Origin of the sequence: Ramlibacter paludis, assembly GCF_022012305.1 — a bacterium.
GTDB lineage: Bacteria > Pseudomonadota > Gammaproteobacteria > Burkholderiales > Burkholderiaceae_C > Ramlibacter > Ramlibacter paludis.
Window position 1 is genome coordinate 55,852 of the sequence record NZ_JAKLTM010000009.1, and the last position, 54,718, is coordinate 110,569.

57 protein-coding genes (1 of these 57 cut by a window edge) are annotated in these 54,718 nt (G+C 68.6%); 36 read left to right on the plus strand and 21 right to left on the minus strand.

Features of this window, described 5'->3' with window-relative positions; translation table 11 throughout:
* Positions 1–4 precede the first annotated feature (4 nt).
* The gene (locus LZ009_RS23085; protein WP_275700347.1) at positions 5–820 is read left to right on the plus strand and encodes a YihY family inner membrane protein; all 816 of its coding nucleotides are present in this window, start codon (positions 5–7) and stop codon (positions 818–820) included.
* A 99-nt stretch (positions 821–919) separates the two neighbouring features.
* Here the strand turns inward: LZ009_RS23085 and paaZ are convergent, their stop codons facing one another.
* From paaZ to paaA, 7 genes are read right to left on the minus strand one after another with little or no spacing between them, the layout of a single operon-like run.
* A complete protein-coding gene (gene paaZ / locus LZ009_RS23090; protein WP_275700348.1) occupies positions 920–2,965 on the minus strand; it encodes a phenylacetic acid degradation bifunctional protein PaaZ in 2,046 nt (681 codons plus the stop codon).
* Positions 2,962–3,579 (minus strand): TetR/AcrR family transcriptional regulator, encoded by a 618-nt coding sequence (locus LZ009_RS23095; protein WP_275700349.1) that lies wholly within the window; start codon positions 3,577–3,579, stop codon positions 2,962–2,964. Before LZ009_RS23095 ends, paaZ begins: the two co-directional genes overlap by 4 nt.
* Positions 3,579–4,661, minus strand: a complete 1,083-nt coding sequence (gene paaE / locus LZ009_RS23100; RefSeq protein WP_275700350.1) for a 1,2-phenylacetyl-CoA epoxidase subunit PaaE — start codon at positions 4,659–4,661, stop codon at positions 3,579–3,581. The genes LZ009_RS23095 and paaE overlap by 1 nt, the downstream gene beginning before the upstream one ends.
* Positions 4,658–5,167 carry a 1,2-phenylacetyl-CoA epoxidase subunit PaaD gene (gene paaD / locus LZ009_RS23105; RefSeq protein ID WP_275700351.1) on the minus strand — a complete coding sequence of 170 codons (510 nt, stop codon included), beginning with the start codon at positions 5,165–5,167 and terminating at the stop codon, positions 4,658–4,660. Before paaD ends, paaE begins: the two co-directional genes overlap by 4 nt.
* Entirely contained in the window at positions 5,161–5,934 is a 774-nt protein-coding gene (paaC, locus tag LZ009_RS23110; protein WP_275700352.1) for a 1,2-phenylacetyl-CoA epoxidase subunit PaaC, read from the minus strand. Before paaC ends, paaD begins: the two co-directional genes overlap by 7 nt.
* Positions 5,934–6,227, minus strand: coding sequence for a 1,2-phenylacetyl-CoA epoxidase subunit PaaB (gene paaB / locus LZ009_RS23115; protein WP_275700353.1), 294 nt, complete (start codon positions 6,225–6,227; stop codon positions 5,934–5,936). The genes paaC and paaB overlap by 1 nt, the downstream gene beginning before the upstream one ends.
* Positions 6,224–7,234: a 1,2-phenylacetyl-CoA epoxidase subunit PaaA gene (paaA, locus tag LZ009_RS23120; protein ID WP_275700354.1), complete on the minus strand. Its 1,011-nt coding sequence runs from the start codon at positions 7,232–7,234 to the stop codon at positions 6,224–6,226. Before paaA ends, paaB begins: the two co-directional genes overlap by 4 nt.
* Positions 7,235–7,313: 79 nt before the next feature.
* Between paaA and LZ009_RS23125 the strand changes: the two genes are divergently transcribed.
* Positions 7,314–8,273 (plus strand): alpha/beta hydrolase, encoded by a 960-nt coding sequence (locus LZ009_RS23125; RefSeq protein WP_275700355.1) that lies wholly within the window; start codon positions 7,314–7,316, stop codon positions 8,271–8,273.
* A gap of 1 nt (position 8,274) precedes the next feature.
* On the opposite strand, the gene mnmA is transcribed toward LZ009_RS23125, so the two are convergent.
* Positions 8,275–9,393 (minus strand): tRNA 2-thiouridine(34) synthase MnmA, encoded by a 1,119-nt coding sequence (mnmA, locus tag LZ009_RS23130; protein WP_275700356.1) that lies wholly within the window; start codon positions 9,391–9,393, stop codon positions 8,275–8,277.
* A gap of 32 nt (positions 9,394–9,425) precedes the next feature.
* On the opposite strand from mnmA, the gene LZ009_RS23135 reads away from it, so the two are divergent.
* Positions 9,426–10,763: a hypothetical protein gene (locus tag LZ009_RS23135; protein WP_275700357.1), complete on the plus strand. Its 1,338-nt coding sequence runs from the start codon at positions 9,426–9,428 to the stop codon at positions 10,761–10,763.
* A gap of 36 nt (positions 10,764–10,799) precedes the next feature.
* Here the strand turns inward: LZ009_RS23135 and LZ009_RS23140 are convergent, their stop codons facing one another.
* On the minus strand, positions 10,800–11,282 hold the full coding sequence (locus LZ009_RS23140; RefSeq protein WP_275700358.1) for an NUDIX hydrolase: 483 nt from the start codon (positions 11,280–11,282) through the stop codon (positions 10,800–10,802).
* A 57-nt stretch (positions 11,283–11,339) separates the two neighbouring features.
* On the opposite strand from LZ009_RS23140, the gene LZ009_RS23145 reads away from it, so the two are divergent.
* The 4 genes from LZ009_RS23145 to LZ009_RS23160 are packed head-to-tail and all read left to right on the plus strand — an operon-like array spanning position 11,340 to position 13,511.
* Entirely contained in the window at positions 11,340–12,089 is a 750-nt protein-coding gene (locus LZ009_RS23145) for a MotA/TolQ/ExbB proton channel family protein (RefSeq protein WP_346730775.1), read from the plus strand.
* Positions 12,089–12,511 (plus strand): ExbD/TolR family protein, encoded by a 423-nt coding sequence (locus tag LZ009_RS23150; RefSeq protein WP_275700360.1) that lies wholly within the window; start codon positions 12,089–12,091, stop codon positions 12,509–12,511. The genes LZ009_RS23145 and LZ009_RS23150 overlap by 1 nt, the downstream gene beginning before the upstream one ends.
* A gap of 6 nt (positions 12,512–12,517) precedes the next feature.
* On the plus strand, positions 12,518–12,934 hold the full coding sequence (locus LZ009_RS23155; protein ID WP_275700361.1) for an ExbD/TolR family protein: 417 nt from the start codon (positions 12,518–12,520) through the stop codon (positions 12,932–12,934).
* Between the two features lie 4 nt (positions 12,935–12,938).
* Positions 12,939–13,511 (plus strand): diguanylate cyclase, encoded by a 573-nt coding sequence (locus LZ009_RS23160; protein ID WP_275700362.1) that lies wholly within the window; start codon positions 12,939–12,941, stop codon positions 13,509–13,511.
* Position 13,512: 1 nt separating this feature from the next.
* On the opposite strand, the gene LZ009_RS23165 is transcribed toward LZ009_RS23160, so the two are convergent.
* Together LZ009_RS23165 and LZ009_RS23170 are read right to left on the minus strand one after the other, a co-directional pair.
* Positions 13,513–14,235 (minus strand): hypothetical protein, encoded by a 723-nt coding sequence (locus LZ009_RS23165; RefSeq protein WP_275700363.1) that lies wholly within the window; start codon positions 14,233–14,235, stop codon positions 13,513–13,515.
* Between the two features lie 65 nt (positions 14,236–14,300).
* The gene (locus LZ009_RS23170) at positions 14,301–15,431 is read right to left on the minus strand and encodes a metallophosphoesterase (protein ID WP_275700364.1); all 1,131 of its coding nucleotides are present in this window, start codon (positions 15,429–15,431) and stop codon (positions 14,301–14,303) included.
* 108 nt (positions 15,432–15,539) lie between these two features.
* Here LZ009_RS23170 and LZ009_RS23175 point away from each other — a divergent pair, with 108 nt between their 5' ends.
* From LZ009_RS23175 to LZ009_RS23220, 10 genes are all read left to right on the plus strand, one after another.
* Positions 15,540–16,655: a Re/Si-specific NAD(P)(+) transhydrogenase subunit alpha gene (locus LZ009_RS23175; protein ID WP_275700365.1), complete on the plus strand. Its 1,116-nt coding sequence runs from the start codon at positions 15,540–15,542 to the stop codon at positions 16,653–16,655.
* 4 nt (positions 16,656–16,659) lie between these two features.
* Positions 16,660–16,971, plus strand: coding sequence for an NAD(P) transhydrogenase subunit alpha part 2 (locus LZ009_RS23180; RefSeq protein WP_275700366.1), 312 nt, complete (start codon positions 16,660–16,662; stop codon positions 16,969–16,971).
* Positions 16,968–18,395, plus strand: a complete 1,428-nt coding sequence (locus LZ009_RS23185; protein WP_275700367.1) for an NAD(P)(+) transhydrogenase (Re/Si-specific) subunit beta — start codon at positions 16,968–16,970, stop codon at positions 18,393–18,395. The genes LZ009_RS23180 and LZ009_RS23185 overlap by 4 nt, the downstream gene beginning before the upstream one ends.
* Positions 18,396–18,486: 91 nt before the next feature.
* The gene (locus tag LZ009_RS23190; protein WP_275700368.1) at positions 18,487–20,172 is read left to right on the plus strand and encodes a long-chain-fatty-acid--CoA ligase; all 1,686 of its coding nucleotides are present in this window, start codon (positions 18,487–18,489) and stop codon (positions 20,170–20,172) included.
* Positions 20,173–20,307: 135 nt separating this feature from the next.
* Positions 20,308–21,321: an ABC transporter permease subunit gene (locus tag LZ009_RS23195; protein ID WP_275700369.1), complete on the plus strand. Its 1,014-nt coding sequence runs from the start codon at positions 20,308–20,310 to the stop codon at positions 21,319–21,321.
* A 1-nt stretch (position 21,322) separates the two neighbouring features.
* Positions 21,323–22,228 carry an ABC transporter permease subunit gene (locus tag LZ009_RS23200; protein WP_275700370.1) on the plus strand — a complete coding sequence of 302 codons (906 nt, stop codon included), beginning with the start codon at positions 21,323–21,325 and terminating at the stop codon, positions 22,226–22,228.
* Positions 22,225–23,250, plus strand: a complete 1,026-nt coding sequence (locus tag LZ009_RS23205; protein ID WP_275700371.1) for an ABC transporter ATP-binding protein — start codon at positions 22,225–22,227, stop codon at positions 23,248–23,250. The genes LZ009_RS23200 and LZ009_RS23205 overlap by 4 nt, the downstream gene beginning before the upstream one ends.
* A complete protein-coding gene (locus LZ009_RS23210) occupies positions 23,247–24,266 on the plus strand; it encodes a dipeptide ABC transporter ATP-binding protein (RefSeq protein WP_275700372.1) in 1,020 nt (339 codons plus the stop codon). Before LZ009_RS23205 ends, LZ009_RS23210 begins: the two co-directional genes overlap by 4 nt.
* Positions 24,267–24,297: 31 nt before the next feature.
* The gene (locus LZ009_RS23215) at positions 24,298–25,899 is read left to right on the plus strand and encodes an ABC transporter substrate-binding protein (protein WP_275700373.1); all 1,602 of its coding nucleotides are present in this window, start codon (positions 24,298–24,300) and stop codon (positions 25,897–25,899) included.
* 62 nt (positions 25,900–25,961) lie between these two features.
* A complete protein-coding gene (locus tag LZ009_RS23220; RefSeq protein ID WP_275700374.1) occupies positions 25,962–26,663 on the plus strand; it encodes a 5'-methylthioadenosine/adenosylhomocysteine nucleosidase in 702 nt (233 codons plus the stop codon).
* Here the strand turns inward: LZ009_RS23220 and LZ009_RS23225 are convergent.
* From LZ009_RS23225 to LZ009_RS23255, 7 genes are read right to left on the minus strand one after another with little or no spacing between them, the layout of a single operon-like run.
* Positions 26,660–27,343: a hypothetical protein gene (locus LZ009_RS23225; RefSeq protein WP_275700375.1), complete on the minus strand. Its 684-nt coding sequence runs from the start codon at positions 27,341–27,343 to the stop codon at positions 26,660–26,662. The two genes, LZ009_RS23220 and LZ009_RS23225, sit on opposite strands and share 4 nt — an antisense overlap.
* A gap of 7 nt (positions 27,344–27,350) precedes the next feature.
* Entirely contained in the window at positions 27,351–28,124 is a 774-nt protein-coding gene (locus LZ009_RS23230; RefSeq protein ID WP_275700376.1) for a metal ABC transporter permease, read from the minus strand.
* On the minus strand, positions 28,121–29,041 hold the full coding sequence (locus tag LZ009_RS23235) for a metal ABC transporter substrate-binding protein (protein ID WP_275700377.1): 921 nt from the start codon (positions 29,039–29,041) through the stop codon (positions 28,121–28,123). The genes LZ009_RS23230 and LZ009_RS23235 overlap by 4 nt, the downstream gene beginning before the upstream one ends.
* An 11-nt stretch (positions 29,042–29,052) precedes the next feature.
* A complete protein-coding gene (locus tag LZ009_RS23240; RefSeq protein WP_275700378.1) occupies positions 29,053–30,393 on the minus strand; it encodes a porin family protein in 1,341 nt (446 codons plus the stop codon).
* 56 nt (positions 30,394–30,449) lie between these two features.
* Positions 30,450–30,764 carry a hypothetical protein gene (locus tag LZ009_RS23245; protein ID WP_275700379.1) on the minus strand — a complete coding sequence of 105 codons (315 nt, stop codon included), beginning with the start codon at positions 30,762–30,764 and terminating at the stop codon, positions 30,450–30,452.
* A 1-nt stretch (position 30,765) separates the two neighbouring features.
* Complete coding sequence (locus LZ009_RS23250; protein WP_275700380.1) at positions 30,766–31,758, minus strand: magnesium and cobalt transport protein CorA; 993 nt, start codon at positions 31,756–31,758, stop codon at positions 30,766–30,768.
* Between the two features lie 41 nt (positions 31,759–31,799).
* A complete protein-coding gene (locus LZ009_RS23255; protein WP_275700381.1) occupies positions 31,800–33,002 on the minus strand; it encodes a patatin-like phospholipase family protein in 1,203 nt (400 codons plus the stop codon).
* A 157-nt stretch (positions 33,003–33,159) separates the two neighbouring features.
* On the opposite strand from LZ009_RS23255, the gene LZ009_RS23260 reads away from it, so the two are divergent.
* From LZ009_RS23260 to hprK, 5 genes are all read left to right on the plus strand, one after another.
* A complete protein-coding gene (locus LZ009_RS23260) occupies positions 33,160–33,348 on the plus strand; it encodes a hypothetical protein (protein WP_275700382.1) in 189 nt (62 codons plus the stop codon).
* 18 nt (positions 33,349–33,366) lie between these two features.
* The gene (locus LZ009_RS23265) at positions 33,367–33,537 is read left to right on the plus strand and encodes a hypothetical protein (RefSeq protein WP_275700383.1); all 171 of its coding nucleotides are present in this window, start codon (positions 33,367–33,369) and stop codon (positions 33,535–33,537) included.
* 251 nt (positions 33,538–33,788) lie between these two features.
* Positions 33,789–34,118, plus strand: coding sequence for a ribosome hibernation-promoting factor, HPF/YfiA family (gene hpf / locus LZ009_RS23270; protein ID WP_275700384.1), 330 nt, complete (start codon positions 33,789–33,791; stop codon positions 34,116–34,118).
* 128 nt (positions 34,119–34,246) lie between these two features.
* Positions 34,247–34,714: a PTS sugar transporter subunit IIA gene (locus tag LZ009_RS23275; protein ID WP_275700385.1), complete on the plus strand. Its 468-nt coding sequence runs from the start codon at positions 34,247–34,249 to the stop codon at positions 34,712–34,714.
* A 7-nt stretch (positions 34,715–34,721) separates the two neighbouring features.
* Positions 34,722–35,672 carry an HPr(Ser) kinase/phosphatase gene (hprK, locus tag LZ009_RS23280; protein ID WP_275700386.1) on the plus strand — a complete coding sequence of 317 codons (951 nt, stop codon included), beginning with the start codon at positions 34,722–34,724 and terminating at the stop codon, positions 35,670–35,672.
* Positions 35,673–35,746: 74 nt separating this feature from the next.
* Here the strand turns inward: hprK and fur are convergent, their stop codons facing one another.
* Positions 35,747–36,181 (minus strand): ferric iron uptake transcriptional regulator, encoded by a 435-nt coding sequence (gene fur, locus LZ009_RS23285; RefSeq protein WP_275700387.1) that lies wholly within the window; start codon positions 36,179–36,181, stop codon positions 35,747–35,749.
* A gap of 72 nt (positions 36,182–36,253) precedes the next feature.
* Between fur and LZ009_RS23290 the strand changes: the two genes are divergently transcribed.
* The 14 genes from LZ009_RS23290 (at position 36,254) to gshB (ending at position 52,619) form a co-directional block, all read left to right on the plus strand.
* Entirely contained in the window at positions 36,254–36,817 is a 564-nt protein-coding gene (locus tag LZ009_RS23290) for an outer membrane protein assembly factor BamE (protein ID WP_275700388.1), read from the plus strand.
* Between the two features lie 31 nt (positions 36,818–36,848).
* The gene (gene dapB, locus LZ009_RS23295) at positions 36,849–37,694 is read left to right on the plus strand and encodes a 4-hydroxy-tetrahydrodipicolinate reductase (RefSeq protein WP_275700451.1); all 846 of its coding nucleotides are present in this window, start codon (positions 36,849–36,851) and stop codon (positions 37,692–37,694) included.
* Positions 37,691–38,350, plus strand: a complete 660-nt coding sequence (locus LZ009_RS23300) for a MotA/TolQ/ExbB proton channel family protein (RefSeq protein WP_275700389.1) — start codon at positions 37,691–37,693, stop codon at positions 38,348–38,350. Before dapB ends, LZ009_RS23300 begins: the two co-directional genes overlap by 4 nt.
* Before the next feature lies 1 nt (position 38,351).
* Positions 38,352–38,771 carry an ExbD/TolR family protein gene (locus LZ009_RS23305; protein ID WP_275700390.1) on the plus strand — a complete coding sequence of 140 codons (420 nt, stop codon included), beginning with the start codon at positions 38,352–38,354 and terminating at the stop codon, positions 38,769–38,771.
* A gap of 94 nt (positions 38,772–38,865) precedes the next feature.
* Positions 38,866–41,481 carry a leucine--tRNA ligase gene (gene leuS, locus LZ009_RS23310; RefSeq protein WP_275700391.1) on the plus strand — a complete coding sequence of 872 codons (2,616 nt, stop codon included), beginning with the start codon at positions 38,866–38,868 and terminating at the stop codon, positions 41,479–41,481.
* Positions 41,478–42,038 carry an LPS-assembly lipoprotein LptE gene (locus tag LZ009_RS23315; protein ID WP_275700392.1) on the plus strand — a complete coding sequence of 187 codons (561 nt, stop codon included), beginning with the start codon at positions 41,478–41,480 and terminating at the stop codon, positions 42,036–42,038. Before leuS ends, LZ009_RS23315 begins: the two co-directional genes overlap by 4 nt.
* 161 nt (positions 42,039–42,199) lie before the next feature.
* Positions 42,200–43,483, plus strand: coding sequence for an ornithine--oxo-acid transaminase (rocD, locus tag LZ009_RS23320; RefSeq protein ID WP_275700393.1), 1,284 nt, complete (start codon positions 42,200–42,202; stop codon positions 43,481–43,483).
* Between the two features lie 57 nt (positions 43,484–43,540).
* Positions 43,541–44,611 (plus strand): DNA polymerase III subunit delta, encoded by a 1,071-nt coding sequence (gene holA / locus LZ009_RS23325; protein WP_275700394.1) that lies wholly within the window; start codon positions 43,541–43,543, stop codon positions 44,609–44,611.
* Positions 44,612–44,619: 8 nt separating this feature from the next.
* Entirely contained in the window at positions 44,620–45,900 is a 1,281-nt protein-coding gene (locus tag LZ009_RS23330; protein ID WP_275700395.1) for a glutamate-5-semialdehyde dehydrogenase, read from the plus strand.
* Between the two features lie 71 nt (positions 45,901–45,971).
* Positions 45,972–47,267: a glutamate--cysteine ligase gene (gene gshA / locus LZ009_RS23335; protein WP_275700396.1), complete on the plus strand. Its 1,296-nt coding sequence runs from the start codon at positions 45,972–45,974 to the stop codon at positions 47,265–47,267.
* Between the two features lie 119 nt (positions 47,268–47,386).
* A complete protein-coding gene (locus LZ009_RS23340; RefSeq protein ID WP_275700397.1) occupies positions 47,387–49,255 on the plus strand; it encodes a potassium transporter Kup in 1,869 nt (622 codons plus the stop codon).
* A 32-nt stretch (positions 49,256–49,287) separates the two neighbouring features.
* Positions 49,288–50,157 carry an SDR family NAD(P)-dependent oxidoreductase gene (locus LZ009_RS23345; RefSeq protein ID WP_275700398.1) on the plus strand — a complete coding sequence of 290 codons (870 nt, stop codon included), beginning with the start codon at positions 49,288–49,290 and terminating at the stop codon, positions 50,155–50,157.
* Between the two features lie 5 nt (positions 50,158–50,162).
* A complete protein-coding gene (locus LZ009_RS23350) occupies positions 50,163–51,662 on the plus strand; it encodes a flavin-containing monooxygenase (protein WP_275700399.1) in 1,500 nt (499 codons plus the stop codon).
* Positions 51,663–51,668: 6 nt separating this feature from the next.
* A complete protein-coding gene (gene gshB, locus LZ009_RS23355) occupies positions 51,669–52,619 on the plus strand; it encodes a glutathione synthase (protein WP_275700400.1) in 951 nt (316 codons plus the stop codon).
* Positions 52,620–52,622: 3 nt separating this feature from the next.
* Here the strand turns inward: gshB and LZ009_RS23360 are convergent, their stop codons facing one another.
* Together LZ009_RS23360 and LZ009_RS24335 are read right to left on the minus strand one after the other, a co-directional pair.
* Positions 52,623–54,461: a S9 family peptidase gene (locus tag LZ009_RS23360; RefSeq protein WP_275700401.1), complete on the minus strand. Its 1,839-nt coding sequence runs from the start codon at positions 54,459–54,461 to the stop codon at positions 52,623–52,625.
* A 103-nt stretch (positions 54,462–54,564) separates the two neighbouring features.
* A protein-coding gene (locus LZ009_RS24335; RefSeq protein ID WP_275700402.1) for an alpha/beta hydrolase family protein crosses the window boundary here: on the minus strand, positions 54,565–54,718 show its 3' end. It continues 1,736 nt past the right edge of the window; the window shows 154 of its 1,890 coding nt (coding positions 1,737–1,890); its start codon lies beyond the right edge, outside the window — the gene reads right to left on this strand; the stop codon is at positions 54,565–54,567.

Consider the following 54,718-nt stretch of genomic DNA (forward strand, 5'->3'; position numbering starts at 1 on the left):
GGCAATGACGCGCAGCTTGTTCCAGCGCGCCCGCGAAGAGCGACTCCCTCAGGCGGCGGGCAGCCTCACCTTCACCACCGTGCTGTCGGTGGTGCCGCTGCTGGCGGTGAGCTTCGCGCTGTTCACGCGCGTGCCCGCCTGGCGCAAGGTGGGTGCCGCCATCCAGGAGCGGCTGCTGGAAGGCCTGCTGCCGGCGGACCTGGCGCACATGGTGCTGAAGTACCTGGGCCGCTTTGCCGCCAACACCGGCGGGCTGACCTGGGTGGGCTCGCTGTTCGTGGTGGCCTCGGCGCTGGCGCTGCTGCTGACGGTGGAGAACGCGCTCAATCGCATCTGGCAGGCGAAGAAGAACCGGCCGGTGTTCAAGCGGCTGGGCATGCTGCTGCTGATGCTGGTCCTGGGGCCGCCGGCGCTGGGGGCGAGTCTCTGGGCGACGTCGTACGTGATGAGCGCTTCGGCGCGGCCGCTGGCCGACTTGTCGCCGCAGGCGACCTTCCTGCTCAATCTCGGCCCGGTGCTGTTGGCAACTGCGTGCCTCGCGAGCTTGTTCCGCTTCGTGCCGAACGTGGTGGTGCGCTGGCGCGACGCCATTGCGGGTGGCTTGCTGGCGGCCATCGCCTTCGAGCTGGGCAAGCGCGGCTTCGCGTTCTACCTGCTGAACGTACCTACGTACAAGACCGTGTACGGCGGCTTCATGGCCGTGCCGGCGTTTTTGCTGTGGGTGTATTTCAGCTGGCTGGTGACGCTCGGGGCGGCGCTGGTGGCGGCGAGCTTGGGCTTCGGCAAATCGAAGGCGACGAGGCGGCTGGCGCGGGCGTGAACGTGTGCGGTGGGGTCGCTTCGCGAACCCACCCTACGAAGATCAAGCAACACTTCCGCGTTGTAGGGTGGGTTCGCGACAGCGACCCCACCGGCGCCGTCAGGCGCGCTTCGCCACCAGCGTCAGGATGTCGTAGCTCGCCACCAGCTCGCCATCCTGGTTCGTCACTTCCACGTCCCACGCCACCACGCCCTGGCCCACGCCCTTCGCATCCTTGCGATTGCGGTCGATCTTGCGCTTGGCCGTCAGCCGCGCGCGGATCGTGTCGCCGATGCCCACCGGCTTGACGAAGCGCAGCGTGTCCAGGCCGTAGTTGGCCAGCACCGGCCCCGGCGCCGGCGAGACGAAGAGGCCCGCGGCGGCGGACAGCACGAAGTAGCCGTGCGCGATGCGCTTGCCGAACTGCGTGTCCTTCGCCGCGATCTCGTCGAAGTGCATGTAGAAGTAGTCGCCCGAGATGCCGCCGAAGTTGACGATGTCGGCTTCGCTCACCGTGCGCCGATGCGTCAGCAGCGAGTCGCCGATCTTCAGGTCCTCGAAGTGCTTGCGGAAGGGATGCGTGCCGTCCTCGGTGACCTTGGCGCCGCGCACGTACTCGCCGGTCACGGCCGCCAGCATGGTCGGCGAGCCCTGCACCGCGGCACGCTGCAGGTAGTGTTTCACCGCGCGCAGGCCGCCCAGTTCCTCGCCGCCGCCCGCGCGGCCCGGGCCGCCGTGCTTCAGCATCGGCAGCGGCGAGCCGTGGCCGGTGGATTCGGCGGCCGCTTCGCGATCGAGCACCAGGATGCGGCCGTGGGTCATCGCGGCCGCCGGCACGAAACGCGCCGCGGTTGCCGGATCCTTGGTGACCAGCGTGCCGACCAGGCTGCCCTTGCCGCGCGCCGCCAGCGCCAGCGCCTCGTCGAGGCCCTCGTAGGCCATCAGCGTGCTGACCGGGCCGAAAGCCTCGATGTCGTGCACCGCGTCGTCTTCCAAGGGCTTGCGCGCGAGCAGCAGCGTGGGCGCGAAGAAGGCGCCTTCGGCCACGCCCTCGCCGCGCGGCGCGAAGCCGTCGCGCTCGCCGTACAGCAGCTCCGCGGCCTGCAGCAGGCGCTGCACCTGCGCGGCCACGTCGCGTTGCTGGTCGTGCGAGGCCAGCGCGCCCATGCGCACTTCTTCCAGCGCCGGATCGCCGGCGACGACTTTCGCGAGCCGGGCCCTCAGGCGGGACGCGACTTCATCGACGTGCTTGCGGGGCACGATCGCGCGGCGGATCGCCGTGCATTTCTGGCCGGCCTTCACCGTCATCTCGCGCGCCACTTCCTTCACGAACAGGTCGAACTCCTCGTCGCCGGGCTCCACGTCTTCGGCCAGCACGGCGCAGTTCAGCGAATCGGCCTCGGCGTTGAAGGAGATCGAGTTGCGCACGAGGTTCGGATGCACGCGCAGCTTGGCGGCGGTATCGGCGGAGCCCGTGAAGGTGACGACGTCGGCGCCGTCGAGCCGGTCCAGCAGGTCGCCGGTGCTGCCGATCACCAGCTGCAGGCTGCCCTCGGGCAGGATGCCGGACTCGATGGCCATCCGCACCATCGCTTCGGTGAGGTAGCTGGTGGAGGTCGCCGGCTTGGCGATGCAGGGCGCGCCGGCCAGGAAACTCGGTGCGAACTTCTCCAGCAAGCCCCACACCGGGAAGTTGAAGGCGTTGATGTGCACCGCGACGCCGCCGCGCGGCACCAGGATGTGGGTGCCGGCAAAGGCGCCTTTCTTGCCCAGCGGAATGGCCGGGCCTTCGTGCACCACGTTGCCCGAAGGCAGCTCGTTGCCGCCGACCGCCGCATAGGCCGACAGCGTGGCGCTGCCGCCCTCGATGTCGATCCAGCTGTCGGTGCGCGTCGCGCCGGTGTGGGCCGACAGCGCATAGAGCGCCTCCTTGCGTTCCAGCAGGTATTTCGCCAGGGCCTTCAGGCGCTCGGCGCGCTGCTGGAAGTCCAGCTTCATCAGCGCAGGCACGCCGGTCTTGCGCGCGTGCTGCACGGCCTCGGCAAAGTCGATGCGGTCTTCGTGCGTGCTGAAGACGGGCTGGCCGTTGACGGCACTGCGCAGCGCCTGGCCGGCCTGCGTGCCCAGCCAGCTGCCGGCGATGTAGCTCTGGAGAGTGGTGGTCATGGTGTTGCCTGCAGGTGGGGAGCCTTGACGGCCTTCAGGCCGGCAAGGAAGAGATCGGAAACCACGGGCGCGATGTCGTCGTAGCCGAGCGCGCCGTCGGGCTTCATCCAGGTGAAGAGCCAGTTGATCATGCCGAAGAGGAGCATGGTGAGCGGCTTGCCGAGCGCCGCCTCCTCCAGGTCGGGGCGCAGCGCGATCACGACGCGGGCGAAGCCGGCGACCACCTCGCGCTCGATGTCCAGCACGCGCTTGCGGTCGGCGTCGTCCAGGAACTTCACGTCCTCGGTCAGCACGCGGTGCTCGTTCTGCGAGTCGGCGTATTCCTCCACCAGCCGGCGGATCAGGATGCGCATCTGCGCCTGCGGCGTGCGGCCCTCGGCCACCGCCTCGCCGACGATGCCTTGCAGCCGCAGCACGTGGCCTTCGGTGATGCTCACCAGCAGCGCGTACTTGTCGCGGTAGTAGTGGTACAGCGTGGCCTTCGACAGGCCGCTGGCTTCCGCCACCTGGTTCATCGAGGTGCCGGCATAGCCGGTCCTGGCGAACAGTGCCGCCGCCTGCGCGAGGATCAGTTCGCGCTGGTCGTCGTAGCCGGCGTGCCTGCCGCGTCCCATCAGCGTTCGTCGAAGGAGAGGACGACGCGCTCGGTCATCGGGTGCGCCTGGCAGGTCAGCACGAAGCCGGCGGCGACCTCTTTCTTGTCGAGGGCGAAGTTGCGGTCCATGCGCACGTCGCCTTCGATCACCTTGGCGCGGCAGGTGCCGCAGACGCCGGAGGTGCAGGAGAAGGGCACTTCCAGGCCGGCCGCGGAGGCGCAGTCGAGGATGCTGGGCTGGTCCTTGAAGAACTGGATCTCGCGCTTGAGGCCGTCGCGGATGATGGTGACGCGCGCCTGCTCGGCGTCGCCCGGGCGCGCCTCGTGCACCACCGCGCCCACCGTGCCGGGCGCCTGCGCGATGCCGAAGCGCTCGATGTGGATGCGGTCTTCCGGCACGCCGGCGGCCAGCAGCGCGGCCTCGGCCTCGTCGTTCATCTGGAAGGGGCCGCAGATGAAGGCGTGGTCGATGCCCTGGGCGGGCACCAGCGTGCGCAGGAACTCGCCGATCTTGTCGCGGTTCATCAGGCCCATGTTGATGGGCGCATCGGTGTGCTCGTCGCTGAACACGTGGTGCAGCGTGAGCCGGGTCATGTAGCGGTCCTTCAGGTCCTCCAGCTCCTCCTTGAACATGGCGGAGCGCAGGCTGCGGTTGCCGTAGACCAGCGTGAACTCGCTGGCCGGTTCGCGCGCCAGCACCGTCTTCATGATCGAGAGGATGGGCGTGATGCCGCTGCCGCCGGCGATGCCGACGTGGTGCCGGCGCTGGTCGGCCGCGATCGGCACGAAGAAGCGGCCCTGCGGCGCCATCACGCTGATGGTGTCGCCGGGCTTCAGGTGCTCGTTGATCCAGTTGGAGAAGGCGCCGCCCTTGACCTTGCGCACGCCCACCCGCAGCTCGCCGTCGTCGACGCCGGCGCAGATCGAATAGGAGCGGCGCAGGTCCTGGCCGTCGATCTCCTTGCGCAGCGTGAGGTACTGGCCTTGCGTGAAGCCGAACACTTCACGCAGGTCGTCCGGCACCTCGAAGGTGACGATCACGGCTTCCTGGGTGTCGGGCTGGACGGCGCGCACGCGCAGCGGGTGGAAGAGGGCGCTCATATCGGCTTGAAATGTTCGAAGGGTTCGCGGCAGGTCAGGCAGCGGTACATGGACTTGCAGGCGGTGGAGCCGAAGGCGGAGAGGCGCTCGGTGATGGCGCTGCCGCAGCGGGGGCAGGGGACCTTGTCGGCCTTGCGGCCGAAGATGCGGATGCCCTGGGTCCCCGCCTCCGCGGGGATGACGTGGGAGGGAGGGGCGATGCCGTACTCGGTGAGCTTTCGCTTGCCTTCGGCTGTGATCCAGTCGCTGGTCCACGCCGGCGCGCGCTGCAAGGTGGCGCGCGCGGGGCCAAGGCCTTCGGCCTCGATGGCTTCCAGCACGCTCTGCTCGATCACCTCGGTGGCGGGGCAGCCGGAGTAGGTCGGCGTCAGCACGACCTCCAGGCCGTCGTCGCCGTGGTCGATCACGTCCCGCACGATGCCCAGGTCGCGCACCGACAGCGCCGGTACTTCCGGATCGAGCACTTCGCCCAGCACTGCCCAGGCGCGCTCGGCGCGTGTCACCACACGCCTCCGGGGTAGGCGCGCTGCAGCTGCTGCATCTCGGCCAGGATGAAGCCCATGTGCTCGCTGTGCACGCCGCGCTTGCCGGTGCTGAGGAAGGGGGTGGCCTTGGGCGCGGTGAGACCGGCTTCGGCCAGGATGGCGTCCATCTCGGCGTCCCAGTCGGCCTTGAGTTCGCTCCAGCGCGGGCCCAGCCCGCTCGCCTGCGCTTCATCGTCAACCGCGTCGGACGCGAACAGCTCGGCGCCGTAGATCCACAGCTGGTCGAGCGCGCGCTCCATGCGGCGGCGCGATTCCTCGGTGCCGCCCGCCAGCCGCACGACCCAGTCGGCCGCATGCTGCTGGTGGTAGCGCGCTTCCTTGCGGGCCTTGGCGGCGATGGCCGCCACTTCGGCGTCGCCGGACGCGACCAGCTTGTCCCACAGCAGCTTGAAGAAGGTGGCCATCATCGCGTTGCGCAGCACCGTGACGGCGAAGTCGCCGCGCGGCAGTTCGGCCAGCGTGACGTTGCGGTAGTCGCGCTCCTCGCGCAGGAAGGCGAGTTGGTCCTCGTCGTGGCCCGCGCCTTCGAGCGCGCCGGCATGCGTGAGCAGCGCGCGCGCCTGGCCGATCAGGTCCAGTGCCATGTTGGCCAGCGCCAGGTCCTCCTCCAGCACGGGCGCATGGCCGGCCCATTCGGAGAGGCGGTGGCTGAGGATCAGCGCGGTGTCACCGATGCGCAGCAGGTACTGCACCGGCGGCGTGAAGTTGACGTGGATCGACGGCTGCATCACATGTGGTCCACGGAATCGGGCAGCTTGTAGAAGGTGGGGTGGCGGTACACCTTGTCTTCCATCGGGTCGAAGTACATCGCCTTGTCGCCCGGGTCGCTGGCGACGATGTGGTCGCTGCGCACCACCCAGACGCTGGTGCCTTCCTGGCGCCGCGTGTAGACGTCGCGCGCCATCTGGATCGCCATCTTCGGGTCGGCGGCATGCAGGCTGCCGCAGTGCTTGTGGTCCAAACCGCTCTTGCTGCGGACGAACACTTCCCACAAGGGCCATTCCTTTTTGGGATCGCTCATGCCGCCACCTTCTCTTGTTGGTCTTGCTTCGCCGCATAGGCGAGGGCCGCTTCGCGCACCCAGGCGCCGTCGTCCCAGGCCTTCACGCGGGCCGCGAGGCGTTCGCGGTTGCACGGGCCGTTGCCGCCCACCACGTTCCAGAATTCGGTCCAGTCGATGGCGCCGAAGTCGTTGTGCTGGCGCTCCTCGTTCCACTTCAGCTCGGGGTCGGGCAGGGTGACGCCCAGCACCTTGGCCTGTTCGACGGTGGCGTCGATGAACTTCTGCCGCAGTTCGTCGTTGGACACGCGCTTGATGCCCCAGCGCATCGACTGCGCCGAGTTGGGCGACTGGTCGTCCGGCGGGCCGAACATCATGATCGAGGGCCACCACCAGCGGTTCACGGCGTCCTGCACCATGGCCTTCTGCGCCTCGGTGCCCTGCGTCATCATGGTCAGCAGGCTCTCGTAGCCCTGGCGCTGGTGGAAGCTTTCCTCGCGGCAGATGCGGATCATCGCGCGCGCATAGGGGCCGTAGCTGCAGCGGCAGATCGGCACCTGGTTCATGATGGCCGCGCCGTCGACCAGCCAGCCGATCACGCCGACGTCGGCCCAGGTGAGCGTCGGGTAGTTGAAGATGGAGCTGTACTTGGCCTTGCCGGTGTGCAGCGCCTCCAGCATCTCGTCGCGCGAAGTGCCCAGCGTCTCCGCCGCCGAATAGAGATAGAGGCCGTGGCCGCCCTCGTCCTGCACCTTGGCGATCAGGATGGCCTTGCGCTTGAGCGTGGGCGCGCGGGTGATCCAGTTGCCTTCCGGCAGCATGCCGACGATCTCGGAATGCGCGTGCTGGCTGATCTGCCGCACCAGTGTCTTGCGGTAGTGCTCCGGCATCCAGTCCTTGCCTTCGATGAAGTCGCCCTCGGCGATGCGCGCCTCGAAGCGTTCTTCCAGCTGCAGCTCGTCGGCCGAGCGCACGGCCTTGCGCGCGTCGCCGTCCTTGCCCATGGTGTCCATGGCTTGCGTGTACATGCGGGTCTCCTGATTTCCGACCGAGTGGTCGATAATAGCGCCACCTATGATCCGGCGCAAGAACAAGCCCGGAGACACCATGCGACTCATCCTTGCCGCGACCCTGTCCGCCTTGCTGGCCGCCTGTGCCTCGTCTCCCGTGCCCGACCCGTCCTTGAGCAGCGGCTCCGTGCTGTCGCAGGTGCCGCCCGCCATCGCGGCGGAACTCGTGAAGATCGGCCGCGTCGTCGCCCCGCCGCCGACCGCCGCCCTGTATGCGCCGCTGCAGCAGCGCGAGCCGTATGCCGGCGTGCGGGTGGAGCGCGATGCGCGCTATGGCGCGGACGCGCAGCGCAACCTGCTCGACGTGTTCACGCCCGCGGCGCCGGGCGCGGCGCGGCCGGTGCTGGTGTTCGTGCACGGCGGCGCCTTCATGGGCGGCAACAAGCGCACCGGCGACAGCCCCTTCTACGACAACATCCTGGTCTGGGCGGTGAACAACGGCATGGTCGGCGTCAACATGACCTACCGCCTCGCGCCGCAGCACGCCTGGCCGGCCGCGCAGGAAGACATCGCGGCTGTCTTGCGCTGGGTGCGCGCGAACATCGCGGCGCGCGGCGGCGATCCGTCGCGGATCTACCTGATGGGCCACTCGGCCGGCGCCGCCCACGTCGCGCAGTACGTCGGGCATCCGCGCTTCCACGTCGCGCCCGGCGGCGGCATTGCCGGCGCGATCATGGTGTCGGGGCTGTTCGATCCGTCGACGGCCGAGGCGAACGCGCCGCTGCAAGCCTATTTCGGCAAGGATCCTTCGGTGTATGAAGCGCGCTCGGCCTTGCCGGGGATGGTGGCGTCAAGGCTGCCGATGCTGTTCGCCTACGCGGAACTCGATCCTTCGGACTTCCACCGGCAGGCGAGCCAGGCCAATGCGGCGCTGTGCGAGGCGAAGCGCTGCGCGCCCATGCTGCTGCTGCAGGGGCACAGCCACATGTCGGAGGTGTATTCGATCAACACGGCGGATCACGCGTTGACGGATGCGATCCGGGCGTTCGTGCGCTGATTCAGGCCGCGGTCGCGCCGGCGATCACGCCGCCACCCAGGCACACCTCGCCGTCGTACAACACCGCCGATTGCCCCGGCGTCACCGCCCACTGCGGGTCGCCGAACTCCAGCGCGAAGCCGTCGTCCGCGTCCTCCAGCGTGCAAGGCGCATCCGCCTGCCGGTAGCGCGTCTTGGCGGCATAGCTGCCCGGCGCGGGCGCCTCGCCCGAGGTCCAGCTCACGTCGTCCGCTTCCAGGGCCGACGACAGCAGCCACGGGTGGTCATGCCCTTGCACGACCCACAGCGTGTTGTTCTCGATGTCCTTGCGCGCGACGAACCACGGCGCATGCTCGCCGCCGCCGCGCTGCGCGCCCTTTTCCTTCACGCCGCCGATGCCCAGCCCCTGGCGCTGGCCCAGCGTGTAGAAGCTCAGGCCCTGGTGCTTGCCGATCACGCGGCCGCGCTCGTCCTTGATCGGGCCCGGCTCTTTCTGGATATAGCGGTTCAGGAACTCGCGAAACGGCCGCTCGCCGATGAAGCAGATGCCGGTCGAGTCCTTCTTCTTCGCGTTGGGCAGGCCGATCTCCTCGGCGATGCGCCGCACCTCGGTCTTGCGCAGTTCGCCCACCGGGAACAGCGTCTTCGCCAGCTGCGCCTGGTTGAGGCGGTGCAGGAAGTAGCTCTGGTCCTTGCTCTCGTCCAGGCCCTTCAGCAGCTCGAACCTGCCGTCGCGCTCGCGCACCCGCGCGTAGTGGCCGGTCGCGATCTTCTCCGCGCCCAGGCGCATGGCGTGGTCGAGGAAGGCCTTGAACTTGATCTCGGCGTTGCACAGCACATCCGGATTGGGCGTGCGGCCGGCCTGGTACTCGCGCAGGAACTCGGCGAAGACGCGGTCCTTGTATTCGGCCGCGAAGTTCACGTGCTCGATCGGAATGCCGATGACGTCGGCCACGCTCGCCGCATCGACGAAGTCGACGTTCGACGAGCAGTATTCGCTGTCGTCGTCGTCTTCCCAGTTCTTCATGAAGATGGCGACCACGTCGTAGCCCTGCTGCTTGAGCAGGTACGCCGTGACCGCGGAGTCCACGCCCCCGCTCAAGCCGACGACCACGCGGGGCCGGGATTCCTTCGTTGCCATGTATGCGATTATCCCGGCGCGACCATATCCCCATGCTGGACCGGCCCAACATCCTCGCCCTGCCGCGGCAGAAGCCTTCGCCCGCGGCCCTGGCCGCCTCGGGGGCGCTGCACGTGGCGCTGGCCTGGCTGCTGCTGCAGTACACGCCGGTGCAGCAGGCGGTGCGCTACGTGGTGACGCAGGTGGTGCGGCCGCAAAGCGCGAACCCGCCGGCGACGAGTCCGGCGGCCGCCTCCAGTCCGCCGCCCAGCCGCGCGATCACGCTGCCCGGCCCGCGCGGCAGCAGCGCCGAATCGCCCGACCTGTTTTCGAACACGCCGCAGTCCAGCGTGCCGATGCAGGTGACCGACCAGTTGCCCGACACGCTCAAGCCCGCGCGCAAGAAGCGCCGCCGCGCGCAGCCGGCGCCGGAGCCGGCGCGCGAGGAAGCCCCGGCGGCCGTGCCATCGCCCGCGCTGAAGTCCGAAACGCAGCTGAGGCTGCCGGAGCCCGTGCAGGAAGTAGCGCCTGCCCCGCCGCCGGAGCCCGCGCCGCCGCCGCCTTTGCCCGTGCCCGAACCGGTGCCTGTTCCTGCACCGGCGCCGGTGCCCGTCCCGGCGCCGGCTCCTGTGCCGGTTCCCGCGCCCGCGCCGGTTCCCGCACCGGCCCCCGTACCCGCGCCGGCGCCTGTGCCTGTGCCGGCACCCGCTCCCGCACCGGTGCCGGCCCCGGCACCGGTCCCGGCGCCTCCCGCACCGGCGCCCGTCCCGGCACCGCCCGCGCCGGCCCCGGTTCCCGCGCCCCCAGCCCCCGCGCCGGTTCCCGCGCCGCCCGCACCGGCTGCGGTCCCGGCGCCGCCGGCGCCCGCCCCGGTACCGGCACCCCCTGCACCCGCGGCTCCTCCGGCGCCGGCCGCTCCGGTGGCGGCGCCGGCGGCGCCTTCCCCCGCGCCCGCTGCTCCCGCGCCCTCGGCTCCGGCCCCGGCCGCGCCCGGACCTGCGATCAGCGCGCCCCCTGGCCCCGCAACGAGCGGGCCGTCCACCGGTCCGGGCACGGCGGCGCCACCACCGTCCGCGCCTGGCCCCGGCTGGGGCACGCCCGGCGTGGCGTCGCCGGCCGCGCCCCGCGCCTTGCCGCCCGCGCCCGTGATCCTGCCGCCGGCGCCGCCCTTGCTGCGCGGCCCTTACGCCACGCCGCAGCGCCGCAGCCTCGCCGACATGGCCAACGAGCAGCTGCGGCGCGGCAAGCCCAAGGATGCGTTGCAGGAAGGGATGGAGGGCGCAGGGCGCGACGACTGCCTGCATGCGCCGGAGAAGGAGGGGTCGGTGGGCGGCCTGCTGGCGCTGCCGCAGACCATCGAGCGGGCGATGACGGGCAAGTGCGCGAAGTGATGGCCTGCGGTGGGGTCGCGCCAGCGATCCCGCCCATCACGACACGTTGTAGACGCTCGGGTCGGTATGCACGCTGTCCAGCGGCAACCTGATCCCCGCCAGGTAGTCGTCGATGCACCGCAACACCATCGGGCTCCGATGCCGGTCCGCGCTGGCCCGCAGCTCATCGAGCGTCATCCACAAGGTGCGCACGATGCCTTCGTCCAGCGGCCGCCCGGGTTCCTGCTCGCCGAGCTCGCCGCAGAAGGCAAAGCGCAGGTAGGTGATGTCCTCGCCGTCGGCCTGCTTCACGAAGCGCGCCATGTAGACGCCCACCAGCGCCGTCGGCTTGAAGTGCCAGGCGGTCTCTTCCAGCGCTTCGCGCGCGCACGCCTGCGGCAAGGACTCGCCGGGGTCCAGGTGCCCGGCCGGCGTGTTGAGGCGCAGGCCGCCGGAGGTTTCTTCTTCGATGATGAGGAAGCGGCCATCGCGTTCGATGATCGCGGCCACGGTGACACTGGGTCGCCAACGATTGCTCATTGGCGGATTATGGTCGTGTAGTCCAGAATGCGGGCGTCCTGCGCTCCCTCCAAATCCATGCATCGCTTCCTGCTCGCCCTCGCCCTCCTTGCCTCCAGCTTCGCCGCCACGGCGCAGGCGGCCCTTCCGGCCATCCAGGCGCCGGCGGCGGCGGCCAACCCCTATGGCCTGGGCGCGCTCTGGGCGCAGGGCGATCCGGTCGCGCGGGGCACCATCCTCGTGCTGGCCATCATGTCGCTGGCCAGCTGGTACGTGCTGATCACCAAGCTGCTGGCGCAGTCGCGCATGGGCGGCCAGGGCCGCGCCGCCAACCAGAGCTTCTGGAAGGCCGACAGCGTGCAGAAGGGCGCCCAGCAGCTGCAGGCGGGCAGCCCCTACCGCTTCATCGCCGAGTCGGCGCTGGAAGCGGCGCGCAAGCACGACGGCCTGATCGGCAAGGTGGACATCAACACCTGGATCGCGCAGAGCATCGAGCGTGCCGTGGGCACCGTGCACAGCCGCACGCAGGAAGGCCTCGCGGTGCTGGCCACCGTGGGCTCCACCGCCCCCTTCGTCGGCCTGTTCGGCACGGTCTGGGGCATCTACAACGCGCTGGTGCGCATCGGCGCCTCGGGCTCGGCCTCGATCGACAAGGTGGCCGGCCCCGTCGGCGAGGCGCTGATCATGACGGCCATCGGCCTCGCGGTCGCGGTGCCGGCCGTGCTGGGCTACAACTGGCTGGTGCGCCGCAACAAGGTGGCGATGGACACGGTACGCGCCTTCGGCTCCGACCTGCACACGGTGCTGCTGGCGGCGGGCACGCGCTGATGGGGATCCGCTACGACACCGGGGAGGGCGAGGACGGCCTGATCGCGACGATCAACACCACGCCGCTGGTCGACGTGATGCTGGTGCTGCTGATCATCTTCCTGATCACCATCCCGGTGGTGAACAGCTCGATCGCGGTCAACCTGCCGGTGGAGACCAACCAGCAGAAGGACCCGAACCGCGAGAACGTGATCATCACGGTGGACGCGCAGGGTTCCATCTACTGGTTCGAGACGAAGCTGCCCGATGCCAGCGGCCTGCCCGAGCTGCTCGGCAAGATCGCCGGCATGCAGCCGCAGCCGGAGCTGCACATCCGCGGCGATGCGCGCGCCGACTACGCTTCCATCGGCAAGGTGGTCGAGGCCGCGCAGCAGGCCGGCATCGCCCGCATCGGCTTCCTGACCGAGCCGCCTTCGCGCTGAGCCGCCATGCACATCCGCGCCGGCACCGAGTCCGATCCCGACCCGATCGTCGACATCAACACCACGCCGCTGGTGGACGTGCTGCTGGTCCTGCTGGTGATGCTGATCATCACCATCCCGATCCAGCTGCATGCGGTGGATGTCGAGATGCCCGGCAAGAACGCGCCGCCGCCCCAGGCGCCGCCGGTGGTGGTGCAATTGGAAGTGCAGCCCGCCGGGCGCTATGCGTGGAACGGCGAAGTGCTGGCCGACCGCGCGGCCCTGGAGGCCAAGCTGCGCGACGTTGCGCAGCAGCCCGAGCAACCGGAGATCCACTTGCAGCCGCATCCGCAATCCAAGTACGACAGCGTGGCCGCCGCCTTGTCGAGCGCGCAGCGGCTGGGCCTGCAGAAGATCGGCGTGGTGAGCACGGCGCCGCGGTGACGCCATGGAAGACGCGCCGCGCCTGCTGCTGATGTATGTGGTTTATCCGGTGTGGGTGGCCTGCGGCCTGGCGGACTGGGCCTGCCACCGCCGCACCCGCATCGAGGCCACCAGCGGCATCCGGGAGAACCTCTTCCACTGGCTGCTGATGGCCGAGATCGGCGTGGCGATGCTGGCGGTGGCCTTGCTCGAGGTGAATGCGGCGATCCTGCTGCTGGTGTTCGCCTGCTTCCTCGCGCACGAACTCACGGTGTGGATCGAACTGCAGTTCGTCGCGCCGCTGCGCGAGGTGACGCCCACCGAGCAGATGATCCACAGCTTCCTGGAGTTGCTGCCGCTGCTGTCGTTGGCGCTGCTGGCTGTGCAGCATTGGGGGCAGGTGATGTCGCTGCTCGATGAATCCATGCCGGACTTCGGGCTGCGGCTGAAGGACGAGCCTTGGCCGAGCGGGTACTTGTGGGCGGCGTTCGGGGCGGCTGCGGTGTTCAACGGGTTGCCGTTGGCGGAGGAGTTATGGCGGTGCTGGCGCAGCCGCGGTTCGGCTGCGCGCTCACCACGGCCTACGGGAACGGCGTGAGTCAGGTCTCGTACTCCGGCGCCCCCTGCACCCACATGAACGACTGCAGGTCGATCATGTCCTTCGCCTTGAACCCGGGCTTGCGGTCCAGGTCGCGGCGCAACACGCTGGCGAAGGTCAGCAGGTCCTGGTACTGCGACCAGCTCGGCTTGCTGTGGTGGCCGAGCGCGTAGCCATAGAGCTGCGCCGCCTTGCGCGTCGCGCGCGGCTTGAAGAACATGTGGCGATCCGGCCGCGCGATGAAGCCGAACACCGTCGCCACCGGCCAGGTCAGCACCGGGCTGCGCGGCTGCGGGAGGTCGGCCAGTGCTTCCAGCCAGTCGTTGAAGCGCCGCTGCGGAGAGCCATGCCCGTAGAGGAAAGCATGCAGTTCGGTGGCGAACAGCCGGGCGCCGGCGGGCGTCTTCACGGCGTCGCGCAGCGCCATGCGCTCGAAGGAGAACAGCAGGTTCGCGCGCGCCTCGATGCGCACGGCGGCATCGGCGATGTCGCGGAACTCGCCGCGCGCCAGCAGCTTGCGGAAACCGGCCGGGCTCAGCTCGATGTTCCATTCCATGTGGGCGCGCTCCTTGTGCGAGCGCTCGGCCACCAGGTAGGTCTCGTCCTCGAAACCAGCCGGGTAGAACAGTTCGAACTTGCGGCGGCAAAGAGCCGCGCCGAGGTAGACGACGTTGGCGCCGGCAGCGCCGGAAGGGGGATACGGTAGGGATGCGGTGCGGGCCATGAGTCCAGTGTCCGCAGGGCGTCTAGCTCAGCCGCGTCAGACAATCCGCCACAGGCCTGTAGGACTCAGACGGACACCGCCAACCGGATCTCCGAAATTTCAGATGGTGCACCGATCCGCTTCGGCGGGCCCCAATACCCGGTGCCACGGCTGACGTAGACCCACATACGGTCGAGCTGGTGCAGCCCGGCCGTGAAGGGCTGCTGGAGCGGCACGAACAGCGACCACGGGAAGAACTGGCCGCCATGGGTATGCCCGGAGAGCTGCAGGTCGAAGCCGGCCCGCGCCGCCGCGGCCGCACTGCGCGGCTGGTGCGCAAGCAGCACCTTCACCGCATCGGGTGGCGCACCGTGGGCCGCCGCGGCCGGATCGCTGCGATGGGCCGGATCGAAGTGATGGCCGCCGACGTCGGTCACGCCGGCCAGCACCAGCTGCTCGCCCGCATGCTGCAGCACGACATGCTCGTTGTGCAGCACGCGCACGCCCAGCCGGTCCAGCTCGGCCACCCAGCCGTGCACGCCCGAGTAGTACTCGTGATTGCCGGTGACGAAGTAGGTGCCGTGGCGCGCGCGCAGGCGGGCCAGCGGCGCCACGTGCTGCGCGAGATCGGCCACGGTGCCATCGACCAGGTCGCCCGTGATGGCGACCACGTCCGCCTCCAGCGCATTGACGCGGTCGACGATCGCATCGAGGTAGCCGCCCTTGATGGTCGGGCCGACGTGGATGTCGCTGATCTGCACGATGCGGAAGCCTTCGAGCGCGGCCGGCAGGGGCGCCAGCTTCACGTCGACGCGCACGACCTGCGCGGTGCGGCGGGCGTTCGCCAGGCCGAGGACGGTGGCCAGCAGGGCCAGCACGGCGACGGCGATCGCGCTGTCGGGCGCGAACGCCGCGGGCACCTCGAGGCCAGCCTTGGCGGCGAGCGACGCGAGCAGCAACAGCAGGTCGCGCAGCAGCGTGAAGACGAACAGCGAAGAGAACAGCCCCATGGCCAGCATCCCGGCCCAGGTCAGCCGGTCGGCCAGGGGCGGACGCAGCCAGCGGCGCGCGATCAGGCCCACCGGCGTGAGCACCGTCGACAGGACCAGCCACGCCGCGAGCAGCCAGCCCGCCGCGTCCGGCAGGCCGGGAACGATGCGCGCCCCTATGTAGAAGTGCAGGGCCGCGGACAGCGCGATGAGGAAGGGCAAGGACATGGTTGGTTGAAAGACTAGTGCGCCTGGGTTACGGCAGAGTGAGCGGTTTCTTCATGTAAGCTTGGGTTCAGGATAGCCACAGACCAAGAACCGCAGAGGAGAGCCTCCATGCAGATAGGCGTCCCCGCCGAGACCACGGCGGGAGAATCCCGTGTCGCCGTCACGCCCGAGACGGCCAAGAAACTCAAGGCGCAGGGCCACACCGTGCGGGTCGCCTCCGGCGCCGGCCTCGCGGCCAGCGTCACCGACGAGGCCTACCGGGCCGCCGGCTGCGAGATCACCGACCAGTCGGGCGCCCTCGGCTGCGAACTCGTGCTGAAAGTGCGGCCGCCGCAGGAACAGGAGTTGGTGGCATTCAAGCCCGGTTCAACCCTGGTCGGCGTGCTCAACGTGTTCGACCCCGCCGGGCTGCAGCGCCTGGCCGCCACCGGCATCACCGGTTTCGCACTCGAAGCCGCGCCGCGCACCACGCGCGCGCAGAGCATGGACGTGCTGAGCTCGCAGGCCAACATCGCCGGCTACAAGGCCGTGATGATCGCGGCCAACACCTACCAGCGCTTCTTTCCGATGCTGATGACCGCCGCGGGCACCGTGAAGGCGGCGCGCGTGGTGATCCTGGGCGTCGGCGTGGCCGGCTTGCAGGCGATCGCGACGGCCAAGCGCCTGGGCGCGGTGATCGAAGCTTCGGACGTGCGGCCTTCCGTGAAGGAGCAGGTCGAGTCGCTGGGCGCCAAGTTCATCGACGTGCCTTACGAGACGCAGGAAGAAAAGGAAGCGGCCGAGGGCGTGGGCGGCTACGCGCGGCCCATGCCGCAAAGCTGGCTCGACCGGCAGAAGGCCGAAGTGGCCAAGCGCGTGGCGCAGGCCGACGTGGTCATCACCACCGCCTTGATCCCCGGCCGCCCGGCACCGGTGCTGGTGACCGAGGACATGGTCAAGTCGATGAAGCCGGGCTCGGTGATCGTCGACCTGGCGGCGCCGAACGGCGGCAACTGCCCGCTGACCGAAGCCGGCAAGACGGTGGTCAAGCACGGCGTGACGCTGGTCGGCGAGACCAACCTGGCGGCGATGGTGGCGGCGGACGCGTCCGCGCTCTACGCCCGCAACGTGCTGGACTTCCTCAAGCTCATCCTGCCCAAGGACGGCGGGCTGAAGATCGACATGGAAGACGACATCGTGGCCGCGTGCCTCGTGACCCGTGATGGACAAGTGACCAGGAAATAACACCATGGAAGTCAGCCACACCGTCATCAACCTGATCATCTTCGTGCTGGCGATCTACGTCGGCTACCACGTGGTCTGGACCGTCACGCCCGCGCTGCACACGCCGCTGATGGCCGTGACCAACGCCATCTCCGCCATCGTCATCGTCGGCGCCATGCTGGCCGCCGCGCAGACCGAGACCTGGGGCGGCCGGACGATGGGCATCCTGGCCGTCGCGCTGGCGGCGGTCAACATCTTCGGCGGCTTCCTCGTCACGCGGCGGATGCTGGAGATGTTCAAGAAGAAGGACAAGAAGCCGGTGGAGGTCAAGCAATGAGCATGAACCTCGTCACGCTGCTGTACCTGGCGGCGTCGGTCTGCTTCATCCAGGCGCTCAAGGGCCTGTCGCATCCCACCACGTCGATCCGCGGCAACGTCTTCGGCATGGTCGGCATGGCCATTGCCGCCCTGACCACCGCCGCGCTGATCGTCGAACTCTCCGGAGGCCACGGCCGCGGCCTGGTGTGGGTGCTGCTGGGCCTGGTGGTCGGCGGCGGCTACGGCGCCTACCGCGCCAAGACCGTCGAGATGACCAAGATGCCGGAGCTGGTGGCTTTCTTCCACAGCATGATCGGCCTGGCCGCGGTGTTCATCGCCATCGCCGCCGTGCTGGAACCGTCCGCGCTGATGCAGGAATTGCAGCCGAGCGCGCCTATCCCCCGCGGCAACCGGCTCGAGCTGTTCCTCGGCGCGGCCATCGGCGCCATCACCTTCAGCGGCTCGGTCATCGCCTTCGGCAAGCTTTCGGGCACCTACAAGTTCCGGCTGTTCAAGGGCGCCCCGGTGGTGTTTGCCGGCCAGCACATGCTGAACCTGGTGCTGGGCCTGGTGACGATCGGCCTCGGGCTGGTGTTCGTGTACAACGAAAGCCACGCGGCCTTCTACGCGATGCTGGCGCTGGCCTTCGTGATGGGCGTGCTGATCATCATCCCCATCGGCGGCGCCGACATGCCTGTGGTGGTGTCCATGCTCAATAGCTATTCGGGCTGGGCGGCGGCGGGCATCGGCTTCTCGCTGAACAACCAGATGCTGATCATCGCCGGCTCGCTGGTGGGCAGCTCGGGCGCGATCCTGAGCTACATCATGTGCAAGGCGATGAACCGCTCGTTCTTCAACGTGATCCTCGGCGGCTTCGGCGGCGAGGCCGGCACGGCCGCCGCGGGAACGACGGAGCAACGTCCGGTCAAGAGCGGCAGCGCCGACGACGCGGCCTTCATCCTGGGCAACGCCGAAACCGTCGTCATCGTGCCGGGCTACGGCCTGGCGGTGGCGCGCGCGCAGCACGCGGTGAAGGAGCTGGCCGAGAAGCTCACGCACAAGGGCATCACGGTGAAGTACGCGATCCACCCGGTGGCCGGCCGCATGCCGGGCCACATGAACGTGCTGCTGGCCGAGGCCGAAGTGCCTTACGACCAGGTGTTCGAGATGGAAGACATCAACGGCGAGTTCGGGCAGGCCGACGTCGCGATCATCCTGGGCGCGAACGACGTGGTGAACCCGGCCGCGCTCACCAAGGGCTCGCCAATCTACGGCATGCCGATCCTGGAAGCCTACAAGGCCAAGACCGTGATCGTGAACAAGCGCTCCATGGCCGCGGGCTACGCCGGCCTGGACAACGAGCTGTTCTACATGGACAAGACCATGATGGTGTTCGGCGACGCCAAGAAGGTCGTCGAGGACATGGTCAAGGCCGTGGAGTAGAGGCCTCTCCCTCGGAGCCTTAGGGAAAACCGGGGGAAACCCGCATACTCGGGCGGCGACAATCGCGCCCAAGGATTCGGAGCAAACAAGAATGACCAATCGCCCCTGGCTGAGCGCCTATCCCCCCGGCGTGCCGGCGGACATCGACGCCTCGCAGTACGCCTCGCTGGTGCAGCTGATGGAAGAAAGCTTCCAGAAGTTCGCCGCGCGCACCGCCTATTCCTTCATGGGCAAGGACGTGAGCTTCGGCGAAACCGATTCGCTCAGCCGCGCCTTCGCCGCCTACCTGCAGGGCCTGGGCCTGCAGAAGGGCGACCGCGTCGCCATCATGATGCCCAACGTGCCACAGTACCCGGTGGCCGTCGCCGCCATCCTGCGCGCCGGCTTCGTGGTGGTGAACGTCAACCCGCTGTACACGCCGCGCGAGCTGGAGCACCAGCTGAAGGACTCCGGCTCCAAGGCCATCGTCATCATCGAGAACTTCGCCAACACGCTGCAGCAGTGCATCGCCCACACGCCGGTGCAGCACGTGGTGCTGGCCACCATGGGCGACATGCTCGGCGGCCTGAAGGGCGGCCTCGTCAACTACGTGGTGCGCAAGGTCAAGAAGATGGTGCCGGCCTACAGCCTGCCCAACGCGGTGAAGTTCAAGGAAGCGATCGCCCGCGGCCAGCGCGGCACGCTGCGCAAGCCCGAGATCAAGCCCGACGACGTGGCGGTGCTGCAGTACACGGGCGGCACCACCGGCGTCTCCAAGGGCGCGGTGCTGCTGCACCGGAACGTGATCGCCAACGTGCTGCAGTCCGAGGCGTGGAACGCGCCGGTGATGGACAAGGTGCCGAAGAACGAGCAGTCCACCGGCGTCTGCGCGCTGCCGCTCTACCACATCTTCGCCTTCACGGTCGGCATGATGCTGTCGCTGCGCACCGGCGCCAAGCTCATTCTCATCCCGAACCCGCGCGACCTGCCGGCGGTGCTGAAGGAACTGGCCAAGCACAAGTTCCACAGCTTCCCCGCGGTGAACACGCTGTTCAACGGCCTGGCCAACCATCCGGACTTCAACAAGGTCGACTGGAGCAACCTCAAGGTCTCCGTCGGCGGCGGCATGGCCGTGCAGGGCGCGGTGGCCAAGCTCTGGCTGGACAAGACCGGCTGCCCGATCTGCGAGGGCTACGGCCTGTCGGAGACCTCGCCTTCGGCCAGCTGCAATCCGGTGACCAGCACGACCTTCACCGGCACCATCGGCGTGCCGCTGCCCTCGACCGAGATGAAGTGCGTGGACGACGACGGCAACGACGTCGCCCTTGGCCAGCCCGGCGAGATTGCGATCAAGGGCCCGCAGGTGATGGCGGGCTACTGGCAGCGCCCGGACGAGACGGCCAAGGTCATGACGGCCGACGGCTTCTTCAAGAGCGGCGACATCGGCGTGATGGACGAGCGCGGCTACTTCAAGATCGTCGACCGCAAGAAGGACATGGTGCTGGTCTCCGGCTTCAACGTGTACCCGAACGAAGTCGAGGACGTCGTGATGCTGCTGCCGGGCGTGGGCGAATGCGCGGTGGTGGGCGTGCCCGACGACAAGACCGGCGAGGCCGTGAAGCTGGTGATCGTGAAGAAGGACCCGGCGCTCACCGAGGAGAAGGTGCGCGAATACTGCGCCGCCAACCTCACCGGCTACAAGCGCCCGCGCGTCATCGAGTTCCGCACCGACCTGCCGAAGACGCCGGTCGGGAAGATCCTGCGGCGTGAGCTGCGGGACAAGAAGATAGCCGCCTGATTCCAACACGAGGCATGTCATCCCGGGCTTGACCCGGGATCCATGCCTTTCACACTGGCGCGCTCCTTGCGTTCGCTCCTGGACCCCGGGTCAAGCCCGGGGTGACAAACGTGTTCGTGCGACCACAATAATTAAATGCTCCGCTTCATCCTGACCCGCCTCTCGCTGGTCATCCCGACCTTCTTCGGGATGACGCTGCTGGCGTTCTTCCTGATCCGGCTGGTCCCCGGCGACCCGATCGAGACGCTCGCCGGCGAGCGCGGCATCGACGCAGCCCGCCACGCCAAGCTGCTGCACGAATACGGCCTGGACCGCCCGGTGCTGGTGCAGTACGGCATCTATATCGCCAAGGTGCTCAAGGGCGACCTCGGCAAATCCATCATCACGCAGGAGCCCGTGATGCGCGAGTTCCTGGCGCTGTTCCCGGCGACCATCGAGCTCGCCGTATGCGCGATCCTGTTCGCGCTGCTGCTGGGCATTCCGGCGGGCATCGTCGCGGCGGTCAAGCGCAACTCGGTGTTCGACCACGGCGTGATGGCCACTTCGCTCACCGGCTACTCGATGCCGATCTTCTGGTGGGGCCTGCTGCTGATCCTGCTGTTCTCGGTGCAGCTGGGCTGGACGCCGGTGTCGGGCCGCATGGACGTCAAGTACTTCATCGAGCCGCGCACCGGCTTCCTGCTGGTCGACGCGCTGATGTCCGACGACAAGGGCGCCTTCATCTCCGCGGCCAAGCACCTGATCCTGCCGACCATCGTGCTCGGCACCAACCCGCTGGCGGTCGTCGCGCGCATGACGCGCTCGGCCATGCTGGAAGTGCTGGGGGAGGACTACATCCGCACCGCCCGCGCCAAGGGCCTGCCGCCCTTCAAGGTGATCGGCGTGCACGCGCTGCGCAACGCGCTGATCCCGGTGGTGACCGTCATCGGCCTGCAGGTGGGCGTGCTGTTCACCGGCGCCATCCTCACCGAGACCATCTTTTCCTGGCCGGGCGTCGGCAAGTGGCTGATCGAAGCCATCAACCGGCGCGACTATCCGGTGCTGCAGGGCGGCATGCTGCTGCTGGGCGTGATCGTGATGACCGTCAACCTGCTGGTCGACGTGGCCTACGGCTTCATCAATCCCCGCATCCGGCAAGGGGGGCACTGAAATGGCCGTCGTTTCCCCTCCCGTCATCGTGAAGACCGCGCCCACGCCTCCGGGGCCGTGGCGCGAATTCTGGATGTCGTTCTCGCAGAACCACGGCGCCGTCGGCGGCCTGGTGATCGTCGGCATCCTGCTGCTGCTGGCGGTGTTCGCGCCGTGGATCGCCCCACATGCGCCCGACGCGACCAACAGCGCCGCCTTCCTGCGGCCGCCGGCCTGGCAGGCGGGCGGCTCCACGGAGTTCCTGTTCGGCACCGACGCCATCGGCCGCGACATCCTGTCGCGCCTGATCCACGGCGCGCGCCTGTCGCTGTCGATCGGCATCGCGGTCGTCGCGCTGTCGGTGGCGGTCGGCATCGCGCTGGGCCTGGTCGCCGGCTTCGCGCGTGGCCTGACCGAGATCTTCATCATGCGGCTGATGGACATCATCCTCACGCTGCCCAGCCTGCTGCTGGCGATCGTGATCGTGGCCATCCTCGGCCCCGGCCTGGTGAACGCGATGCTGGCCGTGGCGGTCGTCGTGCTGCCGCATTACGTGCGCATCACGCGCGCCGCGGTGATCGCCGAGGTCGCGCGCGACTACGTGACGGCCGCGCGCGTCAGCGGCGCCGGCACCTTGCGCCTGATGTTCAGCGAGGTGCTGCCCAACTGCGCGGCGCCGCTGATCGTGCAGGCCTCGCTGGGCGTGTCCACCGCCATCCTCGACGCGGCGGCGCTGGGCTTCCTGGGCCTGGGCGCGCAGCCGCCCTCGCCCGAGTGGGGAACCATGCTGGCCGATGCCCGCGAATTCGTGCTGCGCGCCTGGTGGGTCGTGACCTTCCCCGGCCTGATGATCCTGGCCGCCGTGCTGGCCTTCAACCTGCTGGGCGACGGCCTCCGTGACGCCCTGGACCCGAAGCTGAAGCGATGAGCGAACCCCTTCTCGTGATCGAAGACCTGCACGTCGAATTCCCGACGCAGGGCAGCGTCATGCACGCGGTGGAAGGCGTGAGCCTGACGCTGGAGCAGGGCGAGGTGCTGGGCATCGTCGGCGAGTCCGGCTCCGGCAAGAGCGTCACCATGATGGCGCTCATGGGCCTCATCGCCTACCCGGGTCGCGTGCGCGCCAAGACCTTGCGCTTTGCCGGCAACGACCTGCTGGGCATCTCCGACAAGGAGCGCCGCCGGCTCGTGGGCAAGGACATGGCGATGATCTTCCAGGAGCCCACCACCAGCCTGAATCCCTGCTTCACCATCGGCTACCAGCTGGTGGAGGCGCTGCTGCTGCACTCGCCCCTGGACAAGAAGAGCGCGCACCGGCAGGCCATCGCCTTGCTCGAGCAGGTCGGCATCCCCGCCGCCGCCTCGCGCATGAACGACTACCCGCACCAGCTCTCGGGCGGCATGAACCAGCGCGTGATGATCGCGATGGCGATCTCCTGCAACCCGCGCCTGCTGATCGCCGACGAGCCGACCACCGCGCTCGACGTCACCATCCAGGCCCAGATCCTGGACCTGCTGCGCAACCTGCAGAAGGAGCGCGGCATGGCGCTGGTGCTGATCACGCACAACATGGGCGTGGTGAGCGAGATGGCGCAGCGCATCGCGGTGATGTACGCCGGCCAGGTGATGGAGCAGCAGGCGGTCGACAAGCTCTTCGCCAGTCCGCAGCATCCGTACACCGAGGCCTTGCTGTCCGCGCTGCCGGAGCAGGGTGAGGCGGGCCATCGCCTGGCGACCATTCCCGGCGTGGTGCCGGGCGTGTTCGACCGGCCCACCGGCTGCCTGTTCTCGCCGCGCTGCGCCTATGCCACCGAGCATTCGCGCACTGTGCGGCCCGAGCTGCGCGACTGGCAGGGCGGCCAGGTGCGCTGCCACTATCCGCTGGGCGACCCGTCGCGCGCGCAACGCATCGAGCAGGACGTCCCGGTGCGCATCGAGGTGCTGGCATGAGCCGTGTGGTCGTCGAAGCGAAGGACCTGCGCAAGGTCTACCCGATCCGCCGCGGCATGTTCAAGGAGCCGGCGCAGCTGCAGGCCGTGGGCGGCGTGTCGTTCACGCTGGAAGAAGGCAAGACGCTGGCGGTGGTCGGCGAGTCCGGCTGCGGCAAGTCCACGCTGGCGCGCATGGTGGCGCTGATCGAGAAGCCGACGCAAGGCACGCTGCAGCTCGATGGCACCGATGCGGTCGACACGCCGGCCAGCGAGAAGCGCCGGCTGCGGCAGGCCGTGCAGCTGGTGTTCCAGAACCCGTACGGCTCGCTGAACCCGCGCAAGAAGATCAGCGCCGTGCTGGAAGCGCCGCTGGCCATCAACACCGACCTGCCGGCGGCCGAACGCGCCGAGCGCGCGCGCAAGATGCTGGCGCAGGTGGGCCTGCGGCCCGAGTACGCGAACCGCTATCCGCACATGTTCTCCGGCGGCCAGCGCCAGCGCATCGCGATCGCGCGCGCGCTGATGCCGGGGCCCAAGCTGGTGGTCGCCGACGAGCCGGTGTCGGCGCTGGACGTCTCGATCCAGGCGCAGGTGCTCAACCTGCTGTCCGACCTGCAGCAGGAGCTGCAGCTCGCGTATCTCTTCATCTCGCATGACCTGGCCGTGGTGCGCCATATCGCGCACGACGTGCTGGTGATGTACCTGGGGCACGTGATGGAGCAAGGGCCCAAGCAGCGCATCTTCGCGCAGCCGCTGCACCCTTACACCAACGCCTTGCTTGCCTCCACCCCGGGGATCGGGCCGCGCTCCAGGCAGCGCATCGTGCTGCAGGGGGAGCTGCCTTCGCCCCTGCATCCGCCCGCGGGCTGCGTCTTTTCCAGCCGCTGCCCGTACGCGGTCGACCTGTGCCGCGCCGAACGTCCGCTGCCGCGGCCGGTCGACGCTCGCCTGGTCGCCTGCCATTTCGCCGAGGACTTCCTGGCCAAGGGTTTCCCCGAGGCCACGGTTGCCCATAATGCATCCCTCTCCGGTTGAAGCCGGGATTCCAACGAAGGAAGGTAGCTCCATGAAACGCAATACGTACCGCAAGCAAGTCGCCATCGCGGTCCTGGCCCTCGCGGCCGCGGCCGGCGCCGGCGCCAAGACGCTGGTGTTCTGCTCGGAAGGCAGCCCGGAAAACTTCTACCCCGGCGTCAACACCACCGGCACCTCGTTCGATGGCAACGAGCCGATCTACAACCGCATCGTCGAATTCGAGCGCGGCGGCACCAAGGTCGTGCCGGGCCTGGCCGAGAAGTGGGACATTTCCGCCGACGGCACCGAGTACACCTTCCACCTGCGCAAGGGCGTGAAGTGGCACAACCACCGCGGCTGGAAGCCCACGCGCGACATGAACGCCGACGACGTGATCTTCGGCTTCGAGCGCCAGTGGAAGGAAGACAACCCGTACTTCAAGGTCACGAGCTCCAACCATTCGTACTTCAACGACATGGGCCTGCCGAAGACCATCAAGTCGGTGACCAAGTCGGACGACTACACCGTCAAGATCGTGCTGAACAAGCCGGAAGCGCCTTTCCTGGCCAACCTGGCGATGCCCTACGCGGCGATCCAGTCGAAGGAATACGCCGACGCCATGCTGAAGGCCGGCACCCCCGAGAAGATCGACCAGGAGCCGGTCGGCACCGGCCCGTTCTACCTGGTGCAGTACCAGAAGGACGCCGTCATCCGCTACAAGGCCTTCCCGCAGTACTGGGGCGGCAAGGCGAAGATCGACGACCTCGTCTACGCGATCACGCCGGACGCCTCGGTGCGCTGGGCCAAGCTGCAGAAGGGTGAGTGCCATGTCATGCCTTACCCGAACCCGGCCGACCTGGAAGCGATCAAGAAGGACCCCAACGTCCAGATCCTGGAGCAGCCGGGCCTGAACGTCGGCTACCTGGCCTACAACGTCACCAAGAAGCCCTTCGACGACGTGCGCGTGCGCAAGGCCGTCAGCATGGCGATCAACAAGAAGGCGATCCTGGACGGCGTGTACCTCGGCACCGGCGTCGCGGCGAAGAACCCGCTGCCGCCGTCCATGTCCGCCTACAACACGGCGACCAAGGACGACGTCTACGATCCGGAAGGCGCGAAGAAGCTGCTGGCCGCGGCCGGCCTGAAGGACGGCTTCACCACCGACCTGTGGGCCATGCCGGTGCAGCGTCCTTACAACCCGAACGCCAAGCGCATCGCCGAACTGATGCAGGCCGACCTGGCCAAGGTCGGCATCAAGGCCGAGATCAAGACTTTCGAGTGGGGCGAGTACCGCAAGCGCATGCAGGCCGGCGAGCACCAGATGGGCATGCTGGGCTGGACCGGCGACAACGGCGACCCGGACAACTTCCTGGCCGTGCTGCTCGGCTGCGAAGCCGCGCGCACCAACGGCTCCAACGTCGCCAAGTTCTGCCACCAGCCCTTCGAGGACCTGATCCAGAAGGCCAAGACCATCACCAAGCCGGCCGACCGCGACGCGCTGTACAAGCAGGCCCAGGTGATCTTCAAGCAGCAGGAGCCCTGGTTCACCATGGCCCACGCGGTGCAGCTGAAGCCGGTGCGCAAGGAAGTCATCGACTTCAAGCTGTCGCCCTTCGGCCGCCACAACTTCTACGGCGTGGACATCAAGGAATAAGCCCTCCTCCGGGCTTCCCGAAAAGCGGCGCACTGCGCCGCTTTTTCTTTGACAATGCTCCCATGCGCACCGCCATCGTCTCCGCGATGCACCAGGAGCTCGCCGCCGTGCTGGCCTTGCTGCCCGACGAGCAGAAGCAGCGGGTCGCGGGCCGCGACTTCTGGGTCGGCCACCTGCACGGACAGGAAGTCGTGGCCGTGCTGTCGCGCATCGGCAAGGTGGCCGCGGCCACCACGGCCACCGTCCTCATCGAACGCTTCCGCGTCGATCGCATTCTCTTCACCGGCGTCGCCGGCGGCATCGCACCGGGCGTGAACCGCGGCGAGGTGGTCGTCGCCGACGCCTTCCTGCAGCACGACCTCGATGCGTCCCCGCTCTTCCCGCGCTACGAGGTGCCGCTCTACGGGCGCGACCGCTTCCCCACCGATCCCGCGCTGACCGAGCGGCTCGCCGCCGCCGCGGCGCGCAGCTTGCACGGCGCGCGAGTCCACCGCGGCCTGGTAGTCAGCGGCGACCGCTTCGTCTCCAGTGCCTCCGAATGCCGCGCGCTGCAAACGGCCTTGCCCGATGCGCTGGCGGTGGAGATGGAAGGCGCGGCTTTCGCCCAGGTGTGCCACGACTATGGCGTGCCCTTCGCCGCGGTGCGCACCATCAGCGACCGGGCCGACGATGATGCGCACGGCGACTTCCTGAGTTTCATCGACCAGGTGGCGAGCCGGCATTCGGCGGCCATCGTCGAGGCCTTCCTCGCGGCCAGGCCCTAGTCGTCGTCCAGGTCGAACGCCACCCCGATCGTCCAGTTCGATCCCTGCGGGCCCGCGATCTTCTGCGCCCGGCTCAGGTCGATCGTCCAGTTGCGGCCCGCCGCCCAGCGCGCGCCGGCGCGCACGAAGTGGCCGCCCTGCTCGCGATAGCGCTCCAGCACGAAGGACCAGCGCGGCACCGGGCTCCACTCCAGGGCCAGGCCGCCGCGCGGCTCGTCGGCCGCGCCATGCTCGAAGTCGCGCCCGTAGTTGGCGTGCAGCGCCAGGTCCGCCCGCGGCTGCCAGGTCGCGATGGCATAGGCGCTGGTGCCGGCGTAGCGGGGATGCGCGTTCGACTGGGCCACCGGCGAGAGGTCGAAGCCGATGCTGAAGCCCTCGGCGAGCTCGCGCGCCCACTTGACTTCGACGCCCCAGAAAGTGCGCGAGGGCTCGCCGCCCAGGCGCCCGTGCTCGCCGGCGAGGCCCAGTTCCACCGGCCCCACCCGGCAATTCACGCCGGCATGCAGGCGCTGCCGGCCGCCGTCGATGCGGGTGAACCAGCTTTCCTGCTCGCACTCGCCGCGCGGCAGGATGGCGGCATCGTCGACGTTGTGGTGCCCGCCCGCGGCCTGCGCCGTGCCGGCCACGAGCGCCGCTGCCAGCGCCAGCAATGCCAGCCTGATCCCTTTCCCTCGCTCCATCCGCGCATCATGCAGGATCGCGCGCGGTCCCCGGCAACAAAAGCGACAGGAGCAGCGCGATGCTGCTCAATGACCACACGATGACCGCGCCCGAGGGCAGGTCGAACAGCGCCGACAGCAGCAATCCGGTCACGTAGCCCGCGGTGCCGAGGGCGTAGCCGATCGCGATGCGCCCGCGGCCGCGCCGCTTCACGGTGGCCAGCGCCGGCACGATCAGGCTGGTGAACACCAGGTAGACGCCCACCAGCTGCACCGAAGCCGTGACCGCCACCGCGAACGCCGCATAGAAGCCGAAGCGCCCGAGCCGCTGCACCCAGCCCAGGGCAAGCGCCACCAGCAGCACCGCGGTCACGGCGGCCAGCGACAGCAGCTGCGGCGTGCCGACCCAGAGGATCTGGCCCACCAGCAGGTCCTTGAGGTGTTCGCCGCCGCGCGGATTGCCAGCCAGCAGCAGGATGCCGCCCGAGGCCGCCAGCACGAACAGCACGCCGATCAGCGCTTCCTGGTGGCGCTCGGCGCGCCGCTCGGTCCACGTCAGCAAGGCCGCGCCCAACAGGGCCGCGCACACCGCGGCGGCCTGCACCGCCAGCCCGTGTTCCGGCAGGCCGAGCGCATCGGCCGCGATCACGCCCAGTCCCGCGATCTGCGCGATGGCCAGGTCGATGAAGACGATGCCGCGATCCAGCACCTGCATGCCCAGCGGCACGTGCGTGGCCAGCACCAGCAGGCCGGCGACCAGCGCCGGCAGCAGGATGCCGAGGTCGATGGCGCTCCAGTTCATTTGGCGCCGGCGGCGGCCAGCAGGCGCGCCACCGTGTCGTCGAAGAGGCCCGTGAGGTCCTTGGCCGCATCGCTGCCGCCCACCGTGAACGGCACCTTCACCACCGGGATGCTCGCGTTCTTGCCCAGCCACTCGGCCGGCCGGCCATCCTGGTAGGCCGCATGCAGCACCATCCGCGCGGGTGTCGCCTTCAGCGTTGCCAGCACCGACTGCAGGTGCGCCGCGCTCGGCTCGACGCCGGGTTTCGGCTCCAGCACCGCCACTTCCTTCAGCCCGAGCCAGTCGTACAGGTAGACGAAGCCCTTGTGCTGCGACACCACCGGCAGGCCGCGCAGCGGAGCCGCCTGCGCGTTCCAGCGCGCCAGCGAGGCCTGCCACTTCTGCTGGAAGGCGGCGCCGCGCTGCGCGTAGTCGGCGGCATGCGCGGCGTCCACCTGCTGCAGGCGCGTCGTCAGCGCGCGCGCGACGGCGGCGATGTTGCGCGGATCGGTCTGGATGTGCGGGTTGCCCGCGGCGTGCACGTCGCCTTGCGAGCGGTCCACGCTGGCCGGGACCTCCAGCTTGCGCACGAAGTCCGCGGCGGCGAAGTTGCCCGGCTGGCCCGCCTGCACCTTGTCGTTGCCGGACTGCTGCAGCAGCACCGGCAGCCAGCCGATCTCCAGCTCGGCGCCGGTGCAGGCCAGCAGGTCGGCGTTGCGCATGCGCGCGATCAGGCTGGGGCGGGCCTGCACCTGGTGCGGGTCCTGCAGCGCGGTGGTCGCGGCGCTGACGTCGACCAGCGGACCGCCCAGTTCCTGCGCGAGCGCCGCCCACTCGGGTTCGCAGGCCAGTACGCGCAACGCGGCTTGCGCCGGCATCGCCACCAGGGAGGCGAAGGCGAGCAGGGCGCTGCCGACGAACTTGAGGTTGTTGATCACGAGGCTCTCCTTCAATAGCTGTGCGCGCCGTGCGCGCCGAGGCTCATCTGGTACTGCAGCAGCCACTGGAAGTCGCTGGCGCCGGGGCGCGCACGGTCCTGCGCGAGTTGCAGGCGGATGCGCGAGAACTCGCTGGGGTTGTGTTCCAGCATCAGGCTGGCCTTGCGCGGATTGCCCTCGCCCGTGCCGGGGTCCAGCTGCTCCGCGCGCAGGCCGACGCGCCAGCGCGGCATGAACTGGTAGACGCCTTGCAGGTACCAGCCGGATTGCGTCACGCGGTAGTCGCCGGGCGTGGCGGCGCCGCCGACATCGGTGACCAGCGTGCCTTCGCGCGTGCTGCGCAGGTACTCGCCCTGCAGCTTGAAGTTGGTGCGCGTCGCATTCCCGTTCGGTGCCCACTTCCAGACGGCATCGGCAATCCACACGCGGCTGCGCCCGGTGAACGCATTCAGCAGGTCGCCATCGGCCAGCAGCTGGTCGGTCGCTTTCGCCTGCAAATAGGAAACGCCCGCGCGCCAGCTGTGGCTGTCGCCGATGTCGTCGCCCAGGTGCGCGGAGAGCGCCGCCATGCCCGCGCCGTTGGCGTTGTTGTCGCTGCCCGGGAAGGAGCGGCCGCGGCCGACTTCGGCCTTGAATTCCAGCAGGCGGTCGGTCGGCGCGAGCCACCTCACCTGCAGGCCGTCGTCGCCGTATTGCGTGCCCAACATCGCCTGGTAGGCGAGCGGCGCGTCCGCGAAGTCCCAGGTGTGGGCATGCTGCTCGTTCAGGTAGCCGATGCCGGAGAAGAAGCGGCCCGCCTTTACCGTCAGCCCGTGGCCGAGCGCCGTCGTCTGCACGTTGGCCTCTTCCACCGACACCGAGTTGTCCGGCCCGAAGGCGATGTTGGCCACGCCGCGGAACCACGGGTCGATGCTGGCCGAGAGCCCGAGCTCGGTTTCATTCAGGCTGAAGCCGCGCGTGCCGGGTCCGATCTCGGCGTCGGGCGGCAGGGGAAAGCCGCGGATGCGGTAGGTGGCGGGATCCTGGCGCGTGTTGCCGTACTGGCCGCTCAGGATCAGCGAGACGGCGGGCTGGAAGCCGCCGCCGCCGCGAGCAGGCACTGCTGCCACCGTGGCTGGTGCGGTGGGCGCCGTTGCCGTGGCCGGCGCAGGTTCCGGCGGCTTCGCGGCAAGCGCCGCTTCGGCCGCCTGCAGCCGCTGCTCCAGCGCCTGCATCTTCCTTTCGTACTCGGCGCGCAGCGCATCGAGCTCGCGCCGCAGCGCCTGGGTGTCGGGGGCCGGCTGCGCCTGCGCGGCGCCGGCAACGGCGGTGAAGGCGAGCGCCATGCCGGCTCGCATCCATCCATGTTCCATGGGGTTCTCCTTGCACGATGACGAGGCCACGCGCACACGCGCGTGGACGGGAAACGTCAGGCGGGCAGGGAAGGCGGTGCGCGGCTTTGGTAAGGAGCGGCGGCGACAAGCGCCGGCGCCACGTGGGCGACGTCGCGCGGCGCGTCGTGTTCGACGGCGGGAAGCGGCAGCGCCGCATGCGTGGCGGCCGGCGCCGCGCCGGCGCCGATGACGGCGGCCGCGACGCAGACGTCGCAGGAGGCAAGCAGGTGCTTGTCGCTGCTGGACCGCGTGGGGTCCTGCAAGTGCGCGTAACCGTGCACCGCCGCGCCCAGCTGCGCCAGCGGCAGCAGCAGCGCCAGCCAGAACACCCAGGCGGAGACGCGCTTCATGTCAGCTGCTCAGCCAGCCGCGCTTGCGGAAGTACCACATGGGCACCACGGCGCTGGCGATCATCAGCCCCAGCACATAGGGATAGGCGCCGCGGCCCAGGTATTGCAGCTCGGGGAACTGCAGGTTCATGCCGTACAGGCTGGCCACCAGGGTAGGTGGCAGCAGGGCCACGCTGGCCACCGAGAAGATCTTGATGATCTTGTTCTGGTTGATGTTGATGAAGCCGACGGTGGCGTCCATCAGGAAGTTGATCTTGTCGAACAGGAAGGCCGTGTGGTTGTCCAGCGACTCGATGTCGCGCAGGATCTGCCGCGCCTCCTCGAACTGGCCGGCGCTCAGCATGCGGCTGCGCATCATGAAGCTGACCGCGCGCCGGGTGTCCATCACGTTGCGGCGGATGCGGCCGTTCAAGTCCTCCTGGCGGGCGATGGCGGACAGCACTTCGCCGGCCAGCGTGTCCGTCACTTCGCCCTTGAGCACCTGGTTGCTCACCTTCTCCAGCTCGTCGTAGATCCCTTCCAGCGTGTCGGCCGAGTATTCGGCGTCGGCGTCGAAGAGCTTGAGCAGCACCTCCTTCGCGTCCTCGATCAGGCCGGGGGCGCGGCGCGCGCGCAGGCGCAGCAGCCGGAACACCGGCACGTCCTCGTCGTGGATGGAGAACAGCACGCCATGGCTTTTCAGCGAGGCGTTCAGCAGGTTCAGGATGAAGGCCACGCGCACGGTGCGCGGCTCGTCGTCGCCGGCGATCAGGAAGTCGCTGCGGATATGCAGGTCGCCGTTGTCTTCCTCGTAGAAGCGGGCCGACTCCTCGATGTCCTCGTCCATCGCGTCTTCCGGGATGGACAGGCCGTAGTACTGCTTGACCCAGCGCTTCTCTTCCAGCGTGGGCGCTTCCAGGTCGACCCAGATCGGCTGGAAGCGCGACAGCTCCTCCAACGACTCGATTTCCTCCTGGAACAGGCGGCCGTTGGCGAGCGTGAAGATGTTCAGCATGGCAAAGAGTCGGCGCGATTATGCCGCGCGACCGTGGCCCTTCAATCGCGCCGTTGGAAGAATGCAAGCAGTTCGTCTTTTCGCGCATACGCATCCTGTTCGCCCAGGGCGATCAGGGCCTGCACGAAGGCCGGCTCGAACAGCAGGTAGCTCGCGAGCGCGGCCCCGCCGTTGCGCAGCGCGCCCAGGCCGCCGAGCGCGCGCCGCACCGTCGGCGGCAGCAGGCGCACGTGGGTGCGGGCGATGGCGTCCAGCGACTGGGTGGGCTGGATCGCCAGCACTTCGATCGGCCGGTAGGGCAGCACCGCGGCGATCTCGCGCGGCAGCTGCTGCAGCGTGCGGGCCAGGCGCTGCGTCTGTTCGACGTCGCCCTGCAAGGTGTCGTGGAACACGCTGGCCATGGCATGGGCCGCGATGCCGCCGAGACCGGGTTCGCGGTCCGAGGGCCCGGCACCCAGGCCGGAGCGTTCGGGCTGGCCCACGCCCACCACCAGCACCTTGTGTGCGCCCAGGTGCACGGCCGGCGAGATCGGCGACACCTGCCGCATCGAGCCGTCGCCGAAGTATTCGCGCCGGCCGTCCACCCACAGCGGCGTGGCCGGGAACAGGAAGGGGATGGCGCTGGAGGCCATCAGGTGCTCGATGGTGAGCGGCTGGAATTCGGCGCGCCGGCCCGGCCGGTGCCAGGGCTCGTGCTTGCGGTCGGCTTCGGTATGGACGAAGGTCCAGTGCACCCCGCTGCTGTAGCTGGAGGCGGTGATGGCCACGGCGTCCAGCGCCTTGGCGCGCAGGGCGTCGTCGATGCCGGCCAGCGAGATCACCCGGTGCAGCGTGTCGACCAGCGGCATCGTGTCCAGGACGGCGCCTTGCTCCCGCGCCCGGCCCCACAGCTTGACGGCCGCCAGCAGCCGGCTGAAGCGCACCCAGGCCGGCGCGTCCAGGCGGTAGACGTCGTCGCAATGCAGCTCCAGCCAGAAGGAGCGCAATTCGTCGAAGGCGACCATCCCGCGGGCGGCGCCGCTGGCGAGGTAGGCGACGTTGAGGGCGCCGGCCGAGGTTCCGACCAGCACCTGGAAGGGGAACGAGCCTTCCGCATGGCCCGGCTGCAGCCGCAGCATGGCGCTCAGCGCGCCCAGCACGCCCACCTGGTAGGCCGTGCGGGCGCCGCCCCCCATCAGCACCAGGCCGTGGACCAGGCGCGAGGGGCGGACGAGGCCGCTGTGGATGATGGTGCCGAGGCTCATCGGTGGACGGTCCTACGCCGTACCGTTACTGCTGTGTAGGACGCGCAGGATTCATCCTACACGGCTGGGCCAGGAAGTCCGACACCACGGACGAGAAGAGCCCCCTACATTGACTCCATCCCCGGGTTGACGCCCGGCCCCTGCAACAGGAGTCCAGATGATCCAGCTCGCGACCGACCCGAACGCCAGCCGCCGCTCCAACTGGCGCCCTGAAGGTGACGCCAAGGAAAACTCCCTGGCTTCGAATCGCCGCAGTGGCCATGCGTGGCCCTTCATCAGCCGCCACAGCGAGCGGCCGGTCCAGCAAGACAGCAAGCGCGCGCCCAGCACCGACAGCGGCAGCTGAGCGCGCCAGGAGAGACAAATGCACAAAGAGCCGAAATCCGCGAACCGCTACAACGACACCCCGCGCGACAAGCCGCAGGCCGAGCGTGTCGAACACGCGAACCTGGAGCGCCCGGGCGCGCAGGCGCATCCCAAGGCCGTGGGCTGGTCCCGCGTGCACGACCCCGTCGCTGCCTGGCGCCTTTACTGAACCCACCCATCTGAGATGGTGAAGCCGGCCTCCAGGGCCGGCTTTTGCGCTTGTATGCGCCTGCTTCGCAATGCGGCCCCACCAGGGCCGCATTTGCTTTTCTTGCACTTCGAAATCACCTGCGGTCGAGGCGTGAAATGCATTGCTTTTCGATGACACCGCGCGCATAGTGGATTCAAGCCAGAGACATTCACGTTCCTTCCCGCGCCGCAACGGCGCGCGGCCTATCCGAAGTGCAACCAGGAGGCTCCATGAACCTGACGATCAGCGGTCACCATCTCGAAGTAACCCCCGCTCTCCGCAACTACGTGACCACCAAGCTTGATCGAATCACCCGCCACTTTGACCAGGTCGTCGACATCAAGGTCCTGTTGACCGTCGAGAAGCAGAAGGAGAAGGAACGAAGGCAGCGCGCCGAATGCAAGATCCACGTGAAGGGCAACGACATGTTCGCCGAAAGCTCGCACGAGGACCTCTATGCGGCCCTGGACGAACTGGTCGACAAGCTCGATCGCCAGGTCGGCAAGCACAAGACCCGCCTGCAGGACCACCACTGCGACGCCCCCAAGCGCGTGATGTAGACGCGCCAAGCGTGCAAAAAGGCCCGCTTCCGGCGGGCTTTGTTCATTAACGGGGTCGTCCGCAACACGGTTGTATCCGTTTTGTTGCAGTGCACCGCCCGAGGTGCATAATCCGCCCCAGCCAAACCATGAACCGCCTTGCGTCCATCCTGCCGCCCGCCCAGGTCCTGGTCGGCGTCGACGCCACCAGCAAGAAACGCGCGTTCGAGGAAGCCGGACTGCTGTTCGAGAACCTCCACGGCCTTTCCCGCGCCCTGATCACCGACAGCCTGTTCGCGCGCGAGCGCCTGGGCTCCACCGGCCTGGGCCACGGTGTCGCCATCCCGCACGGCCGCATCAAGGGCCTGAAGGCGCCGATGGCGGCCTTGTTCCGCCTGGCCTTCCCGATCGGCTTCGACGCCCCCGACGAGCAGCCGGTCAACCTGCTGATCTTCCTGCTGGTGCCGGAAGCCGCGACCCAGAAGCACCTGGAGATCCTGTCCGAGATCGCCGAGCTGCTGAGCGACGCGGGCCTGCGCGAGAAGATCAAGTCCAGCGGCGACGCCGCCGAACTGCACCGGCTCATTGCCGCCTGGCAGTCGGCCCAGCCCCTGTAAAGCGCGCTTGAAACCCACCGTCGTCAGCGCCGACGTCCTCTTCGAAGACCACCGTGCCTCGCTCAAGTGGGAGTGGGTGGCCGGCCTGGGCGCTTCGGAGCGCCGCTTCGACGAAGTGGCCGTGCGCCAGGCGCGCTCCGGCGCCGACCTGGTCGGCTACCTGAACTACATCCATCCCTACCGCGTGCAGATCCTGGGCGAGCGCGAGGTGGCCTACCTCACCAACGCCACGGCGGAGGACTGCGCGCGCCGCATCGCCCGCATCGTGACGCTGGAGCCGCCGGTGCTGGTGCTGACCGACGGCCAGCAGGCGCCGGAGGCGCTGCTGTCGATGTGCGAGCGGGCGCAGATCCCGATGTTCGCCACCCGCGAGCCCTCGGCCTTCGTCATCGACGTGATGCGGGCCTACCTGTCCAAGCACTTCGCCGAGCGCACCTCGATGCACGGTGTGTTCATGGACATCCTGGGCCTGGGCGTGCTGATCACCGGCGAGTCCGGCCTGGGCAAGAGCGAGCTCGGCCTGGAGCTGATCACGCGCGGCAACGGGCTGGTGGCCGACGACGCGGTGGACCTGTACCGGGTCAACCAGACCACCATCGAGGGCCGCTGCCCCGAGCTGCTGCAGAACCTGCTGGAGGTGCGCGGCATCGGCCTGCTGGACATCCGCGCGATCTTCGGCGAGACGGCGGTGCGGCGGAAGATGCGGCTGCGCCTGATCGTCCACCTGGTGCGCCGCGAGACGATGGAGCGCGAGTACGAGCGGCTGCCCTACGAGCCCCTCACCCAGGACGTGCTGGGCGTGCCCATCCGCAAGGCCGTCATCCCCGTGGTCGCGGGCCGCAACATCGCCGTGCTGGTCGAGGCGGCCGTGCGCAACACCATCCTGCAGCTGCGGGGCGTGGACACCTACCAGGAGTTCGTCGAGCGGCACCGCCGCGCGATGGAGAACGGGGGTTAAGAAACAGGGGCTAGAGGCTGGAGGCTGGGGGCTAGGGCCACAGCCTGCATTCCCCAGCCTCTAGCCTCCAGCCTCTAGCCCCTCGTGGGTCTATACGGACAGGGATTCTTGGTGCAGTGCGCGTACAGCGACAGCGCATGCTCGGCGATCTCGAAGCCCTTCACCTTGGCCACGTCGTTCTGCCGCTTCTCGATCTCGGGGTCGTAGAACTCCTCCACCCGCCCGCAATCCAGGCAGACCAGGTGGTCGTGGTGGGTGCCCTCGTTGAGCTCGTACACCGCCTTGCCGCTCTCGAAATGGCTGCGCGTCAGGATGCCGGCCTGCTCGAACTGGGTCAGCACCCGGTAGACGGTGGCCAGCCCGATGTCGGTGCGCTCCTCGAGCAGGACGCGGAACACGTCTTCCGCGGTCATGTGGCGTTGCGCACCCTTCTGGAAAACCTCCAGGATCTTCAGGCGCGGCAGCGTGGCCTTCAGGCCGGTGCTCTTGAGGTCGTCGATGTTGGTCATGGGTGCGGCTTTGCAGCCGGCCGCCCCGGGGCAGGCCGCTACAATGGCCCGATCATATCGCCAGCCTCTCCCATGCCCGTCACGACCCCACGCCCGCTGCGCATCGTCCTGGCCGCGGCCGCACTGTCCGCGCTGCTGGCCGGCTGCAGCAGCTTCGGCTACTCGGCCGCGCGCTTCACCGGCATGCTTTCGCCCTACAAGATCGAAGTGGTGCAGGGCAACTTCATCTCGAAGGAACAGGTCGACGCCCTGCAGCCCGGCATGACACGCCAGCAGGTGCGCGAGATCCTCGGCACACCGCTGGTGACCAGCGTGTTCCACGCCAGCCGCTGGGACTACGTCTTCACGCTCAAGCGCCAGGGCGTCGATCCGCAGCAGCGCCGGCTGACCGTCTTCTTCGACGGCGACCGCCTGGCGCGGAGTGAGGGCGACACCATGCCGAGCGAGGCCGAATTCGTCACCACGCTCGACAAGCGCAGCACCGGCCGCGGCGTGCCGGTGCTGACCGCGACCGAAGAGCAGCTGCGCGCCGCCGCCACCAAGAACGCATCGCCCGCGCCGGCCCCGGCACCCGCCGCGCCCGCGCCCGGCACGGCCACCGTCAACTACCCGCCGCTCGAACCCGCGGTGCGCTGATCCCATGGCCCAGTCCCTCAAGAAGGTGGCCATGACCGGCGCGGTGCAACCCCCGGCCGCCGATCCGGCGCAGCACCGCGTGGCGGTGGCCGGCGCCAGCGGCCGCATGGGCCACATGCTGATCGAGGCGATCCGTGCCTCCGACGACTGCCTGCTGGCCGGCGCGCTCGACGTCGCCTCCAGCCCCGCGATCGGGAACGATGCCGCCGCCTTCCTCGGCCACGCCAGCGGCGTGCCGGTGACGGCCGACCTGCGTGCCGGGCTCGAGCGTGCGCAGGTGCTGATCGACTTCACCCGGCCCGAGGGCACCGTGGCGCACGTCAAGGCCTGCCGCGAGCTGGGCGTGAAGGCGGTGATCGGCACCACCGGCCTGACCGACGCGCACAAGCGCGAGATCGAGGCCGCCGCGCGCGACATCGCGATCATGCTGGCGCCCAACATGAGCGTGGGCGTCAACGTCACCATGAAGCTGCTGGAGATGGCGGCCAAGGCGCTGTCCACCGGCTACGACATCGAAATCATCGAGGCGCACCACCGGCACAAGGTCGATGCGCCCTCGGGCACGGCGCTCAAGATGGGCGAGGTGATCGCCGAGGCGCTGGGCCGCGACCTGAAGAAGGTGGGCGTGTTCTCCCGCGAAGGCGTCACCGGCGAGCGCGACCCGTCGTCGATCGGTTTTTCCGCGATCCGCGGCGGCGACATCGTCGGCGACCACACCGTGCTGTTCGCCGGCACCGGCGAGCGCATCGAGATCACCCACAAGTCGGCCAGCCGCGCCACCTACGCCCAGGGCAGCCTGCGCGCGGTGCGCTTCCTCGCCGGACAGGAAAAGGGCCTGTTCGACATGTTCGACGTTCTGGGCTTGCGCGACGCATGAGCCTGCTGCAGCTGTTCCATCAGGGCGACGCCGTCACCCAGGTGGTGGCACTGTTGCTGCTGGCGATGTCGGTCTCCAGCTGGGTCGTGATCCTGTGGAAGGGCTGGCTGCTCAAGCGCGCCACGCTCGACGTCGCGCGCAGCACCGCCGCCTTCTGGCAGGCCGGCTCGCTGGCCGACGCGCAGCAGAAGGTCGGCGCCTTCGATCGCGAGGCGCTGGTGCTGCCGCTGATCACCGCCACCCAGCAGCAGCCCGCGGGTTCGCTCGCCGCCGCCGCTGACAAGTCGCAACAACTCACGCGCGTCCTGCGCGACGCGCTCCATGCCGTGCTGGCCAAGCTGCAGTTCGGCCAGGTGCTGCTGGCGACCGTGGGCTCGACAGCGCCTTTCGTCGGCCTGCTCGGCACGGTCTGGGGCATCTACCACGCGCTGACCGGCATTGCCGGCTCCGGCCAGATCAGCATCGACAAGGTGTCCGGCCCGGTGGGCGAAGCGCTGATCATGACGGCGGCCGGCTTGGCCGTCGCCATCCCGGCCGTGCTCGGCTACAACATCTACGGCCGCCTGATCGGCCGCATCGAGGCCGACCTCGAAGGCTTCGCCCGCGACCTGCGCGAGCTGCTGACGCATTCCGCCCCGCCGGTGGTGGGCAGCTGACATGGCTTTCGGCCGGCTCGAGCGCACCGTCGGCGAGCCGCCGATGAGCGAGATCAACGTCACGCCGCTGGTGGACGTGATGCTGGTGCTGGTGGTCATCTTCATCATCACCGCGCCGCTGCTGGCCAGCTCGATCCGGCTCGACCTGCCCAAGGCCGAGGGGACCCAGTCGTCGGAGGCGCCGCGCTTCGTCACCGTTGTGGTCGACGCCCAGGGCGCCCTGTTCCTGAACGACCAGCCGGTCACGTCCGCCCAGCTGGCCGAGCAGCTCGCCGCCACCGGGAAGAAGAACCCCGACACCGAAATCCAGCTGCGCGCCGACCAGGGCGTGCCCTACGGCAAGGTGGTGGAAGTGATGGGCGCCGCGCAGAAGGCCGGCCTGTCGCGGATCGGGTTCGTGGCGGAGCCGGCGAAGCAATAAGGGGCTGGAGGCTGGAGGCTAGGGAATGGCCGTAATGGCTGAATCTTCACCCTAGCCTCTAGCCTCCAGCCTCTAGCACCTAGAATTTCCCACCATGGACGACAAGTACAACCACCTCGCGGTGGAAAAGGCCGCGCAGGCCGAATGGACTGCGCGCGATGCCTATCGCGTGACCGAGGACGCGCGCAAGAAGAAGTTCTACGCCTGCTCCATGCTGCCTTACCCCTCGGGCAAGCTGCACATGGGCCACGTGCGCAACTACACGATCAACGACATGCTCACGCGCTACCTGCGCATGAACGGCTACAACGTGCTGATGCCCATGGGCTGGGACGCCTTCGGCCTGCCGGCGGAGAACGCGGCGATGAAGAACGGCGTGCCGCCGGCCAAGTGGACCTACGACAACATCGCGTACATGAAGCGCCAGATGCAGTCCATCGGCCTGGCCTTCGACTGGTCGCGCGAGATCGCCACCTGCGACCCCAGCTACTACAAGTGGAACCAGTGGATGTTCCTGAAGATGCTGGAGAAGGGCATCGCCTACCGCAAGACCCAGGTCGTGAACTGGGACCCGGTGGACATGACCGTGCTGGCCAACGAGCAGGTGATCGACGGCAAGGGCTGGCGCACGGGCGCCGTCGTCGAGAAGCGCGAGATCCCCGGCTACTACCTGAAGATCACCGACTACGCCGAAGAACTGCTGGACCACGTGCAGCACAAGCTCTCCGGCTGGCCGGAGCGCGTGAAGCTGATGCAGGAGAACTGGATCGGCCGCAGCGAAGGCGTGCGCTTCGCCTTCACGCACGACATCCAGGGCGAGGACGGCAAGTTGATCGGCGACGGCCGCATGTACGTCTTCACGACGCGCGCCGACACCATCATGGGCGTCACCTTCTGCGCGGTGGCCCCGGAGCACCCGCTGGCGACGCACGCGGCGAAAAGCAATCCCAAGCTCGCGGCCTTCATCGAGGACTGCAAGAAGGGCGGCACCACCGAAGCAGAACTGGCCTTGCGCGAGAAGGAAGGCATGCCCACCGGCCTGAAGGTGACGCATCCGCTCACGCACGAGCCGGTCGACCTGTGGGTGGGCAACTACGTGCTGATGTCGTACGGCGACGGCGCCGTGATGGGCGTGCCCGGCCACGACGAGCGCGACTTCGCGTTCGCGCTGAAGTACGGCCTGCCGATCGTGCAGGTGATCGACGTCGACGGCCAGCACTACGACTACCACCGCTGGCAGGAGTGGTATGCCGACAAGGAAAGCGGCGTCACCATCAACTCCGACATCTTCAGCGGCTTCAACCACAAGGACGCCGTCAACGCGGTGGCGCACCAGCTGCAGCTGAAGGGCCTGGGCGAGAAGAAGACCACCTGGCGCCTGCGCGACTGGGGCGTGAGCCGCCAGCGCTACTGGGGCACGCCGATCCCGATCATCCACTGCGACGTGCACGGCGCGGTGCCAGTGCCGGAGAAGGACCTCCCGGTGGTGCTGCCGCAGGACTGCGTGCCCGACGGCAGCGGCAACCCGCTGAACAAGCGCGAGGACTTCCTCGCCTGCAAGTGCCCGGTGTGCGGCAAGGACGCGCGGCGCGAGACCGACACCATGGACACCTTCGTGGATTCGTCCTGGTACTTCATGCGCTACTGCGACCCGAAGAACGAGCAGGCCATGGTGGCCGGCGGCACGCAGTACTGGATGCCGATGGACCAGTACATCGGCGGCATCGAGCACGCGATCCTGCACCTGCTGTACGCGCGCTTCTGGACCAAGGTGATGCGCGACCTCGGGCTGGTGAAGATCGACGAGCCCTTCACCAAGCTGCTGACGCAGGGCATGGTGCTGAACGAGGCCTTCTCGCGCACCACCACCGGCAAGCAGTACTTCTGGGCGCACGAACTGGACATCCAGCGCGACGAGCACTCCAAGGTGATCTCGGCCACCGCCAAGTCCGACGGGCAGCCGGTCACCTACGAGGGCTGGACCACGATGTCCAAGTCCAAGAACAACGGCGTCGACCCGCAGGACCTGATCGAGAAGTACGGCGCCGACACGGCTCGCCTGTACACGATGTTCACCGCGCCGCCGGAAGCGACGCTGGAGTGGAACGACGCCGCGCTGGAAGGCAGCTACCGCTTCCTGCGCCGCGTGTGGAACTTCGGCCACAAGCTGTCGACGGCCAGCACCGCGCCGGCGAAGGCCTACGGCAAGAACGCGCAGGCGCTGCGCCGCGAGATCCACACGGTGCTGCGGCAGGTGGACTACGACTACCAGCGCATGCAGTACAACACCGTGGTCTCGGGCGCGATGAAGATGCTCAACGCGCTGGAGGACTTCAAGGCGGCGGAGGAAGAGGGCGCCGCCGCCGCGCAGCGCGAGGGCTTCGGCATCCTGCTGCGGGCGCTGTACCCGGCCACGCCGCACATCGCGCACACGCTGTGGCAGCAACTGGGCTACGCGCAGGCGCACGGCGACCTGCTCGACGCGCCCTGGCCGAAGGTCGACGAAGGCGCCCTGAAGCAGGACGAGATCGAGCTGGTGCTGCAGGTGAACGGCAAGCACCGCGGCTCGATCCTGGTTCCCGCCGGCGCCGACAAGGCGGCGATCGAGAAGATCGCGCTGGCCAGCGAGGAATACGCCAAGTTCTCCGCCGGCGCCGCGCCGAAGAAAGTCATCATCGTGCCGGGCCGCCTGGTCAACGTGGTCGTATGAAGCGTCGCTCCCTGTTCGCCTTCGCCGCCACCGCGGCCCTTGCCGGCTGCGGCTTCAAGCTGCGGCAGGCCCCGGACTTCGCGTTCGATGCGATCCAGATCAACGGCACGCCCTCGGCGCTGGTCAACGAGCTGCGCCGCAACCTGATCGCCAGCGGCAAGGTGCAGGTGCTGGCGGCCTTGCCGGCCCCGACGACCCTGCCGGCGCCGACCACGATCGCGGCGCCCGAAGCGCCCGCCAGCGCACCGGTGCCGACCGCGGCCGGAGCCGTGGTGCTCGACATGCTCCTGGAGCAGCGCGAGAAGGTGGTGGTGAGCCTGAACGCGTCCGGCCAGGTGCGCGAATTCCAGCTGCGCACGCGCATCAAGTTCAAGCTGCGCACGCCGGGCGGCAAGGAACTGATCCCCGAGACCGAGCTGCTGCAGCACCGTGACATCAGCTTCAACGAATCGGCGGTGCTGTCGAAGGAGTCGGAAGAGTCGCTGCTGTACCGCGACATGCAGACCGACCTGGTGCAGCAGCTCATGCGGCGGCTGGCGGCGATCAAGACGATCTGATCCGGCCTGTCGGACGGCGGGCGCGTGCCGCCTGTCGGCCTGCTGGCACCTTCTGGCTTGGCTGTCCTACGTCCTATGGACGAGCCTGCTGGCAAGCTGCAACCTCCTGTTGCCGCCCCGGTCAAAAGCTGAGGCAGTGCAACGCCGTGATGGGAGCCGCCATGGACGCCAGCAGCAGCAACAAGAACCCCGTTATCGACCATGTCGCGCAGGAGGCACGCTTCGGCGCGCGCAACTACGCACCGGTGCCGGTGGTGGTGGACCACGCGAAGGACTGCCTGGTGTGGGACGTCGACGGGCGCGAATACATCGACATGATGAGCGCGTATTCCGCGGTGAGCCACGGCCACCTGCACCCGCGCATCGTCGCCGCCGCCGAGGCCCAGCTGAAGAAGGTGGCGGTGATGTCCCGCGCCTACTACAGCACCACGCTGGGCCCCTTCGTGCAGAAGCTGAGCGAGGTCACGGGCTTCGAGCGCGTGTTGCCGATGAACACCGGCGCCGAAGCGGTGGAGACGGCGATCAAGTGCGCGCGCCGCTGGGGCCACCGCATCAAGGGCATTCCCGACGGCCAGCAGAAGATCCTGGTGGCGCGCGGCAATTTCCACGGGCGCACCAGCACCATCATCGGCTTCTCCAGCGAGCAGGAATACCGCACCGGCTTCGGCCCTTTCGACGGCGGCTTCCAGCACTTCGACTACGGCGACATGGCCAGCGTGAAGGCCGCCGCCACCGCGAACACCTGCGCCGTGCTGATCGAGCCGATCCAGGGCGAGGCCGGCGTGCTGGTGCCGCCGCCCGGTTTCTTCCAGGAACTGCGCGCCTGGTGCACCGAGAACAACGTGCTGTTGATCGACGATGAAGTCCAGGCCGGCCTGGGCCGCACCGGCAAGTGGTTCGCCTTCCAGCACGAGGGCATCCGGCCCGACGCGCTGATCCTCGGCAAGGCGCTGGGGGCAGGGCTGCTGCCGGTCAGCGCTTTCTGCGCCGACGACAAGGTCATGCAGGTCTTCACGCCCAACAGCCATGGCTCCACCTTCGGCGGCAACGCGCTGGCGGCGGCGGTGGCGCTGGAAGGCCTGAAGGTGCTGGAGGAAGAGAAGCTGATAGAGCAGTGCGCCGAGAAGGGCGAGTACCTGTTCAAGCGGCTGCGCGAGATCCAGTCCGAAGTGGCGCCGCTTATCCGCGGTGTGCGCGGCCGGGGTTTGTGGGTGGGTGTCGACATCGAGCCGTCGTGCACCACGGCGCGCGACCTGGTGGAGCGCCTGGCCAAGGGCGGTGTCCTGTCGAAGGAAACGCACGAGACCGTGATCCGCTTCGCACCGCCGCTGACCATCACCTACGAGTTGATCGACAAGGCCGTCGACATCTTCCGCGGGGTCTGCCAGCAGAAGTACCGCGAGCTGGACCTGGGGCGGAAAACGAACACCGTCCTCCCGGCTTAGGCCGTAACCCGGGGGCGCGGTGGATTCCCGCCGGCGCGGGAATGCCAGAATAGGGCCATGCAGCTCGCGCCCGCCCAGCTTGCCGCCCACCTGCAGCGCGGCCTGAAACCGCTCTACACCTTGCATGGGGACGAGCCGCTCCTGCAGCAGGAAGCGGCCGACGCCATCCGCGCGCTCGCGCGCCAGCAGGGCTACACCGAACGCACCGTGCATACCGTGGCCGGCGCGCACTTCGACTGGAGTGCGGTGCTGGCGGCCGGCGGCTCGCTCTCGCTCTTTGCCGACAAGCAGATCGTCGAAGTGCGCATCCCTTCGGGCAAGCCGGGCAAGGACGGTAGCGCCGCCCTGCAGCAACTGGCCGAACAGGCCGCCGGCAACGATTCGACGCTGACGCTGGTCCTGCTGCCGCGCCTGGATTTCCAGACGAAGAAGTCCGCCTGGTTCGCGGCGCTGGACGGCAACGGCGTGGCGATCGAGCTGCAGCCGGTCGAACGCGGCGCGCTGCCGCAATGGATCGCGCAACGCCTCGCGCAGCAGAACCAGCGCGTCGTCGGCGGCGACGAAGGGCAGCGCACGCTGCAGTTCTTCGCCGATCGGGTCGAAGGCAACCTGCTGGCCGCGCACCAGGAGATCCAGAAGCTGGCGCTGCTGCATCCGGCGGGCGAACTGAATTTCGAGCAGGTCGAAAGCGCGGTGCTGAACGTGGCGCGCTACGACGTCTTCAAGCTGTCGGAAGCGGTGCTGGGCGGGCAGGTGGCGCGGGTGCAGCGCATGCTCGATGGCCTGCAGGCCGAGGGCGAGGCGGAGGTGCTGGTGCACTACACCTTGTCCGAGGACATCCGGGCGCTCAAGCGCGTGAAGGATGCGATGGCTGCCGGCCGCCCGCTGCCCATGGCCTTGCGCGAGCAGCGGGTGTGGGGCGTGAAGGAAAAGCTGTTCGAGCGCGTGCTCCCGCGCCTGACGCCCATCATGCTGGACAACCTGCTGCACGGCGCGCACCTGGTCGACGGCATCGTCAAGGGCCTGAAGGCGCCCGGCTGGCCGGCGGACGGCTGGCAGGCGCTGCACAAGCTGGCCATGGGGTTGTGCCTGGAGTGCGCGGGCAAGCCGGCGGCGGCCCGGGGATAATTGCGCTGATGAACGCGCTGAACATCGCCGAAACCATGCATTCCCTGGGCTTGCAGGCCCGGGAGGCATCGGCGCGGATGGCGGCGGCGCCGGCGGCGCAGAAGGCGCAGGCGCTGCGCGAACTGGCGGCGCTGCTGCGCGCCGGCGGCGAACAGCTGCAGGCCGACAACCGGAAGGACCTGGACCGGGCCACGGCCGCCGGCCTCTCGGCCCCCATGGTCGATCGCCTGAAACTCACGCCCAGGATCCTCGAGACCCTGGCCGTCGGCTGCGAGCAGCTCGCCACCATGCCCGACATCATCGGCGAGGTGATCGGCATGAAGCAGCAGCCCAGCGGCATCCGCGTGGGCCAGATGCGCGTGCCGCTCGGCGTGTTCGGCATGATCTTCGAGAGCCGGCCCAACGTGACCATCGAGGCCGCCAGCCTGTCGATCAAGAGCGGCAATGCCTGCATCCTGCGCGGCGGCTCGGAAGCGATCGAATCCAACAAGGCGCTGGCGCGCCTGGTGCAGCAGGCGCTGCAGCGCGCCGGCCTGCCGCCCGAGGCGGTGCAGCTGGTGCAGACCACCGACCGCGAAGCCGTCGGCCACCTGATCACCATGCCCGAGTACGTCGACGTGGTCATCCCGCGCGGCGGCAAGGGCCTGATCGAGCGCATCAGCCGCGATGCGAAGGTGCCGGTGATCAAGCACCTGGATGGCAACTGCCACACTTACGTCGACGATCCTTGCGACATCGCGATGGCGGTGAAGGTCGCCGACAACGCCAAGACCCAGAAGTACAGCCCTTGCAATGCCAGCGAGGGCCTGCTGGTCGCGCGCGGCGTCGCGCGCGAATTCCTGCCGAAGATCGGCGCGGTGTTCGCGGCCAAGGGCGTGGAGATGCGCTGCGACCCCGAGGCCCGCGCCCTCCTGGCCGAAGTGCCGGGCGCCGACCTGAAGGACGCGACGGAGCAGGATTGGTCCGAGGAATACCTGGCGCCGATCATCAGCGTGAAGGTCGTGGCCGGGGTCGATGAAGCCATCGCCCACATCAACCGCTATTCCTCGCACCACACCGACGCCATCCTCACGCGCGACCACCAGCATGCGCAGCGCTTCCTGCGCGAAGTCGACTCGGCCAGCGTGATGGTGAATGCCAGCACCCGCTTCGCCGACGGCTTCGAATACGGGCTGGGCGCGGAAATCGGCATCAGCACGGACAAGTTCCATGCGCGCGGCCCGGTGGGGCTGGAAGGCCTGACTTCGCTCAAGTGGATCGTTCTGGGCGACGGAGAAATCCGCGGCTGAGCTGTCTTGCAAGCTGCCGGGTTGCCCTCAACTCCTAGAATCGAGTTGAGACCCATAACAACGAGGACCGCATGGTTCCGCACCTCATCACGGCCTTGACCGGCCCCATCAACGAGCTCGAGCAGCGTGTGCTGGACTCGATGCCCGCCATCGAGCGCTGGTTCCGCCTGGAGTGGATGGAGCACACGCCGCCCTTCTACAGCTCGGTCGACATCCGCAATGCCGGCTTCAAGCTGGCCCCGGTGGACACCAACCTGTATCCCGGCGGCTGGAACAACCTCACGCCCGAGATGCTGCCGCTGGCGGTGCAGGCGGCCATGGCGGCGATCGAGAAGATCTGCCCCGAGGCCAAGAACCTGCTGGTCATCCCGGAGAACAACGCCCGCAACACCTTCTACCTGAGCAACGTCGCGCAGCTGCAGCGGATCTTCCAGGCCGCGGGCCTGAACGTGCGGGTGGGTTCCATCGACCCGGCGATCAAGAAGCCGACCAAGGTGGAGCTGCCGACCGGCGAGACCGTGACCGTGGAGCCGGTGGTGCGCAGCAAGCGGCGCCTGGGGCTGAAGAACTTCGACCCCTGCACCATCCTGCTGAACAACGACCTGTCGCTGGGCGCGCCGGGCATCCTGGAGGACCTGCACGAGCAGTACCTGCTGCCGCCGCTGCACGCCGGCTGGTCGGTGCGGCGCAAGAGCCGCCACTTCCAGAGCTACGAGGAAGTGGCCAAGCGTCTGGGCAAGCTGCTGGGCATCGACCCGTGGCTGATCAACCCCATGTTCAACAAGTGTGGCGAGGTCGACTTCTCGCAGGAGCAGGGCCTGGACTGCCTGCGCACCAACGTCGACGCGCTGCTGGCGAAGATCCGCAAGAAGTACAAGGAATACGGCATCAACGAGAAGCCCTTCGTGATCGTCAAGGCCGACAACGGCACCTACGGCATGGGCATCATGACCGTGCGCGACACCAAGGACCTCGACCAGCTGAGCGAGCGGACCAAGGCCAAGATGGGCGCGTCCAAGGACGGCCGCCAGGTGCACGACCTGATCATCCAGGAAGGCGTGCTGACGGCCGAGCGGATCAACGAGGCCGTGGCCGAACCCGTGGTCTACATGATGGACCGCTATGTGGTTGGCGGCTTCTACCGCGTCCATGCCGAGCGCGGCGACGACGAAAACCTGAACATCCCGGGCGCCAGCTACGTGCCATTGGCTTTCGCGGAGAGTACGCGCTTACCGCAACCGGGCCAGAAGCCGGGCGCCAGCGCCCCGAACCGCTTCTACATGTACGGCGTGATCGGCCGGCTGGCCATGCTGGCGGCCAGCTACGAGCTGGAAGCGACGGACCCGGAAGCCGAGGTCTACGAATAGGGGCGCCAGCCCAGTTGCTGCGCTGCAACAAGTCGTTTCCGGCGAGCCCGGCAGGCGCACAATAGCCCTCCCAAAGTTCAAGACCCCGCCGGCCGCAGCAGGCCGGGACGGGGCTGTTCGTGCAGAACTCGAAATCCTCGCTTGCGGCGCTCACCCTTGGCGCCATCGGTGTCGTCTACGGTGACATCGGCACCAGCGTCCTCTATGCCGTGAAGGAAGTCTTCGGCTCGGGGCACGTGGAATTCACCCCGGCCAACGTCTACGGCGTGCTGTCCATCTTCTTCTGGACGCTCACCGTCATCGTTTCCATCAAGTACGTGCTGCTGGTCCTGCGCGCCGACAACAACGGCGAGGGCGGCCTGATCGCCATGCTGGCGCTGGCCTCGCAGGCGGTGCGCGACAAGCCGCGGCTGCGCAAGGTGCTGCTGGCGGTGGGCATCTTCGGCACCTCGCTGTTCTACGGCGACGGCGTCATCACCCCGGCCATCTCGGTGCTGTCGGCGGTGGAAGGCCTGAAGGTGGTGTCGCCCCACCTCGAGGAATACGTCATCCCGCTCACGCTGTTCGTGCTGCTGGCGCTGTTCATGGTGCAGAAGCGCGGCACCGGCGGCATCGGCCGCTTCTTCGGGCCGCTGACGCTGGTGTGGTTCGTCACGATCTCGGTGCTGGGTGTGTCGCACATCCTGACGCACCCGGAGATCCTGCTGGCGATCAATCCGCTCCACGCGCTGCGCTTCATGTTCCACAACCCGGGCACGACCTTCATCATCCTGGGTGCCGTGGTGCTGTGCGTGACCGGTGCCGAGGCGCTGTATGCCGACCTGGGCCACTTCGGCAAGAAGCCGATCCGCCTCGCCTGGTTCAGCGTGGTGATGCCGGCGCTGACGCTCAACTACTTCGGCCAGGGCGCGCTGCTGCTGGCGCGGCCGGAAGCGGTGAAGAACCCTTTCTTCATGATGGCGCCCGAGTGGGCGACCCTGCCGCTGGTGGTGCTGGCCACCATCGCCACGGTGATCGCCTCGCAGGCGCTGATCACCGGCGCCTTCAGCGTGACCAAGCAGGCGGTGCAACTGGGCTACCTGCCGCGCCTGACGGTGCAGCACACCAGCGTGCGCGACACCGGGCAGATCTACCTGCCGGCGGTGAACTGGTGCCTGTTCGTGGCCATCGTGATCGCGGTGGTGATGTTCCGCTCCTCCAGCAACCTGGCCTCCGCCTACGGCATCGCCGTGACGCTGGACATGCTGATCACCACGACGCTCACCTTCTTCGTCATCCGCTACGGCTGGAAATACCCGCTCGCGCTGTGCGTCCTGGCCACCGGCTGGTTCTTCCTGGTCGACATCACCTTCTTCGCCTCCAACCTGCTCAAGCTGGTGGACGGCGGCTGGTTCCCGCTGCTGATCGGCGGCATGGTGTTCACGCTGATGATGACGTGGAAGCGCGGGCGCGAGATCCTGAACGAGAAGCTGCGCACCGACGCCATCGACCTGAAAAGCTTCCTCGAGTCGGTCTTTGCCGCGCCGCCGCTGCGCGTGCCCGGCACGGCGGTCTTCCTCACGGCGGAACCCGGCACGGTGCCCAACGCCATGCTGCACAACCTGAAGCACAACAAGGTGCTGCACGAGCACAACCTGTTCGTCACGGTGCGCAACCACGAGGTGCCGTGGGTCGGGCTGGAGAAGCGCGCCGAGATCGAGTCGCTCGGGCACGACTGCTGGCAGGTGATGCTGCACTACGGCTTCAAGAACGACCCGGACGTGCCGCGCGCGCTGGAGCACGTGCGCACCCGCGGCTGCGACCTGGATCCGATGACCACCAGCTACTTCCTCTCGCGCGACGTGGTGGTGCCCACCATCGGCAGCGGCATGGCGCAGTGGCGCGAGAAGCTGTTCGCGCAGATGCACCACAACGCCGGCGCGGCGGCGGAATTCCTGAACCTTCCGAGCAACTCGGTGGTGGAACTGGGCTCCAAAGTCGAGATCTAGCGCAGCCGGGCAATTGCCGGTACGCTGGCCGGATGAACACATTCGACGGCAAGGTGGCGGCCATCACCGGCGCCGGCTCGGGCATCGGCCGCGCGCTGGCCATCGCGCTGGCCCAACGCGGCGCCGCGCTGGCCTTGTCCGATGTCGATGCGGCCGGCCTGCAGGAAACCGTGGCCCTGCTGCCCGCCGGCGCCCGGCGCTGCACCACCGCGATCGTCGACGTTGCCAACCGCGACGCCGTCTTCGCCTGGGCCGAGGCCTGCCGGACCGAGCATGGCCAGGTCAACCTGCTGTTCAACAACGCCGGCGTGGCGCTCGCGGCGATGGCCGAGACCGCGCGGCTGGCCGACGTCGAATGGCTGATGAACATCAACTTCTGGGGCGTGGTCCACGGCACCCAGGCCTTCCTGCCGCACCTTCGCTCCAGCGGTGACGGCCACATCGTCAACATCTCCAGCGCCTTCGGCCTGCTCGCCATGCCGACCCAGTCGGCCTACAACGCGGCGAAGTTCGCGGTGCGTGGCTACACCGAGGCGCTGCGCATGGAACTGGAGCTGCAGCGCGCGCCGGTCAGCGCCACCTGCGTGATGCCGGGCGGCATCGCCACGCGCATCGTTGGCAAGCAGCGCATCGCGCCCGACGTCGAAGGCTTCAGCGGACTCGACCTCGCCAGCTTCCGCGCCCGCGGTGAGCACATGATCCAGCGCACGCCGCCGCCGGAAGCGGCCCGGCAGATCCTGGCGGGCGTGCAGCGCAACGCGCGGCGCGTGCTGGTCGGGCGCGATGCCCGCATGGCCGACCTGCTGGTGCGGCTGCTCGGCCCCGCCTACCAGGCATTGGTGATCGGCGGCGCCCGCCAGGCCCGTCGCCGCGCGGAACAGCGGCGCCAAGCGCAGGCGTGAACGCGATGGGGGAACTCGACGTCCTCATCGTCGGCGCCGGGCTCTCGGGCATCGCGGCGGCCTGGCACCTGCAGGCGAAGTGCCCCGATCGCAGCTTCGCCCTGCTGGAAGCGCGCGACGCGATCGGCGGCACCTGGGACCTGTTCCGCTATCCCGGCATCCGCTCGGATTCCGACATGTTCACGCTCGGCTACGGCTTCCGCCCGTGGATCAGCGAGCGCGCGATCGCACCCGGCCCGGCGATCCGCGAGTACGTGCGCGAGACGGCGCGCGTGCATGGCATCGACAGGCACATCCGCTTCGGCCACCGGGTGACGGCGGCTGCGTGGAACACGCAGGAGGCGCGCTGGACGGTCACCGTCGCCACCGCCGCCGGCGAGCAGCAGCTGCGCTGCCGCTTCCTGTTCTTCTGCAGCGGCTACTACGACTACGCGCAAGGCCATGCGCCGGCCTTTCCGGGGCAGGAGGCCTTCGGCGGCACCATCGTCCATCCACAGCACTGGCCCGAAGACCTGGACTACGCGGGCAAGCGCGTGGTGGTGATCGGCAGCGGCGCCACCGCGGTGACGCTGGTGCCCGAGATGGCCGCGCGCACCGCGCACATCACCATGCTGCAACGTTCGCCGAGCTGGGTGGTCGCCTTGCCGGCGCGCGACCGGCTCGGCGCCGCCGTGCAGCGGGTGCTGCCGCGGCGCGCGGCGCACACGCTGATCCGCTGGAAGAACATCCTGATCGCGATGGCGCTGTTCCAGTTCGCGCGGCGGCGGCCGCAGTCTTTCCAGCGCCTGCTGCTCGGTGACGCGCGCCGGCGCCTGCCGCAGGGCTTCGACGTCGAGCGCCACCTGCTGCCCCGCTACGCCCCCTGGGACCAGCGCCTGTGCATCATCCCGGACGCCGACCTGTACAAGGCGATCGCGAGCGGAAAGGCCTCCATCGTCACCGACACCATCGAGCGCTTCACCGCCGGCGGTATCCGGCTGGCCAGCGGCGCGGAGCTGCCGGCCGACATCATCGTCAGTGCCACCGGCCTGAAGCTGCAGATGCTGGGCGGCGCGCGCCTCACCGTCGATGGCGAGCCGGTCGACCTGGCGCAGCGCGTGGCCTACCGCGGCGCGATGTGCGAGGGCGTGCCCAACCTGGCGCTGGCGATGGGCTACACCAATGCGTCGTGGACGCTGAAGGCCGAACTGATCGCGCGCTACGTCTGCCGGCTGCTGAACCACATGCGCGCGCACGGCGAGGACTTCTGCGTGCCGGTTCGCAGCGAGGGCGGCGAGGCGACGCGGCCGGCGCTGGACCTGAACTCCGGCTACATCCAGCGCGCGGCGGGCGTGCTGCCGCGGCAGGGGGAGCGCAAGCCGTGGCGGATGCTGCAGAACTACCTGCAGGACATCGTGTCGCTGCGGTTTTCGCGGCTGCGGGATGGGGCGCTGCGGTTCGGGCGGGCGGTCGGTCCGCGGAGCGACCCCACCAATCACGCCGGAACCCGTTTTGTGCAACAGTAGACCGCGATGAACATCCTTTTCGTTGCCGATCCCCTCGAAGCCTTCAAGACCTACAAGGACACCACCTTCTCGATGATGCGGGAGGCGCAGCGCCGCGGCCACCGCATCGCCGCCTGCGAGCCGCGGCACCTGACCTGGAAGTCGGGCGACCTGGTGCATGCCAAGGTGCGCGACATCACGCTGACGGGCAGCGAGGACGACTGGTTCCGCGAGGACCGCAGCGAGGTGCGGCCACTGAAGGACTTCGACGCGGTCCTGATGCGCAAGGACCCGCCCTTCGACAGCGAGTACTTCTACGCCACCCACCTGCTGGAGCAGGCCGAGCGCGAAGGCGCGCGCGTCTTCAACAAGCCGGCGGCGCTGCGCGACCATCCGGAGAAGCTGGCGATCATGGAGTTCCCGCAGTTCGTCAGCCCCACGCTGGTGACGCGGCAGGCCGACGAGGTCAAGCGCTTTCACCAGGAGCACGGCGAGATCATCCTCAAGCCGCTCGACGGCATGGGCGGGATGGGCATCTTCCGCGTCGGCCCCGACGGCCTGAACCTGGGCGCCATCATCGAGACGCTGAACCAGGAAGGCGCGACGACCATCATGGTGCAGAAGTTCGTGAAGGAGATCGCGGCGGGCGACAAGCGCGTGCTGGTGATCGGCGGCAAGGCCGTGCCCTTCAGCCTGGCGCGCATCCCGCAAGGCAGCGAGATCCGCGGCAACCTCGCGGCGGGCGGCAAGGGCGTGGCGCAGCCGCTGTCGGACCGCGACTTCGAGATCGCCGAAGCAATCGGCCCGCGCCTCGCGCAGCGCGGCCTGCTGCTGATCGGCCTGGACGTGATCGGCTCCTGCCTGACCGAGATCAACGTCACCAGCCCCACCTGCTTCCAGGAGATCACGCAGCAGACCGGGTTCGACGTGCCGAAGATGTTCGTGGATGCACTGGAGGCGGCCGTCGCCGCGCGTTGACGCCTAGGGCTTCTCGCCGATGTTCTTCTGCAGGAAGTTCTCCACGCGGGTCCAGAAGTCGACGCGGGTCGACACCAGCCACCAGCCGTGGCCTTCTTCCAGGTATTCCACCCACTCCACGTTGGGGTTGGTCTTCTTCACGGCGTCGCGGATGCGCGTTCCGTGGATGATGGGCACGCGCCGGTCCGCGCCACCATGCGCGAGCAGCAGGGGCTGCTTGATGCTTGCCGCCTGCACCAGGGGCGACGTCGTCTTCAGCTGTTCCGCGTCCTTGGTCTGGTCGCCGACCAGCTCGGGCATGCCGAACAGCATGTAGTTGTTCGACATGTCGCTCCAGATCACGTCGTACATCAGGTTGATGTCGCTGACGCCGGCCCAGGCCACGCCGCACTTGAACAGTTCCGGGTTCTTGACCAGGCCCATCAAGGTTGCATAGCCGCCGTAGCTGGCGCCGGCGATGCAGATGCGATCCGGGTCGGCGAGGCCTTGCGCGACGGCCCACCTGGCGCCGTCCGCGACGTCGTCCTGCATGGCCAGGCCCCATTGCTTGAAGCCCTTGCGGGCATGCGCGAACCCGTAGCCGGTGCTGCCGCGGAATTCCGGTTCGAGCACGAGGTAGCCGCGCGACGCGAGGAATTGCGCGTCGGCGCGCCACTCCCACTCCTCGCGCAGCCAGGGTCCCCCGTGCACCAGCACCACCATCGGCAGCTTGCGGCCCTTGCTGCCCTGCGGGCGGGTCAGCCAGGCTGGAATGGACAGGCCGTCGCGGGCGGCGTAGCGGACCAGGTCCATCGCGGCCATCTGCTTGGGGTCGATCCCGCGCTGGACCGGGCCGATCTCCGTCAGCTTGCCGGTCTCGGTGTTGAACAGCAGGCTGCGGCCGGGGTCCACGTCCGAATAGGCGTAGACGAGCACGACGGGCACTTCGCCGCGCACCGGTGGCGTCAGGAGGTTCACCGTCGCCGGAAGCAGCTTGTCGATCCGCGCCTGCATTGCCTTCATGCGGTCGTCGAACCAGAGGGTCGAGCGTGCATCGCTCAGGTAGCGCACGCCCAGCAGGTGATCCGCGTCCTTGACCAGGTAGCCGTCGAAGTCGAAGTCCTTCATGGTCACCAGCGGCTCGTCGTCCAGCTTGCGCTGCGCCAGGTCGTAGCGGTAGAGGGCCTGCTTGTCGCCCTTGCGCACGGAGACGAACAGCGTGCCGTCCGGCGCGAAGCCCACCGGGTTGATGAATTCCCCGATGTAGAGGTTGGCCGTCTGCAGGACCTCCCATTCCTTCTTCTTCGGGTCCAGGTACTGGAGCGCCCCCTTGTCCTTCTCCGCCGTGAACGCCACGCGCGGGTTGTCGTCGGCATCGATCAGCCAGCTCATCGCGCGGCCCGGGCCGATGATGCCGGTGCCGCGCGCTGTCCGCGTATTGAGGCGCTCGACCCGCACGTTCCAGAACTCGCCGCGCGCGCCCCATTCGCCGTAGCGGACGAAGACGTCGTCGGAGTCCATCCGGCGGGTCGGGGAGTGGTAGCTGCCCCCGTTCAGTTCGCGGTGATCCGTTCCATCGCGTTGAACCGCGCCGTAAAGGCCGCCCGGAACGTAGAACCCATTCCCCGCCGTTTGCGTGTCGGTCAGGTTGTAGACCAGGCGGTCGTCATTCACCCAGGCGAAGAAATTGATGTCGACCTTGGGGTGCCACGCCGCCACCTTGGCCTGCAAGGTGTCCGTCTCCAGCACCACCAGGCGGCGGCGCCCTCCGGGGGGCGTCACGCCGACGGCGACATGGCGGCCGGTCGGCGACAGCTTGGCGCCCGTGAAGGCCCGGTTCTCGAAGAACTTTTCCAGGGGCACCGGAGGCGCGGCGTGGACGAAGCCTCCCAGGAGGCCGATGGCTGCAAGGGCAAGGCTGCGCCCGGCGCGATGAACGCGAACTTCATGGACTGCTCCTGGCGCGCTATTGGCCGATGTTCTTCTGCAGGAACTTCTCGACGCGGGTCCACCAGTCGATGCGATTGGGGACCAGCTTCCAGCCGTGCCCTTCGTCGGCGTATTCGACCCACTCCACTTGCGGGTTGGTCTTGGCCAGGGCGTCGCGCAGTTTCACGCTG

Coding starts and splice junctions, on each gene's coding strand:
- LZ009_RS23085 (WP_275700347.1), top strand. CDS start 5: ATGACGCGCAGCTTGTTCCAGCGCGCCCGCGAAGAGCGACTCCCTCAG.
- paaZ (WP_275700348.1), bottom strand. CDS start 2,965: ATGACCACCACTCTCCAGAGCTACATCGCCGGCAGCTGGCTGGGCACG.
- LZ009_RS23095 (WP_275700349.1), bottom strand. CDS start 3,579: ATGGGACGCGGCAGGCACGCCGGCTACGACGACCAGCGCGAACTGATC.
- paaE (WP_275700350.1), bottom strand. CDS start 4,661: ATGAGCGCCCTCTTCCACCCGCTGCGCGTGCGCGCCGTCCAGCCCGAC.
- paaC (WP_275700352.1), bottom strand. CDS start 5,934: ATGCAGCCGTCGATCCACGTCAACTTCACGCCGCCGGTGCAGTACCTG.
- paaB (WP_275700353.1), bottom strand. CDS start 6,227: ATGAGCGATCCCAAAAAGGAATGGCCCTTGTGGGAAGTGTTCGTCCGC.
- paaA (WP_275700354.1), bottom strand. CDS start 7,234: ATGTACACGCAAGCCATGGACACCATGGGCAAGGACGGCGACGCGCGC.
- LZ009_RS23125 (WP_275700355.1), top strand. CDS start 7,314: ATGCGACTCATCCTTGCCGCGACCCTGTCCGCCTTGCTGGCCGCCTGT.
- mnmA (WP_275700356.1), bottom strand. CDS start 9,393: ATGGCAACGAAGGAATCCCGGCCCCGCGTGGTCGTCGGCTTGAGCGGG.
- LZ009_RS23135 (WP_275700357.1), top strand. CDS start 9,426: ATGCTGGACCGGCCCAACATCCTCGCCCTGCCGCGGCAGAAGCCTTCG.
- LZ009_RS23140 (WP_275700358.1), bottom strand. CDS start 11,282: ATGAGCAATCGTTGGCGACCCAGTGTCACCGTGGCCGCGATCATCGAA.
- LZ009_RS23145 (WP_346730775.1), top strand. CDS start 11,340: ATGCATCGCTTCCTGCTCGCCCTCGCCCTCCTTGCCTCCAGCTTCGCC.
- LZ009_RS23150 (WP_275700360.1), top strand. CDS start 12,089: ATGGGGATCCGCTACGACACCGGGGAGGGCGAGGACGGCCTGATCGCG.
- LZ009_RS23155 (WP_275700361.1), top strand. CDS start 12,518: ATGCACATCCGCGCCGGCACCGAGTCCGATCCCGACCCGATCGTCGAC.
- LZ009_RS23160 (WP_275700362.1), top strand. CDS start 12,939: ATGGAAGACGCGCCGCGCCTGCTGCTGATGTATGTGGTTTATCCGGTG.
- LZ009_RS23165 (WP_275700363.1), bottom strand. CDS start 14,235: ATGGCCCGCACCGCATCCCTACCGTATCCCCCTTCCGGCGCTGCCGGC.
- LZ009_RS23170 (WP_275700364.1), bottom strand. CDS start 15,431: ATGTCCTTGCCCTTCCTCATCGCGCTGTCCGCGGCCCTGCACTTCTAC.
- LZ009_RS23175 (WP_275700365.1), top strand. CDS start 15,540: ATGCAGATAGGCGTCCCCGCCGAGACCACGGCGGGAGAATCCCGTGTC.
- LZ009_RS23180 (WP_275700366.1), top strand. CDS start 16,660: ATGGAAGTCAGCCACACCGTCATCAACCTGATCATCTTCGTGCTGGCG.
- LZ009_RS23185 (WP_275700367.1), top strand. CDS start 16,968: ATGAGCATGAACCTCGTCACGCTGCTGTACCTGGCGGCGTCGGTCTGC.
- LZ009_RS23190 (WP_275700368.1), top strand. CDS start 18,487: ATGACCAATCGCCCCTGGCTGAGCGCCTATCCCCCCGGCGTGCCGGCG.
- LZ009_RS23195 (WP_275700369.1), top strand. CDS start 20,308: ATGCTCCGCTTCATCCTGACCCGCCTCTCGCTGGTCATCCCGACCTTC.
- LZ009_RS23200 (WP_275700370.1), top strand. CDS start 21,323: ATGGCCGTCGTTTCCCCTCCCGTCATCGTGAAGACCGCGCCCACGCCT.
- LZ009_RS23205 (WP_275700371.1), top strand. CDS start 22,225: ATGAGCGAACCCCTTCTCGTGATCGAAGACCTGCACGTCGAATTCCCG.
- LZ009_RS23210 (WP_275700372.1), top strand. CDS start 23,247: ATGAGCCGTGTGGTCGTCGAAGCGAAGGACCTGCGCAAGGTCTACCCG.
- LZ009_RS23215 (WP_275700373.1), top strand. CDS start 24,298: ATGAAACGCAATACGTACCGCAAGCAAGTCGCCATCGCGGTCCTGGCC.
- LZ009_RS23220 (WP_275700374.1), top strand. CDS start 25,962: ATGCGCACCGCCATCGTCTCCGCGATGCACCAGGAGCTCGCCGCCGTG.
- LZ009_RS23225 (WP_275700375.1), bottom strand. CDS start 27,343: ATGGAGCGAGGGAAAGGGATCAGGCTGGCATTGCTGGCGCTGGCAGCG.
- LZ009_RS23230 (WP_275700376.1), bottom strand. CDS start 28,124: ATGAACTGGAGCGCCATCGACCTCGGCATCCTGCTGCCGGCGCTGGTC.
- LZ009_RS23240 (WP_275700378.1), bottom strand. CDS start 30,393: ATGGAACATGGATGGATGCGAGCCGGCATGGCGCTCGCCTTCACCGCC.
- LZ009_RS23245 (WP_275700379.1), bottom strand. CDS start 30,764: ATGAAGCGCGTCTCCGCCTGGGTGTTCTGGCTGGCGCTGCTGCTGCCG.
- LZ009_RS23250 (WP_275700380.1), bottom strand. CDS start 31,758: ATGCTGAACATCTTCACGCTCGCCAACGGCCGCCTGTTCCAGGAGGAA.
- LZ009_RS23255 (WP_275700381.1), bottom strand. CDS start 33,002: ATGAGCCTCGGCACCATCATCCACAGCGGCCTCGTCCGCCCCTCGCGC.
- LZ009_RS23260 (WP_275700382.1), top strand. CDS start 33,160: ATGATCCAGCTCGCGACCGACCCGAACGCCAGCCGCCGCTCCAACTGG.
- LZ009_RS23265 (WP_275700383.1), top strand. CDS start 33,367: ATGCACAAAGAGCCGAAATCCGCGAACCGCTACAACGACACCCCGCGC.
- hpf (WP_275700384.1), top strand. CDS start 33,789: ATGAACCTGACGATCAGCGGTCACCATCTCGAAGTAACCCCCGCTCTC.
- LZ009_RS23275 (WP_275700385.1), top strand. CDS start 34,247: ATGAACCGCCTTGCGTCCATCCTGCCGCCCGCCCAGGTCCTGGTCGGC.
- fur (WP_275700387.1), bottom strand. CDS start 36,181: ATGACCAACATCGACGACCTCAAGAGCACCGGCCTGAAGGCCACGCTG.
- LZ009_RS23290 (WP_275700388.1), top strand. CDS start 36,254: ATGCCCGTCACGACCCCACGCCCGCTGCGCATCGTCCTGGCCGCGGCC.
- dapB (WP_275700451.1), top strand. CDS start 36,849: ATGACCGGCGCGGTGCAACCCCCGGCCGCCGATCCGGCGCAGCACCGC.
- LZ009_RS23300 (WP_275700389.1), top strand. CDS start 37,691: ATGAGCCTGCTGCAGCTGTTCCATCAGGGCGACGCCGTCACCCAGGTG.
- LZ009_RS23305 (WP_275700390.1), top strand. CDS start 38,352: ATGGCTTTCGGCCGGCTCGAGCGCACCGTCGGCGAGCCGCCGATGAGC.
- leuS (WP_275700391.1), top strand. CDS start 38,866: ATGGACGACAAGTACAACCACCTCGCGGTGGAAAAGGCCGCGCAGGCC.
- LZ009_RS23315 (WP_275700392.1), top strand. CDS start 41,478: ATGAAGCGTCGCTCCCTGTTCGCCTTCGCCGCCACCGCGGCCCTTGCC.
- rocD (WP_275700393.1), top strand. CDS start 42,200: ATGGACGCCAGCAGCAGCAACAAGAACCCCGTTATCGACCATGTCGCG.
- holA (WP_275700394.1), top strand. CDS start 43,541: ATGCAGCTCGCGCCCGCCCAGCTTGCCGCCCACCTGCAGCGCGGCCTG.
- LZ009_RS23330 (WP_275700395.1), top strand. CDS start 44,620: ATGAACGCGCTGAACATCGCCGAAACCATGCATTCCCTGGGCTTGCAG.
- gshA (WP_275700396.1), top strand. CDS start 45,972: ATGGTTCCGCACCTCATCACGGCCTTGACCGGCCCCATCAACGAGCTC.
- LZ009_RS23345 (WP_275700398.1), top strand. CDS start 49,288: ATGAACACATTCGACGGCAAGGTGGCGGCCATCACCGGCGCCGGCTCG.
- LZ009_RS23350 (WP_275700399.1), top strand. CDS start 50,163: ATGGGGGAACTCGACGTCCTCATCGTCGGCGCCGGGCTCTCGGGCATC.
- gshB (WP_275700400.1), top strand. CDS start 51,669: ATGAACATCCTTTTCGTTGCCGATCCCCTCGAAGCCTTCAAGACCTAC.